Here is a 55943-nt window from a genome sequence, read left to right on the forward strand (position 1 = left end):
CCGAAGCCGAAGCCGAAGCCGAAGCCGAAGCCGAAGCCGAAGCCGAAGCCGAAGCCGAAGCCGAAGCCGAAGCCGAAGCCGAAGCCCTGCCCGTGGAGGTTGAGCCCGAGGAGGCGAATCCCGCACCGCTGGAAGCCTTCGAACTCCAGGATGACCTGCCGCCGGATGCGCAGCCCGCTCCGCTCGCCGAGCCGGCCCCGGTGGCTGTCATCGCCCAGGAGGGATGGGAGCAGGGGCACGACCAGGAACTGGTGGATATCTTCCTCGACGAAGGTTTCGACATCCTCGAAAGCGCCGCCAGTGCATTGCAGCGCTGGATGCAGGACGTCCACAACAGCGTCGATCTGGAGTCCCTGCAGCGCGACCTGCATACCCTCAAGGGCGGCGCGCGGATGGCCGAGATTCGTCCGGTCGGCGATCTCGCCCATGAGCTGGAATTCCTCTACGAAGGCCTGGCCGGCGGGCGCCTGCGCGCCAGCCCGGCACTGTTCGATCTGCTGCAGCGTTGCCATGACCGCCTGGCGGACATGCTCGAAGCGGTGCACCTGCGCCAGGCCCCTCCGGATGGCGAGGCGCTGATCGAGGCGATCCGCGAGTTCCGCGCCAATCCCGACGAGCAGGCGAGCGCGCCGGCCAGCGTCGCACTGGCGCCGGTTTCCGCTCCCGCCCCGCAGGCCGAGGGCGAGGAGATCGGGGAAATCTTCCTCGAAGAGGCGGATGACCTGCTGGAAGCCATGGAACGCGCGCTGGGCCGCTGGGACGGCGAGCGCGAAGGCGAGGCGCTGGACGAACTGCTGCGCATCCTGCACACCCTCAAGGGCGGTGCGCGACTGGCCGGACAGAACAGCCTCGGCGATCTCGCCCATGACCTCGAACAGCATCTGGCCGAGGCGCAGCAGCAAGGCGCGCCCTGGCCGGAAAGCCTGCTGCTGGACGCCCAGTCCGGCTTCGAAGGGCTGCAGGCCGAGGTCGATGCATTGCGCCAGCGCCTCGATGCGAGCGATGTCGAGGAAACGCCGGAGGTAACGGCACCGCTGCCGCAGGAACGCCTGCCGGAGCCCGCACTGCCCGAAGCGATCATGGCGGCGGCCGAAGAGCAGCGCAGCGAGCCGCTGAAGGTCCTGCCGTTCGTCAAGCGCGCGCAGGAAGCGGCCCAGGAAGCGGCTGCCCGCCGTGCGCCGCAGGAACTGGTGAAGGTGCCCGCGCAGTTGCTGGAGAATCTGGTCAACCTGGCCGGCGAAACCTCCATCTTCCGTGGCCGGGTCGAAACCCAGGTCAGCGACGTCGGCTCCACCCTGGCGGAAATGGAAGCCACCATCGAGCGGGTGCGCGACCAGTTGCGCCGCCTGGATATCGAAACCCAGGCGCAGATTCTTTCGCGCCACCAGGCGGACGCCGAGCGCGCCGGCTACGAGGACTTCGATCCGCTGGAAATGGACCGCTATTCGCAGTTGCAGCAGCTTTCCCGCGCGCTGTTCGAATCGTCCTCCGACCTGTTCGACCTGAAGGAAACCCTGGCGGCGAAGAACCGCGACGCCGAGACCCTGCTGCTGCAACAGGCGCGGGTCAACACCGAGCTGCAGGAAGGCCTGATGCGCACCCGCATGGTGCCGTTCGACCGCCTGGTGCCGCGCCTGCGGCGTATCGTCCGGCAGGTGGCCAGCGAGCTGGGCAAGCAGGTCGATTTCGTCGTCAGCAACGCCGAAGGCGAGATGGACCGCACCGTGCTGGAGCGCATCGTCGCGCCGCTGGAACACATGCTGCGCAACGCCGTCGACCACGGCATCGAGTCCGCCGACGCGCGCCGCGCCAGCGGCAAGCCGGAGGTAGGCACCATCCGCCTGAACCTGGCCCGCGAGGGTGGCGACATCCTCCTGACCCTGGCCGACGATGGCGCCGGCATCCGTCTGGACGCGGTACGCCGCAAGGCCATCGAGCGCGGCCTGATGACGGCGGACAGCGACCTCACCGACCACGAGGTCCTGCAGTTCATCCTCGAGGCGGGCTTCAGTACCGCCGAGAAGGTCACGCAGATTTCCGGACGCGGGGTCGGCATGGACGTGGCCAATGCCGAGGTGAAACAGCTCGGCGGCTCGGTGAGCATCCATTCCGCCTCCGGCGAAGGCACCCGCTTCAATATCCGCCTGCCGTTCACCGTGTCGGTCAACCGCGCGCTGATGGTGCTCTCCGGTGAGGATCTCTACGCCCTGCCGCTGAACACCATCGAAGGCATCGTGCGGGTTTCGCCCTACGAGCTGGAAGCGCTCTACGAACAGCAGGCCGCCGACGGCGCCGCCGCGCCGCACTTCGAATACGCCGGACAGAGCTACGAACTGAAATACCTCGGCGACCTGCTCAACAATGGCCAGCATCCCAAGCTGGTCGGCCAGTCGCTGCCGCTGCCGGTGATCCTGGTGCGCTCGGCCGATCACGCGGTGGCGGTGCAGGTGGACGCCCTGGCCGGTTCCCGTGAGATCGTGGTGAAGAGCCTCGGCCCGCAGTTCGCCGGGGTCAACGGCATCTCCGGGGCGACCATCCTCGGTGACGGTCGCGTGGTGGTGATCCTCGACCTGCTGGCGACCATCCGCGCCCGGCACGCGCACATGGCGCTGCAGAACCGCCCGCGGCGCATGCTGCCCGGCGATGTGGCGCCGGACGGCGATTACCAGCGTCCGACTCTGGTCATGGTGGTGGACGACTCGGTCACCGTGCGCAAGGTCACCAGCCGCCTGCTCGAACGCAACGGCATGAACGTGGTGACCGCCAAGGACGGGGTGGATGCGATTGCCCAGCTGCAGGAGCACAAGCCGGACATCATGCTGCTGGACATCGAGATGCCGCGCATGGACGGCTTCGAGGTGGCGACCCTGGTGCGCCACGACGAGCACCTGAAGGACCTGCCGATCATCATGATCACCTCGCGGACCGGCGAGAAACACCGCGACCGCGCGCTGGCCATCGGCGTCAACCAGTATCTCGGCAAGCCGTACCAGGAGTCCGAGCTGCTCGAATGCATCCAACGGCTGGTCAAGACCCATGGTTGAAAGCAACGCCTTGCGCATCGCCGTCATCGCCGACACCTCGCTGCAGCGCCACGTGCTGCAGCAGGCGTTGCTGGCGCATGGTTACCAGGTGGTGCTGAACGCCGATCCCGGCCGCCTGGAAGAGTCGCAACTGGCGAGCTGCGAGACCGACCTGTGGCTGGTGGACCTGGCGCAACAGGACGACTCGCCGCTGCTGGACAGCTTGCTGGAGCAGGACCGGGTGCCGGTGCTGTTCGGCGAGGGCAATGCGCCGGAACGGCATTCCGAGCACTACCCGCGCTGGGAGCGGCGCCTGATCGGCAAGCTGCGCCGGCTGATCGGCGATCCCAGCGCCGGCGTCGGCCAGAGCCTGGAAACGCTGCTGGCCGAGGCGCAGCGCCCGGCGCGCATCGAGCTGCCGGCCAATCTCGCCGCCGCACCGCTGAAGGCCGGCGAACCGGCCGAACAGGTCTGGCTGCTGGCGGCCTCGCTGGGCGGTCCGGAGGCGGTCAAGGCTTTCCTCGACGCCTTGCCCGGCGGGTTGCCGATTGGGTTGCTCTACGCCCAGCACATCGACCCGGCCTTCGAAACGCGTCTGCCGCAAGCCGTGGGCCGGCACAGCCAGTGGCACATCAACCAGGCGCGCGCCGGAGATACGCTGCGTTGCGGCGAGGTGGTGGTGGTGCCGGTCAGCCAGCAGCTCGGTTTCGACGAAGACGAGCGCATGCAGCTGGACGGTCGCCCGTGGCCGGAACCGTACAGCCCCTCGTTCGACCAGATGATGCTCAACCTGGCGCAGCGCTTTGGCGCACGTTGCGGGGTGATCGTCTTCAGCGGCATGTGCAGCGACGGCAGCGCCGCGGCCGCCTATGTGCGCCGCCAGGGCGCGGAAATCTGGACGCAGCGCGCCGACAGCTGCGTCTGTTCGAGCATGCCGGACAGCCTGCGCGAGGCCGGCTACAGCATGTTCTCAGCCGACCCGCGCGAGCTCGCCGCCGCGCTGGTCAATCGTCTGGCCGCGCAGTGCGTGCCGAGTGGGATTAGCGGAGTGGTGTCATGAGTGATCTTCCCGTGCTGAAAAGCGGCGGCCAGAACGCGGTCGAAGCGAGCGACGCGCCGGCCAGCCTGACCGGCCTGCTGGTGCCGCTGGCCGACCGCACGCTGCTGCTGCCCAACGTGGCGGTGGCCGAGCTGATCACCTACCGCGCACCGCAGGCGGTCGATGGGCTGCCCGACTGGTATCTCGGCCAGATCGCCTGGCGCGACCTGCGCCTGCCGCTGCTGTCCTTCGAGGCCGCTTCCGGCGGCCAGGCCCAGGTCGGGCAGGGCGCTCGGGTGGTCGTCCTCAACGCCCTCGGCGGAAGGCCGCGGGTCAAGTTCCTCGCCCTGCTGGTGCAGGGTATTCCCCGCTCGGTGAAGCTCGGCCCGGACCTGGCGCGCGCCGATGTGCCGCTGGCGCCGCTGGAGATGGATGCAGTGAAGCTGGCTGACGAAGTGGCACGCATTCCGGATCTGGAAGCGCTGGAGCAGAAGCTGGCGGATGCTGGGCTGATCTAGCTGTAGCGGATGTGGTTCGCCTTCGTAGGTTGGTGCTGAACGAAGTGAAGCCCAACATTAGCCGAGCCGTTGCACCGCACCGTTGGGCTTCGCTGCGCTCAGCGCCAACCTACGATTGCGCCAACCCAAGGGCTTAGAAGTCGCCCCAGAGTTGCTGCGCCACGCTGAGCGCCACCACCGGCGCAGTCTCGGTGCGCAGCACGCGCGGGCCGAGGCGGGCGGCGTGGTAGCCGGCGGCTTTCGCCTGGTCCACTTCGGCGTCGCTGAGGCCGCCTTCGGGGCCGATGAGGAAGGCCAGGGTCGTCGGCCGGGCATGGCTGGCCAAGGGTTCGGCCACCGGATGCAGCACCAGCCTGAGTTCTGCGCCGGTCGTTTCCAGCCATTCGCCGAGGGCTACCGGCGGGTGGATGAGCGGCAGCACCGAGCGCCCGCACTGTTCGCAGGCGCTGATCGCGATCTGCCGCCAGTGCGCCAGGCGCTTGTCGGCGCGTTCGTCCTTCAGGCGCACTTCGCAGCGTTCGCTGACGATCGGGGTGATTTCCGCCACACCGAGTTCGGTGGCTTTCTGGATCGCCCAGTCCATCCGCTCGCCGCGCGACAGGCCCTGGCCGAGGTGGATGCGCAGCGGCGATTCGGCAAGGCCGTCGAACTGTTCACGCAGTTCGACGCGTACGTTCTTCTTGCCGACCTCGATCAACTCGCCGAGATATTCCTGTCCCGAGCCATCGAACAGCTGCACGGCATCGCCGACCGAGTGCCGCAGCACCCGGCCGATGTAGTGGGCCTGGGCTTCGGGCAGTTCGTGCTGGCCGAGAGAAAGGGGAGCGTCGATGAAAAATCGGGAGAGGCGCATAGGGGCAGCTGCAAGCGGCAAGTGGAAAGCGACAAGCTTAAAGCTTTCAGCTTGCCGCTTATAGCTGGCCGTAGGCCTTAGCCCGGATCGCGATGGTCCGGATGGAAGTTGCTGACGGGGACGCTGACCGCCTCGCGGGTGGCGATGTCGATGCCTTCGCTGGCGACTTCGGCGAGGAAGTCGATCTGTTCCGGGGTGATCACGTACGGCGGCAGGAAGTACACCACGCTGCCCAGCGGGCGCAGCAGGGCGCCGCGTTCCAGGGCGTGCTGGAAGACCTTCAGGCCGCGGCGTTCCTGCCACGGATAGGCGACCTTGCCGGCCTTGTCCTGGACCATCTCGATGGCGAGGATCATGCCGGTCTGGCGCACTTCGGCGACGTGCGGGTGGTCCGCCAGGTGCGCGGTAGCCGAGGCCATCCGGGCGGCGAGGGCCTTGTTGGCTTCGATCACGTTGTCCTGCTCGAAGATATCCAGGGTCGCCAGGGCGGCGGCGCAGGCCAGCGGGTTGCCGGTGTAGGTGTGCGAGTGGAGGAAGGCGCGCAGGGTCGCGTAGTCGTCGTAGAACGCCTGGTACACGGTGTCGGTGGTGAGCACCGCGGCCATCGGCAGGTAACCGCCGGTGAGCGCCTTGGACAGCACCAGGAAGTCCGGTGTGATGCCGGCCTGCTCGCAGGCGAACATGGTTCCGGTGCGGCCGAAGCCGACGGCGATCTCGTCGTGGATCAGGTGCACGCCGTAGCGGTCGCAGGCTTCGCGCAGCAGCTTGAGGTAGACCGGATGGTACATGCGCATGCCGCCGGCGCCCTGGATCAGCGGCTCGACGATCACCGCGGCGACTTCCTTGTGGTGCTCCTCCAGGGTGCGCTCCATGTACTCGAACATCAGCCGCGAATGCACTTCCCAGCTGACGCCCTCGGGACGCAGGTAGCAGTCCGGGCTCGGCACCTTGATGGTGTCGAGCAGCAGCGACTTGTAGGTCTCGGTGAACAGCGCCACGTCGCCCACCGACATCGCCGCCACGGTTTCGCCGTGGTAGCTGTTGGTCAGGGTGACGAAACGCTTCTTCGCCGGCTGGCCGCTGTTGAGCCAGTAGTGGTAGCTCATCTTCAGCGCCACTTCGATGCCGGAGGAGCCGTTGTCGGCGTAGAACACCCGCGACAGTCCCGGCGGGGTGATCTTCACCAGGCGCTCGGACAGCTCGACCACCGGCTGGTGGCTGAAGCCGGCGAGGATGACGTGCTCCAGCTGGTCGACCTGATCCTTGATGCGCTGGTTGATGCGCGGATTGGCGTGGCCGAACACGTTCACCCACCAGGAGCTGACCGCATCGAGGTAGCGCTTGCCCTCGAAGTCTTCCAGCCACACGCCTTCGCCGCGGCGGATCGGCACCACCGGCAGGCGTTCGTGGTCCTTCATCTGGGTGCAGGGGTGCCAGAGCACGTTGAGATCGCGCTGCATCCACTCGGCGTTCAGACCCATCGGTAAATTCCTCTGAAAAGCAGGCCGTTTCGGCAATCGGACAAGCCTATTCAATGCCCTCCGAGTGAACAAGCTGAAAGGGTGAGCTGTCTGTTCAATGCGGCCGACGGAGACGTATGGCCGGGCCTGTGGCGCTGGCGTATGCTGCGCGCCTTTGCAGCAAGACCGGGGGATACGGAGTGATGAAGATGGGATGGCTGCGCGCTGCGGCGCTGCTTGCTTTGGGGGCGTTCAGCGTGGTGGCGCTGGGCAAGGACAAACAGCCGACGGCGATCGTCGTCGGCGGCGGACTGGCGGGCCTGAGCACCGCCTATGAACTGCAACAATCGGGTTGGCAGGTCACCCTGCTGGAAGCCAAGCCGCAGATCGGCGGCCGTTCCGGCCTGGCCACCAGCGAGTGGATCGGCAATACCCGCACCCAGCCGACGCTCAACGGCTACCTCGATACCTTCAAGCTGAAGGCCGTGCCGGCGCCGGATTTCGTCCGTACGCCCAGCTACCTGATCGACGGCGTGTACTACTCCAGCAGCGACCTGGAGAAGAAGATGCCGGCGGTCGCAGCCGACCTGAAGCGCACCGAGAAGGCCATCGACGACCTTTCCGCGTCCATCGACGACCCGCTGAACCCGCTGGCCAACAAGACGCTGTTCGCCCTCGACCAGATCAACGCCGCCCGCTGGCTGGACAAACAGAACCTGTCGCCGACCGCGCGCATGCTGGTCAACCAGCGCATCCGCACGCGCTACGACGAGCCGTCGCGCCTGTCGCTGCTCTACCTCGCCCAGCAGGGCCGGGTCTACCGCAACGTCGATGACCGCGACCTGCGCGCCGCGCGTCTGCCGGGCGGCAGCCAGGTATTGGCGCAGGCCTTCGTCAAGCAGTTGAAGACCATCAAGACCAACGCCCGCGTCACCTCGATCACCCAGGACAAGAGCGGCGTGACCGTGAAGGTCGGCGCCACCGGCTACAGCGCCGACTACGTGGTGCTGGCGGTTCCGCTGCGCGCGCTGGGACAGATCCAGATGATCCCGAGCCTCGCCGAGACCCAGCAGGCGGCGCTGAAGAGCACCAACTACGGCTGGCGCGACCAGATCCTGATGAAGTTCAAGCGCCCGGTATGGGACGACAAGTCCCGTCTTTCCGGCGAAATCTACAGCGACCAGGGCCTGGGCATGATCTGGGTCGAGCCGGCGCTGAAGGGCGGGGCCAACGTGCTGGTCAACCTGTCCGGCGACAACGCCCGCGTGCTGCAGGCGTTCGGCGACCGGCAGATAGTCGACCAGGTGCTGATCCGCATGAACAAGTACTACCCGAAGATGCGTGGCGCCTTCGATGGCTACGAGCTGCGCCGCTACAGCACCGACGTCGGCACCGGCGGCTCCTACCTGGCCTACGGTCCGGGGCAGATCAGCCGCTTCTGGCGCGTCTGGGAGAAACCGGTGGCGCGCGTGGTGTTCGCCGGCGAGCACACCGATGCGCTCTATCCGGGCACCCTCGAAGGCGCCCTGCGCAGCGGCAAGCGCGCCGCCAGCCAGGTGCGCGACCTGAGCGCCGGCAAGACGCCGGAGCTGGAAGGCAAGTCGGTGGCGGCGGGCGAAAGCAAGCCGGCTGCCGCCAGCGGCGACAGCGGCGAGAAAAAGAGCTGGTTCCGCAAACTGTTCTAATCTGAACCTGACTACGACAATGCCGGCCTTGTGCCGGCATTGTCGTCTCTGATGGGTGAGGGTCTGTCGCCCTCGTCAGTCGGCGAACCTATCTTGTTTGTCGATGTTTCAAAGCAGGATTTTCTACTTTCTTTCGATATTTTTGCCGCTAATCTTGATGCCTCGGTCAATAAAGGATGCCTGTCGATGCAATGGCGCAATAGCCCCGCCCGCTACGGTCTGATCAGCCTGTTCCTGCACTGGGTGGGCGCGCTGGCGGTCTTCGGGCTGTTCGGCGTCGGCCTGTGGATGGTTGGCCTGGACTACTACGACACCTGGTATCACCGCGCCCCGGAAATCCACAAGAGCATCGGCATCCTCCTGCTCATCGCCATGGTCCTGCGCCTGGTCTGGCGCTTCGTCAGCCCGCCGCCGCCGGCGCCGGCCAACCACGGCAGCCTGACCCGCGTCGCCACCAAGCTCGGCCATCTGGCGCTGTATCTGCTGCTGTTCGGCGTACTGATCTCCGGTTACCTGATCTCCACCGCCGAAGGCGTGGCAATCGACGTCTTCGGCTGGTTCTCCATGCCGGCCACCCTCAGCGGTCTGCCGGAACAGGCGGATGTCGCCGGGGCGATCCACCTCTATCTGGCCTGGTCGCTGGTCGTCCTCGCCGTGCTGCACGCCGTGGCGGCGCTCAAGCACCATTTCTTCGATCGTGATCCCACTCTCACCCGCATGCTCGGCCGTTCCGCCGACTGAATACCTCACCTATAAGGAGATTGCCCATGCTGAAGAAGACCTTCGCCGCCCTGGCGCTCGGCACCGCCCTGTTCTCGGCCGGCCAGGCCATGGCCGCCGAGTACAAGATCGACAAGGAAGGCCAGCACGCCTTCATCGAGTTCCGCATCCAGCACCTGGGCTATAGCTGGCTGTACGGCCGCTTCGACGACTTCGACGGTGCCTTCACCTTCGACGAGAAGAACCCTTCCGCCGACAAGGTCAAGGTGACCATCAACACCAACAGCGTGAACACCAACCACGCCGAGCGCGACAAGCACCTGCGCAGCCCGGACTTCCTCAACGTCGGCAAACACCCGACCGCGACCTTCGAGTCCACCTCGGTCAAAACCGCCAGCAACGATGCGGAAATCACCGGCAACCTGACCCTGAACGGCGTGACCAAGCCGGTCACCATCAAGGCCCAGCTGATCGGCCAGGGCGACGACCCGTGGGGCGGCTATCGCGCCGGCTTCCACGGCAGCACCACGCTCAAGCTGAAGGACTTCAACATCCAGAAGGACCTCGGCCCGGCTTCCCAGGAAGTCGAACTGGTCCTGTCGGTGGAGGGGGTGCGCCAGTAAGGCACGAAATGACGAAGACGCCGGCGGATGCCGGCGTTTTCGTTGAGGGGAGATGTGGGGCGTTGCGATGTTGGGCTTCGCTGCGCTCAGCGCCAACCTACGGGAGCAGCCAAATCTACGCTGGCTCCTCTGCGGTCTGGGCGGCGAGGCAGCGCTTGAGCAGGCGGGCGACGGTGGCCTTTTCCTCGGCATCCAGGGTGGCGAACAGGTTGTCATGGGTGCGGGCGAGGATGGCCCTGGCCTGCCGGTCGATGACCTTGCCGTTGTCGGTGAGGAACAGGCGGAAACTCCGCTGGTCGTTCGGGTTGCGCTCCCGGCGCACCAGGCCGCGGTCTTCCATTTCCCTGATCTTGCGGGTGATCAGCGCCTTGTCGCGGCTCATCTGCCGGCCCACGTCCTGCAGGCTGAGCCCGGCGGCGGAGCCGATCAGTTCGAGCAGGCAGATGTCGGGCGGCGTCAGGTCGAGCCCTTCCGCACACAGGCCATCCTGCACGCGCGCGCGCAGGTGATCGAACACTTCCATAAGGGTTTTCGGCAGATCAGAAGTCACAGGGCCAACCATGGTCTCGATGGAGTAAAAGCAATGTAAATCCGGTTGATTGGGTCAACTATTTTGCTTATTTTAGTTGACCTAATCAACTTTGCCGCCGAACCGCTGCGCCTTGCGAGAAATCCGCTGCAATCAGGGCGTCATGCTCAAACGTTTCAGTGCATTTCTGACAGTGCTTTCGGACGTTTACAAACACAGTTGAATGTAAGTATTTTTGCCGCCTTCCCGGAGCGATGGCCGATAGCCGTCGTTCCGGTTGTTTCGTTTACGAGGAAAAGGATATGCAACGAACGCCAGCCATGCGCGCCCTGCTTCCGGCCCTGTTGGTCGCCATGGCGACCCTCGCCGGTTGCGAGAAGAGCGAGGCGCCGCAGGAGACGAAGATTCCCGAAGTGGGCGTGGTGACGCTGCAGCCTCAGGTCGTGGCGCTGAACTCCGAGCTGCCGGGACGCACCACCGCGTACCGTGTCGCCGAGGTCCGTCCGCAGGTCAATGGCATCATCCTCAAGCGCCTGTTCAAGGAAGGCAGCGACGTCAAGGAAGGCCAGCAGCTCTACCAGATCGATGCGGCGACCTACGAAGCGGCCTACCAGAGCGCCCAGGCCAACCTGATGTCCACCCAGCAGCAGGCCGAGCGCTTCAAGCTGCTGGTGGCCGACGAAGCGGTGAGCAAGCAGCAGTACGCCGATGCCCAGGCGGCGGCGCTGCAGGCCAAGGCGTCGGTGGACGCGGCGAAGATCAACCTGCGCTACACCAGGGTGCTGGCGCCGATCTCCGGCCGTATCGGCCGTTCCGCGGTCACCGAGGGGGCGCTGGTGACCAACGGCCAGTCCGCCGCGCTGGCTACCGTACAGCAGCTCGATCCGATCTACGTCGACGTCACCCAGCCCTCCACCGCGCTGCTGCGCCTGCGCCGCGAGCTGGCCGACGGCCTGCTGGAGAAGGCCGGGAAGAACGCGGCGAAGGTCAAGCTGTTCCTCGAGGACGGTTCGGCGTACCCGCACCAGGGCACCCTGGAGTTCTCCGAGGTGTCGGTCGATCCGGGCACCGGCTCGGTGACGCTGCGCGCCGTGTTCCCCAACCCGGGCCATGACCTGCTGCCGGGCATGTTCGTCCACGCGCAACTGCTGGAAGGCGTGAAGAAGCAGGCGATCCTCGCCCCGCAGCAGGGCGTGACCCGCGACATCAAGGGCCAGGCCACCGCGCTGGTGCTCAACGGCGAGAACAAGGTCGAACTGCGCGTGCTGCAGGCAGACCGCGTGATCGGCGACAAATGGCTGGTCAGCAAGGGCCTCAACCCCGGCGACCGGATCATCACCGAGGGCCTGCAGTACGTGCACCCGGGCGACGAGGCCAAGGCGGTGCCGGCGAGCAACGTCGCACCCGTGCCGGAAGCGTCGCGGCCGGTAGCCGTATCCGGCGACCAGGGCTAAGCGAGGAAATCCGGTATGTCCAAGTTTTTCATTGACCGGCCCATCTTCGCCTGGGTGATCGCACTGGTGATCATGCTGGCGGGCGGGCTGTCGATCCTCAAGCTGCCGGTCAACCAGTACCCGGCCATCGCGCCGCCGGCCATCGCCATCCAGGTCGCCTATCCGGGCGCCTCGGCCGAGACGGTGCAGAACACCGTGGTACAGGTGATCGAGCAGCAGATGAACGGCCTCGACGGGCTGCGCTACATCTCCTCGGAGAGCAACTCCGACGGCAGCATGACCGTCACCGTGACCTTCGACCAGGGCACCAGCCCGGACATTGCCCAGGTGCAGGTGCAGAACAAGCTGCAGCTGGCCACTCCGCTCCTGCCGCAGGAAGTGCAGCAGCAGGGCATCCGCGTGACCAAGGCGGTGAAGAACTTCCTGATGGTGGTCGGCGTCGTCTCCACGGACGGCAGCATGACCAAGGAAGACCTGTCCAACTACATCGTCTCCAACATCCAGGACCCGCTGTCGCGGACCGCGGGCGTCGGCGACTTCCAGGTGTTCGGTGCGCAGTACGCCATGCGCGTCTGGCTCGATCCGGCGCGGCTGAACAGCTACCAGCTGACCCCCGGCGACGTGAAGACCGCCATCCAGGCGCAGAACGTCCAGGTTTCCTCCGGCCAGCTCGGCGGCCTGCCGGCGGTGCGCGGCCAGCAGCTCAACGCCACCATCATCGGCAAGACCCGCCTGCAGACCGCCGAACAGTTCGGCAACATCCTGCTCAAGGTCAACGGCGATGGCTCCCAGGTGCGCCTGAAGGACGTCGCCCAGGTCAGCCTCGGCGGCCAGGACTACAACATCAGCGCCCAGTTCAACGGCAAGCCGGCCTCCGGCATCGCCATCAAGCTGGCCGCCGGCGCCAACGCGCTGGATACCGCCAAGGCGGTCCGCGCGACCCTCGCGCGGTTGCAACCGTTCTTCCCGCAGGGCATGCAGATCGTCTACCCGTACGACACCACGCCGGTGGTTTCGGCCTCCATCCACGAGGTGGTGAAGACCCTCGGCGAGGCGATCCTGCTGGTCTTCCTGGTGATGTACCTGTTCCTGCAGAACTTCCGCGCCACGCTGATCCCGACCATCGCCGTCCCGGTGGTGCTGCTCGGCACCTTCGGCGTGCTCGCCGCGTTCGGCTTCTCGATCAACACCCTGACCATGTTCGGCATGGTGCTGGCCATCGGCCTGCTGGTGGACGATGCCATCGTCGTGGTGGAAAACGTCGAGCGGGTGATGGCCGAGGAAGGCCTGCCGCCACGGGAGGCCGCGCGCAAGTCGATGGGGCAGATCCAGGGCGCACTGGTCGGCATCGCCCTGGTGCTCTCGGCGGTGTTCCTGCCGATGGCGTTCTTCGGCGGCTCCACCGGGGTGATCTACCGGCAGTTCTCCATCACTATCGTCTCGGCCATGGCCTTGTCGGTGCTGGTGGCGCTGGTCCTGACCCCGGCGCTCTGCGCGACCATGCTCAAGCCGATCGAGAAGGGCGACCATGGCGAGCACAAGCGCGGCTTCTTCGGCTTGTTCAACCGCTGGTTCATCAGCACCACACACGGCTACGAGCGTGGCGTGGCGAGCATTCTCAAGCGCCGCACGCCGTACCTGCTGCTCTACGTGGTGCTCATCGCCGGCATGGTCTGGCTGTTCGCGCGCATTCCCACCTCGTTCCTCCCGGACGAGGACCAGGGCGTATTGTTCGCCCAGGTGCAGACGCCTTCGGGCTCGACCTCCGAGCGCACGCAGAAGGTCGTCGACCAGATGCGCGAATACCTGCTGACCGAGGAATCGGCGGCGGTCAACTCGGTGTTCACCGTGACCGGCTTCAACTTCGCCGGCCGCGGGCAGAGCTCGGGCATGGCCTTCATCATGCTCAAGCCGTGGGAAGAGCGCGAAGGTGCGGAGAACGGCGTGTTCGCCCTGGCCGAGCGCGCCCAGCACCACTTCGAGCGCTTCATCGACGCCAAGGTATTCGCCTTCGCGCCGCCGGCGGTGCTGGAACTGGGTAACGCCACCGGTTTCGACCTGTACCTGCAGGATCAGGCCGGCCTTGGCCACGAAGCGCTGATGGCGGCGCGGGACAAGTTCCTCGACCTGACCCACGAGCGTCCCGAACTGGACAGCGTGCGTGCCAACGGCCTCAACGACGAGCCGCAGTACCAGCTCGAGATCGATGACGAGAAGGCCCGCGCGCTGGGGGTTTCGCTGGCGGACGTGAACACCACGGTGTCGATCGCCTGGGGTTCCAGCTACGTCAACGACTTCATCGACCGCGGGCGGGTGAAGAAGGTCTATCTGCAGGGCCAGCCGAACGCGCGCATGACCCCGGAAGACCTGGCCAAGTGGTACGTGCGCAACGACCAGGGCGAGATGGTGCCGTTCACCGCCTTCGCCAGCGGCCACTGGGTCTACGGCTCGCCGAAACTGTCGCGCTACAACGGCGTGCCGGCGGTGGAAATCCTCGGTGCTCCGGCGCCCGGCCGCAGCACCGGCGAGGCGATGGCAGTGGTCGAGGAGATCATCAGCCAGTTGCCCACCGGCATCGGCTACTCCTGGACCGGGTTGTCCTACGAGGAACGCCTGTCCGGCTCGCAGGCGCCGGCGCTGTACGCGCTGTCGCTGATCGTGGTGTTCCTCTGCCTGGCGGCGCTCTACGAGAGCTGGTCGATCCCGTTCTCGGTGATGCTGATCGTGCCGCTCGGGGTGATCGGTGCGCTGCTGGCGACCTCCATGCGCGGCCTGTCCAACGACGTGTTCTTCCAGGTCGGCCTGTTGACCACCATCGGCCTCTCGGCGAAGAACGCCATCCTCATCGTCGAGTTCGCCAAGGAACTGCACGAGCAGGGCAAGGGGATCGTCGAGGCGGCCATCGAGGCCTGCCGCATGCGTTTGCGGCCGATCGTGATGACCTCGCTGGCGTTCATCCTCGGCGTGCTGCCGCTGACGATCTCCAGCGGCGCCGGTTCGGGCAGCCAGCACGCCATCGGCACCGGGGTGATCGGCGGCATGTTCACCGCCACCGTCTTGGCGATCTTCTGGGTGCCGCTGTTCTACGTGATGGTCTGCTCGCTGTTCAAGGAGCCGGCGGCCAAGGATGAAGGGGAGCCGGAGATGGCTGCCGAGAAGGTGCAACGATGATGAAGAAGTCCCTGGTTTCCCTCGCGGTGACGGCGGCGCTGCTGTCCGGCTGTTCGCTGATCCCCGAGTACCAGCGTCCGGAAGCGCCGGTTGCCGCTGTCTATAGCGGCGGGCCGGCGGAAACCTCCGCCGTGAAGGCGGCGGATATCGGCTGGCGCGAGTTCTTCAACGATCCGCAGCTGCAGCGTCTGGTCGACGTGGCGCTGGAGAACAACCGCGACCTGCGTGTCGCCGCGCTGAACGTGGAAGCCTTCCAGGCGCAGTACCGCATCCAGCGCGCCGAGCTGTTCCCGGCGGTGGACGCCAACGTCACCGGCTCGCGCCAGCGCGTGCCGGGCGACCTGTCGCAGACCGGCAGCCCGACCATCAACAGCCAGTACGGCGCGACGGTGGGCACTACGGCCTGGGAGATCGACCTGTTCGGCCGCCTGCGCAGCCTGCGTGAAGGGGCCCTGGAACAGTTCCTCGCCAGCGAGGAAGCGCAGCGCGCCACGCAGACCGCTCTGGTGGCCAGCGTGGCCAACGCCTACCTGACCTGGCGCGCCGACCAGGCCCAGCTGCAGCTGACCCGCGATACCCTGGCGACCTTCCAGAAGAGCTACGACCTGACCCGCCGCAGCTACGAAGTGGGCGTCGCCTCGGCGCTGGACCTGCGCCAGGCGCAGACCTCGGTGGAAAGCACGCGGGCGACCCTGGCGCAGTACACCCGCCTGGTCGCGCAGGACCAGAATGCCGTGGTCCTGCTGCTCGGCGCCGGCCTGCCCGCCGACCTGCCGCAGGGCCTCGACCTGGATGCCAGCCTGCTCGCCGAAGTACCGGCCGGCCTGCCGTCCGACCTGCTGCAACGGCGCCCGGACATCCTCCAGGCCGAGCACCAGTTGAAGGCGGCCAACGCCAACATCGGCGCGGCCCGCGCGGCGTTCTTCCCGAGCATCAGCCTGACCGCCAATGCCGGCTCGCTGAGCAGCGACCTGTCCGGGCTGTTCAAGGGCGGCTCCGGCACCTGGCTGTTCCAGCCGCAGATCAACCTGCCGATCTTCAACGCCGGCGCGCTGAAGGCCAGCCTGGACCTGTCCAAGGTGCAGAAGAACATCTTCATCGCCCAGTACGAGCAGTCCATCCAGATCGCCTTCCAGGAAGTCGCCGACGGCCTCGCCGCCCGCGCGACCTACAACGAGCAACTGGATGCGCAGCGCGCGCTGGTCACCGCCAGCGCCGACTACTACGGACTGGCGGAGAAGCGCTACCGCACCGGCGTGGATAACTACCTGACCCTGCTGGACGCGCAACGCCTGCTGTTCAGCGCCCAGCAACAGTTGATCAGCGACCGCCTGGCGCAGCTGACCAGCGAAGTGAACCTGTACAAGGCGCTGGGTGGCGGCTGGGAGGAACGTACCGTCAGCCGCGACAACGCAGCGCAGACTCCTCGGGGATGAGGTAGTTCGGTAATGAAAACGCCGCCCGTAGGGGGCGGCGTTTTCGTTTGGGGGTTGGGGATTTTCCTGGTTTTCTTGCTCCCCTCACCCCAGCCCTCTCCCGGAGGGAGAGGGGGCGGTATGGAGCTGCTAGTGAGCACGGAGTTTCGTCTGGCACCGAACAGTCCCCTCTCCCTCCGGGAGAGGGTTAGGGTGAGGGAGCCCTTGGCACCCTGGCGGGCGCTGTGCCGACCTTGTAGGAGCCAGCTTGCTGGCGATCCGGAGTTTCGCTTGCTACCGATGCTGCCGGCTGAACTATTGATCGCCAGCAAGCTGGCTCCTACATTCCTGCATTGCGTCCCGGGCAGTCCGGTAGGGCGGGTGCAACCCGCCACGGGCCTCCAGTCACTTTGGCGGGTTGCACCCACCCTACGGCAATACGTCAGCCAGAAAACGCCGGCCTCCCGGCCGGCTGCAGCTCGTGCGCCGCCAGCCATTCCAGTGCCAGCTCGCGCAGGCGGTCGGCCTGGTAGACGTGCCAGGCCTGCAGGATCACCGGATAGCCCATCAGCACATGATGGAACGCCTTCACCGGCCGGCGCCCCTCCAGCGCGCTGGCCAGCGCCGCATAGGCGTGGGGCTCGGCGACCTCAAGGAGGAAGTCGCGCATCAGCTCCAGCGACCGTTCGCCGCTCAGCGGCTCGATCGGTACCAGGCGCTCGGGTTCGTCTTCCAGCAGGTCGGCGAACTCCGTGACGGCGGCGTCCGGCGGGGCCAGGAGGACCTGGCCATTGGCGAGATCGAAATAATGGTCGAGGCCCGGGGAGTCCAGGGCGACGGCCAGTTCGTCGAGGTCGATGGTCAGTGGGCGCATGGTCGCTCTCCGAATGGGCGTGAACTCGATCCTACGCTATCCAATGTGTCAGCAGGATGTTTTGCAGCCTGCCAGTTGCGACAGGCTGCAAGCATCCCGCTTTACAGGCGGAACCTGCCCACCTGCACCTGCAGCTCGTTGCCCAGCCGCGCCAGTTCGTTGCTCGAACTGGCGGTCTGCTCGCTGGCGGCGGCGGACTGGTCGGCGACTTCGCGCACCTGGCTGACGCTGCGGTTGATCTCGTCGGCGACGCTGCTCTGCTGCTCGGCGGCGGAGGCGATCTGCAGGTTCATGCCCTGGATCTCGGCGACCGAGCGGGCGATGCTGCCGAGGGTCTCGCCGGTGCGGCGGGTCAGGTCGACCGAGCTGCCGGTCAGGCGGCGGCTTTCCTCCATCATGTTCGCGGCCTCGTGCGCGCCCTGTTGCAGGCCGGCGATCAGGCTTTCGATTTCCGCAGTGGACTGCTGGGTGCGCTTGGCCAGGCCGCGAACCTCGTCGGCGACCACGGCGAATCCGCGCCCGGCCTCGCCGGCGCGGGCGGCTTCGATGGCGGCGTTGAGCGCCAGCAGGTTGGTCTGCTCGGCCACCGACTTGATCACGTCGAGCACGCTGCCGATCTTCTGGCTTTCCACGCTCAGGCGGTCCATGGCCGTGGCGGAGCGCTCCACTTCGGCGGCCAGGCGGTCGATCTGCTCCATCGCCTCGTAGACCACGCGGTCGCCCTGGCGCGCCAACTGGTCGGCCTGCTGGGCGGCGGCGGATGCCTGTTCGGCGTTGCGCGCGACTTCCTGCACGGTGGCGGCCATCTCGTGGATGGCGCTGGCCACCTGCTCGGTTTCGACGCGCTGGCTGTTGACCCCGGCGCGGGTCTGCTCGGTAACGGTGGAAAGCTCGTCGGCCGCGGTCGCCAACTGGTTGACCCCGGCGCCGATGTGGCCGATCAGGTCGGCCAGGTTGTCGCGCAGGCGCAGCATGACGCGCTGCATCTGGCCCATTTCGTCGAGGCGCTTCAGGTCCAGTTCGTTCTTCAGGCCGCGCGACAGATCTCCCTGGGCGATGCTCTCGCCGAGCTCCAGGGCTTCACGCAGCGGGCGGGAGATGTTCCTGCTGATCGCCAGGACCGACAGCACGCCGAAGACCAGTGCGACCAGCGCGAAGATCGACTGGCGGAACAGCGCATTGCTGGATTCCTGGCTGCGCACCTGCACGGTTGCGTCGTGCAGCGCGACGTTGGCGGCGTGCATTTCCTCGGTGTGGTTGTCCATGGCCTGGTGTGCCCGCTGGGCGGCCGCGGTGCTGTCGCGGAAGCGCTGCAGACCGGCATCGCAATCCTGCAGGCTCTGCGCCAGCGTTTGCATGTCGTCGGCGATGGCGGCGGGTAGCTGGCTCTGCAGGCTGCCGGCGGTCTGCAGGACCTGCTGCATGGCGGCGAGGGCCGCCTGCTCGGTCTCGGCGCTCGGCTGGGACAGGTAGTCCAGCGCCAGGTAGCGCAATTCGAGGAATTCGTGGTGCAACTCACCGAAGGCTTGCGCCTGTTGCGGCAGTTGCGTATCGCCGGGTTGCGCGGCGATCAGGCCGAAGAGTTTTCGGTCGGTTTCGTTGAAGCGTTGCAGAGCCTGCCGGGCGCTCTGCTCCAGGGCCGTCCGGGCCTGGTCGCGCTGCTCGTAGGTGCGGGCCAGTTCGTCGAAGGAGACCCGATAGGATTCGACTGTCCGGCGCGAGGTTGCCAGTAGCTGCTCGTCGAGATCGATGCCGCTGAGCTGCTTGTTGAACAGCGCAAGCATCTGCTCGCCGAGTTGCCTCAGGTGGGCGATCTGGGCCGGATCGTGCTCCAGCTCGAACTCCAGGCGGGCGATGCTTTCCTGCCGGCTCAGGTCGTTCAGCTGGGTGATGGCTTCAAGTTGTTCGTTGCGCGCTGCCTGGTGGTTCACCGTACGGAAACCGCCGAGCAGGATCAGCACGGTGAGAAACAGCGGGATGCTGAAGCCGAGGGCCAGCTTGCGGCTGACGCTGAGACGGCCGTAGTGAAAGACCAACCATTCGTGCATGTCGAATACTCCCGGCAGACCACGGGAGTGACGGGCCCGTGGCGGACTGTGTCGAGACGATGCTCTCTGTTCTTGTTGTCGGTGAGGTGGTCTTTGTCGTTATCAGGCGCATCTGCGTGCGTCAGGGGTTATCGGCCGGGGGAGCTGGAACTTCAGTGCGAGAATGCGAGTAATGCTGTGCTGCGATCTTGTAGGAGCGGGCCATGCCCGCGAAATGCCGGCGCCGCCGAAATCGCGGGCATGGCCCGCTCCTACGGGGAAACGCTCAGAACAGGGCTATGGCTCGGCAGATGTTGGGCTTCACTGCGTTCAGCGCCAACCTACGTGTGAGTGGGCGGGATCAGAACAGGCGGGCGAGGAGGGCGGTGACGGCGGTTTCGACGCGCAGGATGCGTTCGCCGAGCTGCACCGGGGCGAGGCCGGCTTCGCGCAGCTTGTCGACCTCGTAGGGAATCCAGCCGCCTTCCGGGCCGATGGCCAGGGTCACCGGCTGCTCGACGGCACGCGGGCAGGCCGGCCACGGCCCGGGGTGGCCGATCAGGCCGAGGCTGCCAGTGGCCATGGCGGGCAAGCGGTCCTCGACGAAGGGTTTGAAGCGCTTCTCGATGATCACTTCCGGCAGCACGGTGTCGCGCGCCTGTTCCAGGCCGAGGATCAGTTGCTCGCGGATCGCCGTTGGTTCGAGGAAGGGCGTCTGCCAGAAACTCTTTTCCACCCGGTAGCTGTTCAGCAGCACCAGGCGCGGTACGCCCATGGCGGCGACGGTCTGCAACACCCGGCGCAGCATCTTCGGCCGTGGCAGGGCGAGCAGCAGGGTGATCGGCAGCTTGGCCGGCGGCGGCTGGTCGAAACTCAGCTGGAGTTCCGCTTCGTCGCGCTCCAGGCGCAGCAGGCGGCCTTCGCCCATCAGACCGCCGAGACGGCCGACGCGCAGGCTGTCGCCGCTCTCGGCACGGTGCACTTCGTGCAGGTGGGTCAGGCGGCGGTCGCGCAGGACGGCGCGATCCGCCGCGACGAAGTCGGCGTCGTCGAGCAGCAGCAGGTTCACGGGCGGGTGGCGGGCGGCTGGTCGCCGCTCTCGTCCTCTTGCGGCTGGTCGCCGCGCTTGCGGATCAGGCGGCTGAACAGCACGCCGGCCTCGAACAGCATCCACATCGGCACCGCCAGCAGGGTCTGCGACAGCGGGTCCGGCGGGGTGAGGATCATGCCGACCACGAAGCAACCGATGATCACGTACGGGCGGATCTTCACCAGGTAGGCGACGTTGACGACGCCGACCCATACCAGCAGCACGGTGGCGACCGGGATCTCGAAGGTGAGGCCGAAGGCGAACAGCAGGGTGAGGAAGTCCAGGTAGCTGTTGATGTCGGTCATCGGCGTCACCCCTGCCGGGGCCGAACCGATGAAGAAGTGGAACATCAACGGGAATACCAGGAAGTAGGCGAAGGCCATTCCCGCGTAGAACAGGACGATGCTCGCCACCAGCATCGGCAGGGCGATGCGCTTCTCGTGCTTGTACAGGCCGGGCGCGATGAAGCCCCAGACCTGGCCGAGGATGACCGGCATGGCCAGCAGCACGGCGACGATCATGGTCAGCTTGAGCGGCGCGAGGAAGGCCGAGGCCGGGTCGATGGCGATCATCGTCGCGCCTTCCGGGAGGAAGCGGCGCAGCGGCTCGGAGGCCAGGGTGTAGATCTGCTGCGAGAAGTACAGCAGTGGGAGGAAGATCACGAACACCGCGATCACGCAGCGCAGCAGGCGCGTGCGCAGCTCGGTGAGGTGCGAGACCAGCGGCATTTCCTGGTCGTTCTCGGGCTGTTCGGGTTTTTCTTCGCTCATGGATTACGCAGCGTCTCGGGCGGAACTGGCGTCTGGCTGGTGGCGGCCGGAGCGGTATCGGGGGTAGCCGGAGTGGCGGCTGTCGCTGTTGGCGTCTGGGTCGGAGCAGGCGTTGCCGGGGGCGCCGGCTCGGCTGCTGTCGTCTCTGCCGGCGGTTGCTGGCCAGTCAGCGGGGCCATCAGCTTTTGCGCTTCACGCTCCATCGACAGGATGTGCTCGTTGTGCAGTTGGCGACGGATCTCGTCGGCGCCGAGCTCACGCTCGACTTCCTGCTTGATCGTGTTGAAGCTGCGCCGCAGCCGGCCGATCCACAGGCCAGCGGTGCGCGCGGCTCCCGGCAGACGGTCGGGGCCGAGCACGAGCAGGGCGACCAGACCGACCAGCAGCAGCTCGCTGAAGCCGATACCGAACATGGCTTAGTCCTTGCGAGCCGGTTCTTCGACCTTGCGCGCCTGGCCTTCGATGGTGTTCGACTGGTTCAGCGACGGATTCGCGGGATTCTGTTCGGACTTCTGGTCTTCCTCGGTGTTCATCGCCTTGCGGAAGCCCTTGATGGCTTCGCCGACGTCCGAGCCCAGGTTCTTCAGGCGCTTGGTGCCGAATACCAGGACCACCACGATCAGGATGACCAGCCAGTGTTTCCAGTCAAAAATGCCCATCTTTCTCTCCTCGGAATACGTGTTCAGGCCGACGGTTGGCGGGCCGCTTTTTCATCGTGGCCGGACAGGCCGAAGCGGCGGTCCAGTTCGTCCAGTACCGCCTGCGGATGCTGGCCAAGGGCGGCGAGCATCACCAGCGAGTGGAACCAGAGGTCGGCGGTTTCGTAGATCAGGTCCGTGCAGTCGCCGCTGCTTGCGGCGTCCTTCGCGGCGAGGATGGTTTCCACCGATTCTTCGCCGACTTTCTCCAGGATCTTGTTCAGGCCCTTGTGGTACAGGCTGGCGACATAGGAACTGTCCGGGGCGGCATTCTTGCGCGCTTCGAGGACTTCCGCCAGACGGGCGAGGGTGTCATTGCTCATGTTCGTGTTCCGCGTGCTGCTGGGCGTGGTGGTAGATCGCGTCGGGGTCCTTCAGCACCGGGTCGACGGTGCGCCAGGCGCCGTTCTCGTAGACGCGGTAGAAGCAGCTCTCGCGGCCGGTGTGGCAGGCGATGCCGCCAAGCTGCTCGACCATCAGGATGACCACGTCGGCATCGCAGTCCAGGCGCAGTTCATGCAGCTTCTGCACATGGCCGGACTCCTCGCCCTTGCGCCAGAGCTTGCCGCGCGAGCGCGACCAGTAGATGGCGCGGCCTTCGGCGGCGGTCAGGGTCAGGGCCTCGCGGTTCATCCAGGCCATCATCAGCACGCGGCCGCTCTGGTGGTCCTGGGCGATGGCGGGTACCAGTCCGTCGGCGTTCCAGTGAATTTCGTCCAGCCAGTCTTTCATTGTCGATTCCGTACTGCGGGCACTTGCGTCGCCCACGGCGACATAAGTCAGTAATTAGTTAGTGTGCCAGCGACGACGGCCACTGGCTATCGGCGCAGGATCAGATATAGACCGCCGGCCAGCATCGCCCATGCCGGCCAGGCCGCCAGCGAGTGCGTGGCGAGCCCGGTCTGCGCCGCGCCGGCGACCAGCACCGCGCCAATCAGCCGCGCCGGCCAGGCGCTGGCCGCGGGCGGCTGGCCGTTGCCGCGCGGTTGCGCGAGCGGCTCGCTGGACAGGCGTTCCAGGGTGTCGCGGGTCATCTGCGCCAGGTGCGGCACCTGCTCGACCTGCTGCTGGAAGTTGCGCAGCAGGTGGCTGGGGCTGACCCGCTCGCGCATCCAGCGTTCGAGGAACGGCTGCGCGGTGGTCCACAGGTCCAGTTCCGGATAGAGCTGGCGGCCGAGGCCCTCGATGTTCAGCAGGGTCTTCTGCAGCAGCACCAGTTGCGGCTGCACTTCCATGTTGAAGCGGCGGGCGGTCTGGAACAGGCGCAGCAGTACCTGGCCGAAGGAAATGTCCTTCAGCGGCTTCTCGAAGATCGGTTCGCAGACGGTGCGGATCGCTGCTTCGAAGTCGTTGACGCGGGTTTCCGCCGGCACCCAGCCGGAGTCGATGTGCAACTGCGCGACCTTGCGGTAGTCGCGCTTGAAGAAGGCGATCAGGTTGCGCGCCAGGTAGTTCTGGTCCTCGTCGGTGAGGCTGCCGACGATGCCGCAGTCCACCGCGATGTACTGTGGGCTCCACGGCGTGCGCGTGCTGACGAAGATGTTGCCGGGGTGCATGTCGGCGTGGAAGAAGCTGTCGCGGAACACCTGGGTGAAGAAGATTTCCACGCCGCGTTCGGCAAGCGCCTTGAAGTCGGTGCGCTGGTCGCGCAGCACGTCGAGGTCGGTGACCGGGATGCCGTAGATGCGCTCCATCACCAGTACTTTCGGCCGGCACAGGTCCCAGTACACCTGAGGCACGTAGAGCAGCGGCGAGCCGTCGAAGTTGCGCCGCAGCTGGCTGGAGTTGGCCGCCTCGCGGAGCAGGTCGAGCTCGTCGTAGATGACCTTCTCGTAGTCGCTGACCACTTCCACCGGATGCAGGCGGCGGGCGTCGCTGGAGATGCGTTCGGCGAGGCGGGCGATGATGAACAGCCAGGCGATGTCGGCGCGGATCACCGGCTTGAGGTTCGGGCGGATCACCTTGACCACCACTTCCTCGCCGGTCTTCAACTGTGCGGCGTGGACCTGGGCGACCGAGGCGGAGGCCAGCGGTTCGCGCTCGAAGCGGGCGAAGATCTGCTCGACCTTGGCGCCGAGCTGTTCCTCGATGCGCGCCACGGCGAGTTCCGGCGGGAACGGCGGGACGTTGTCCTGCAGGTGTGCCAGTTCGTCGGCGATGTCGTCCGGCAGCAGGTCGCGGCGGGTGGAGAGGATCTGGCCGAACTTGATGAAGATCGGTCCGAGGTCTTCCAGGGCCAGGCGCAGGCGTTCGCCGCGGCTGAGCTGCAGCTTCTTGCGCGGCAGCCAGCGCCATGGCAGCAGGCCGCCGAGCAGGCGCAGCCACCAGGGCAGCACCGGCAGTTCGAGTACCAGGTCGTCGAGTCGGTAGCGGATCGCAACGTGCTGGATGCGTAGCAGGCGGCGGAAAGCGAGGAGCTTCATGCTTCGGGCTTGGTCTTCTGGGCAAGGCGCGCAATGCGCGCGTCGAGTCGGTCGAGGGCGATCTTCATCTGATCGAGTTCGGCGAAGCGCGCTTCCGCTTCGTGCTGGCCGACCAGTGCGCGGCTTTCCTCGGCGAGGTAGTCGGCCAGGCTCAGACGCAGGCTTTCCAGGCTGTCGCCGGTCCAGCGCGCGGTGCCGCGCAGGCGCGTGCCGAGCAGATGGGCGGGCAGCGGGCCGAGCCAGCGCGAGACTTCGTATTCCCAGTCCAGCTCCAGCGTCTGCAGGATGTCGGCCAGTTCCAGCAGCACGCCGCTGTCGCCGTCCATTTCCACTTCCGGGCTGTGCAGCACGCCGGTCTTGTCCTGCGCCACGGCCAGTTGCAGCAGGCGGTTGGCGGGGGCGCGCAGGGTGCAGTCGACCTCGGCCTCATGCTGTGCGGCGAGATGCAGGCCGTCGCCGGCCGGAAGGATGAACAGGCGCAGGACAGGTCCCTGGCAATCCACTTCCAGCACCTTGCCGGCGAGCCGCGCCAGGCGCTGCAGGGCCACGCCGTCGAGACGCAGCACGCGGTTGACGCCGCTTTCGGCGGCTGCCAGCAGGGCCTGCGTTACCAGGGACTGGCCGGGCAGCGTCATCAGGGTTTGATGCCGCGGTGCAGGGCGACGATGCCGCCGGTCATGTTGTGGTAGGTGACGCGGTCGAAGCCGGCCTCGACCATCATCGCCTTCAGCGTTTCCTGGTCCGGGTGCATGCGGATCGACTCGGCCAGGTAGCGGTAGCTCTCGGCGTCGTTGGTGATCAGCTTGCCCATCAGCGGCAGCAGGTTGAAGGAGTAGGCGTCGTAGGCCTTGGACAGCAGGTTGCTGGTCGGCTTGGAGAACTCCAGCACCAGCAGGCGGCCGCCCGGCTTGAGCACGCGCAGCATGGAGCGGATCGCCGCGTCCTTGTGGGTGACGTTGCGCAGGCCGAAGGCGATGGTCACGCAGTCGAAGTGGTTGTCCGGGAACGGCAGCTGCTCGGCGTCGGCCTGGACGAAGCTGACATTGCCGGAGACGCCGCTGTCGAGCAGCTTGTCGCGGCCGACCTGGAGCATCGAGGCGTTGATGTCGGCCAGCACCACTTCGCCGGTCGGGCCGACCAGGCGGGAGAACTGGCGGGTCAGGTCGCCGGTGCCGCCGGCGATGTCGAGCACGCGGTTGCCGCTGCGCACGCCGGACAGTTCGATGGTGAAGCGCTTCCACAGGCGATGGATGCCGCCGGACATCAGGTCGTTCATCAGGTCGTACTTGGCGGCCACGGAGTGGAACACCTCGGCGACTTTCTGCGCCTTCTGGCTCTCCGGTACCGTCTGGTAACCGAAATGCGTGGTCTGTTCGGCGGGGCCTTGGCCCTCGCGGGAATTGCGCGACTCGCTCATGGCGTGTGTACCCTGGACGTAAGTGGCGGCCATTCTAACAGGATGCGCGGAAAGTGCCGCGTCGCTCGCAGCCGGCCGGCGTGCGGTGTTTTGTCATGACGGGTTATAGTCGTCACATTTGCCTTCAGCGACAGACTGCCCGGAGTAGCCCTGATGTCTCATATCCGTATCGAACGTACCCATTCGCTCGGCCTGGAAGCCGCTCGCGAGAAGGCGGAGAAGCTTGGCGAGCGCTTCGCCAGGGAGTATGGGCTGAGCCATGGCTGGCGCGGCAATACCCTGGTGTTCCAGCGCACCGGCGTGGACGGCCGCATCGATGTGAGCGAGGACCGTGTGGTGGTGGACATCAGGCTCGGCCTGCTGCTCTCGGCCATGGGCGGGGTGCTCAAGAGCGAGATCGAACGCGGCCTGGACAAGGCGCTGGTGTGACCGCGAAAGCGGCTGCCGGCCGCAGCCGCAGGCCTGGAATGGCACGCCAGAGGGCATCCGGCTCGGCGCCTTGATTCTCCCGTTCGTATCGTTGGTATGCGTTTTCTAATTTTCCTCGGTACCGTGCATCTCAAGTCCGCGATTGGCGGGCGCATACCCTAGCCCACTTGTGAGGTGCACCATGGCCAAAGCCATCAGCAAGAAGAAAGTCGAAGAGCAAGCTGCTTCCCTGGTTTCCGACGTCAAGCACTACACCCGTCAGGTATGGCTCGCCAGCCTCGGCGCCTACGCCAAAGCCGGTCAGGAAAGCGTCGAGTACTTCAAGGAGCTGGTGAAAGCCGGTGAAGGCGTCGAAGAGAAAGGCCGCAAGCTGGTCACCGACCGCGTCGAGTCGGCCAACGAGCGCGTGAAGAGCAAGCTGTCCCTGGTCAAGGACAAGCTGAACTTCGACGATCGCGTTTCCGCTTCCCTGAACCGCATCGGCATCCCGTCGCGCAACGATGTGAACGCACTCTCTGCTAAGCTGGATGAGTTGGGTGCAGCGCTCGAGAGCGCCGCCCGCCCTCGTTAATTTAGGAGAGCAGGATGGCTGGCAAGAAAACTACCGACAAAGAACCCAACTGGGTCGGCGAGATCGAGAAGTACTCGCGGCAGATCTGGTTGGCCGGCTTGGGCGCCTACTCGAAGATGAGCAAGGACGGCAACAAGCTGTTCGAGACCCTCGTCAAGGATGGCGAGAAGGCCGAGAAGCAAGCCAAGAGCGAGGTCGAGAAATCGGTCGGCTCGGTAAAGGCTAGCGCCAAGTCCAAGGTCGACGCAGTCAAGGGCAAGGCTCTGGGCAAATGGGGTGAGCTGGAAGAGGCTTTCGACAAGCGTCTGAACAGCGCCATCTCCCGTTTGGGTGTCCCGAGCCGCAATGAGGTGAAGGATCTGCATGGCAAGATTGAAGTCCTGACCAAGCAGATCGAGGCCCTCACCGGCGTCAGCATCAAGAGCGCCAAGCCCGCTGCGAAAGCTTCTGCCGCCAAGCCTGCAACTGCGAAGGCCACTGCAGCCAAGCCTGCGGCCAAGGCAGCAGCCACGCCGGCCGCCAAACCGGCAGCCAAGGCAGCGGCTAAACCCGCGGCCAAGGCGGCTGCCAAGCCTGCCGCGGCGAAACCTGCAGCAGCCAAGCCGGCCGCCAAGCCGGCTGCGGCGAAGAAGCCGGCAGCAAAGAAGCCAGTTGAGGCGAAACCGGCGGCAGTGAGCGCCCCGGCTGCGGAGGCCGCTCCGGCTCCGGTGGTCGCGGAAGCTCCGGTAGTTGCACCGGTGGTTGCCCCGGCGGCTACTCCGGATACTCCGAAAGAAGTCTGACGGCTTCCTCGCGGTACCCAACGCCCGGCTAGATGCCGGGCGTTTTCATTGGCGTCAGTCGGCCAGGTAGCTTTGCGCGATCCGCTCGGCCCCTTCGCGGGCCTCGTCGTGCAGGTGGGGCGCGACCAGCATCATCACCTGGTAGACCACCAGTTTCACTTCCCCTTCATGGCCGAGGATGCGCTGGTAGTCCAGGGAGAACAGCAGGGTCAGGGTGATCTGGTCGACCAGTTGGCCAAGGGATTCGATACCGCTGTTGACCTGGCCTTCGCTCTTGAGCTGGGCGAGCAGGGTGGCGAGCGTGCGCTTGAGGGTGTTGAGCCAGGTGCGCATGCCGCGCGCCAGCTTGGGCAGGCGTCCGGCGAGGTTGGACAGGTCCTGGAAGAGGAAGCGGTAGTGCGCCAGGCGTTCGACGATCAGGTGCAGGAACAGCCAGTAGTCCTCGGTCTCCAGGCTGGCTTCGGTGGGCGGGTCGAGCAGCGGCGCCAGTTCTTCCTGGAAGCGCTCGAACAGCGCCAGCACCAGCGGCTCCTTGCCATGGAAGTGGTAGTACAGGTTCCCGGGGCTGATGCCCAGCTCCGTGGCGATTTCCAGGGTGGAGACGTTGGGTTCGCCCTGCTCGTTGAACAGCTGCAGGGCGCACTGGAGGATGCGGTCGCGGGTTTTCATCCGTGTTCTTGTTCCAGGTTTGCTGCAGCGACGATAGCCGCAGCTTACGTGTGACGCCATCCCCCCAAAGTGGGTTTCGACTGGTTGGCGCGTAGGGCGGGTGCAACCCGCCAACCGGTTGCAGGGCCATTGGCGGGTTGCACCCGCCCTACCGTCATTCAGCGGATATGCACGTAGGTGCCGGGTGCGGCCTCCATCGGCGGGTATTCTGCGTTGCCCAGCTCCAGGCTCACCGTGCGCCGCTCGCCGGAGCGTTCCTGCAGCCACTCCAGCCACATCGGCCACCAGCTGCCGTCGTGGCGCTGGGCGTCGTAGTACCAGGCGCGCGGGTCGGAACTCAGCTTGCCGTTCTCGAAGAAGCACGCTTTGGGGTTGCCCGGCGGGTTGAGGATGGCCTGGATATGCCCGCTGTTGGACAGCACGAAGCGCTTGTCGCCGCCCATCAGCAGGGCGGAGCGGTACACCGAGTCCCACGGGGTGATGTGGTCGGTGATGCCGGCGACGTGGAAGCTGTCCACCGCGACCTTCTGCAGGTCGATCGGCGTGCCGTTGACCTCCATGGCGCCCGGCCGGTTCAGCGGGTTGTGCTTGAAGAAGTCGAGGAAGTCGCCGTGCAGGGCGGCCGGCAGGCGGGTGTTGTCGTTGTTCCAGTAGAGGATGTCGAACGCCGGCGGCTGCTTGCCGAGCAGATAGTTGTTGACCCAGTAGTTCCACACCAGGTCGTTGGGGCGCATCCAGGCGAACACCCGCGCCATGTCGCGGCCGTCCAGCACGCCCTGCTGGTAGGAGCGGCGCTTGCTGGTTTCCAGCGTCTGCTCGTCGGCGAACAGCGCGGCCGGGCTTTCCACCTGGCTGTCGAGCAGGCTGACCAGGTAGGTGGCGCTGGCGATCTTGCGCAGTTGCCGGCGCGCCTGCAGATGGCCCTGCAGCGCCGCCATGGTCAGGCCGCCGGAGCAGGCGCCCATCAGGTTGACGCTGCGGCTGCCGCTGATCGAGCGGCACGCCTCGATGGCTTCGTCGACGGCCTTCACGTAGGTGGACAGGCCCCATTCGCGATGCCGCGCATCCGGGTTGCGCCAACTGATCATGAACAGCTGGATGTTGTTCTTCAGCGCGTACTGCACGAAGCTTTTTTCCGGCGACAGATCGAAGATGTAGAACTTGTTGATCTGCGGCGGCACCACCAGCAGCGGCTTGGCGTGCAGGTATTCGCCCAGCGGCTTGTACTGGATCAGCTCCAGCACCTCGTTGCGGAATACCACCGCGCCCGGCGTGGTGGCGATGTTCCTGCCCACCTCGAAGGCCGTCTTGTCCACCTGGCTGGGCATGCCGCCGTTGTGCCGCAGGTCGTCGAGCAGATGGCGCGCGCCCTTGACCAGGCTCATGCCGCCGGTATTGAACAGCTCCTTCACCGCCAGCGGGTTGGCCAGGCTGTTCGACGGCGACATCGCATCGGTGAGCAGCGACAGCAGGAAGCGCGAGCGGGTGCGGTCGTCCTGGTCCAGGTTGCTTTCGTCGATCCAGGCCTGCAACTGCTTCTGCCAGGCCAGGTAGCCCTGCAGGGTGCGCCGGTAGACCGGGTTGAGCCGCCAGGACGGGTCCTGGAAGCGCGCGTCCTGCGGATTGGGCTGCAGCTCCGAGTCGCCGAGCAGCACCTTGCCCATCTGCTTGCCGAGGGCCGCCAGGTGACGCGCGCTGTGCAGCGGCTGGCGCACGCCCTGCAGTGCGAGCAGGCGCATGGTGGACAGCAGGTCCTTGCCGCGCAGGCCGACGATGGCGTTCTGCGCATTCATGAAGTCGGCCTGGGCGTGGACGCTATCGGACTGGGGCTTTTCTCGCATCTGCAGCTCTCCGTGAAGGGACCGTCGTTATCCGGGTCCAGCAAGGCCTGTACCAGAACTCGCGACGGCGCCTTGCAGAGCGCTGCCAACGCGGCTGCCAGTCCGGTGCTTGCCCTGTTCGTGAACGATCGAGGATGCCTTCGCACCATTACGATGCGATGACATCCGGAACCGTCCAGAGTAGTGCAGTGTTGCGCGGGCGACAGCGAATCAGCAGTTGCTAGCTCACCCGGGGCACGAACGGACGCGGATGCATCACCGCGCGCTGCCGTTCTTCGGTGAGGAATTTCATGATGATCGGCGCCACCGTTTCGGCGCGGGTGATGAGGAACAGGTGGCCGTCATCGATCACGTGCAGCTCGGCATTGGGGATGCGCCAGGCGATCATGCGCATGTTGATCAGCGGGATGATCGGGTCGTCGTCGCCGGCCAGCACCAGGGTCGGCTGGCGGATCTTGTGCAGCCAGTGGAAGCTGGTCCAGCCGAGGCCGGCGAACAGCTGCCAGTAGTAGCCGAGCTTGCCGCCCGAGCGCACCTTGCTGGCGAACGTCAGGGCCAGCTTGGGGTCGCGGCGGAAGCCGCCGCCGTAGATGTCCGGTGCGATGCGTGCGCCGTACGACGGCTGGATGTAGCGCCGCGGGCTGGCCATGCGTATCAGCACCTTCGGCCGGCCGGGAACCATCACGGCGCCGGCGGCGGTGGCGGCGAGGATCAGCTTCTTGCAGCGTTCCGGGTAGTCGTGGGCGAACTGCTGGGCCAGCGCGCCGCCCCAGGACACGCCGATCGCCGTGACCTGGCCGTAGTCCAGGTAATCCAGCATGCGCGCCACCAGCTTGGCCAGGCCGGGGAAGCGGTAGGGCGAACTGGGGGTCGACGAGCCGCCGACCCCGGGCACGTCGAAGGCGATCACTTCGAGTTCCGGGTCCAGCGCGGCGACGAAGGGAAACACCAGCTCCAGGTTGGCGCCGATGCCGTTGAAGATCAGCAGCGGGGTCATGTGCGACTTGCCCGGCCGCACGGCGGTGCGGATGCTCTGCCCGTCGAGTTCGATGGTGCGGAAGGCGAACGGCTGCGGATGAATGCCGGCCTTGACCGCAGCGGGCTCGGCCGGTTCGCTGCGGGGCTTCCTTCTGTTCCGCGGCGCTGCCGGCGCGGCTGCGGCGAATGAATCCGCCGCAGCCTCGGAAATGGCCGTGATCATCGGGTTTTCGTTGGGCATGTCTGTCTTCATCGTTCGTGCACGTAGGTTCCGGGTGATGCCTCGGCTGCCGTATGAGTATGGCTGCCGAGACTGGTCGGTGCCTCTTTGGTGGCGCCGGAGCGCGCGGTCACCCACGCCTGCCAATGCAGCCACCAGGAATCGGCATGTTTACTGGCGTTTTCCTGCCAGGTCTTCGGGTCGGCCGATACTTCCGGGCCGGTCATGAACCGCGCCTTGGGATTGCCCGGCGGGTTGAGGATGCTCTGGATGTGCCCGCTGTTGGACAGGATGAACTCGCACTTGCCGCCGAGCAGGCGGGCCGAGCGGTAGCAGGCTTCCCACGGCGTGATGTGGTCGTTCAGCCCGGCCACGCAATAGAAATCGCAGGTGACCTGCCTGAGGTCGATCGGCGTGCCGCTCACCTCCAGCGCGCCGGGGCGGCTCAGCGGGTTGCTCTTGAACATTTCCACCAGCTCGCCGTGCAGGGCGGCGGGCAGGCGGGTGGTGTCGTTGTTCCAGAACAGGATGTCGAACGCCGGCGGTTCGTTGCCAAGCAGGTAGTTGTTGACCCAGTAGTTCCAGATCAGGTCGTTCGGGCGCATCCAGGCGAACACCTTGGCCATGTCCTTGCCTTCCAGCACGCCGGCCTGGTACGAGCGGCGCTTGGCCGCTTCCAGGGTCTTCTCGTCGGCGAACAGCGCGACCTGGGTGTCCAGCTCGAAGTCGAGCACGCTGACCATCTGGGTGAAGGCGTGCACCTTGTTCTCGCCGAGGGCGGCGTAGTGGCCGAGCAGGGTGACCGTGGTGATCCCGCCGGAGCAGGCGCCGAGCATGTTCAGGTCGGGGCTGCCGGTGATCTCCAGGACCACGTCGACGGCTTCCTTGAGCGCTTCGATATAGGTGGTCAGGCCCCATTCGCGCTGCGACTTGGTCGGGTTGCGCCAACTGATGATGAAGGTCTGCAGGCCGCTCTGCAGGCTGAAGCGCGCCAGGCTCTTCTCCGGCGACAGGTCGAATACGTAGAACTTGTTGATCTGCGGCGGCACCACCAGCAGCGGGCGCTCGTGCACCGTCTCGGTGAACGGCTTGTACTGGATCAGCTCCAGCACGTCGTTGCGGAATACCACCGCGCCTTCGGTGGTCGCCAGGTTCTTGCCGACCTCGAAGGCGTCCATGTTCACCTGGCTGGGCATGCCGCCGTTGTTGACCAGGTCCTTGGCCAGGTGGGTCAGGCCATCGAGCAGGCTCTTGCCGCCGGTCTCGAAGAAGCGCTTGACCGCCGCCGGGTTGCTCAGGGTGTTGGTCGGCGACATCGCCTCGGTCATCAGGCTGATGATGAACTGGCCCCGGCTGATGTCTTCCGCCGGCAGGTCGCTGTCGGCCATCCAGTTCTGCAGTTCCCCGCGCCAGGCCAGGTAGGTCTGCATGTAGCGGCGGTACAGCGGATTGTTGCTCCAGGCCGGGTCGGCGAAGCGGCGATCTTCGTTGCCCGGGCGCAATTTCGAGGTGCCGAGCAGCACGTTCTTCAGTTCGACGCCGAGGCGGGTCGCATGCTTGGCGCTGTGGAACGGCTGCCTGATCGCCTGCAGCAGCACCATACGGGCAGAAGTAAGCAGATCCTTGCCGCGCACACCGATCACCGGATTGAGGTTCAGGGTGCTTTCCGCGGCCTGCTGGGACAGTCCGTTGTTGTTCTTCTGGGTCATAGGCGATGCTCCATGGTCCTGAGACCGATACCGGCGGATTGCATCTCGATGCATGTGGGGCCGGGTATCGCTCGGGTTGACGGATCGCCTGGTGCGTCGCTGTTGCCAGGGCAGCAGCAGTGCGTCGTGGTGCACTGATCTGGTCAGCTGTTCGGCAGCGACTGCACGCAAGCGGATAAGGCATCGAACCCTGTACGACAGTATGGCGCGAAGGATTAGAAAACGCGCCCTAGCGAAGGCCGCGGATCGAATCGCCGTGCCCTGTTTTCGTGCAGGCTCGTGCTGTATTCAGTTTCCGCGTGAAATGTTGCAAATGACGTGCCCTGCATGGATGCATGGCAGAAATGGGAGGGAAGCCCGCCGAACGGCAGCTTCAGAGCATCAGTTTGACCACGGATTCCGCCGGATCGCGGGACTTGCCGGCCTTGTGCAGCTCGGCGAGGTATTCATCCCACAGCTGCTCCTGGCGGGTACACAGCTGGTAGAGGTAGTCCCAGGTGTACAGGCCGCTGTCGTGGCCGTCGTCGAAGGTCAGCTTGAGCGCGTACTGACCGGCCGGTTCGAGGGCGTTCAAGCCGACGTTGAGCTTGCCGTACTGCAGGATCGGATTGCCGTGGCCCTGGACTTCCGCCGAAGGCGAATGCACCCGGAGGAATTCGGCGCTCAGGCTGTAGCGCTCGCCGGGGCCGTATTCCAGCTCCAGGGTTTTCGAGGCTTTGTGCAGCTTGATCGCGGTTGGCAGGCGCATCGCAGGGGTTCCGGGAGTGGGCTTTTTATAGGAGCCAGCTTGCTGGCGATCGAAGCCCCGGGAAGAGCTTCGCCAGCAAGCTGGCTTCTACAGGTTGGTTCGTCGGGCGCTCCTTTACAGGATATACCGCGACAGATCCTCGTCCTGCGCCAGTTCGCCCAGATGCCCGTTCACGTAATCGGCATCGATGCGGATCGGCTGGCCGTCGTGCTTGCTGGCCAGATCGGCGGCGTCGAACGAGACTTCTTCCAGCAGGCGTTCCAGCAGCGTGTGCAGGCGGCGCGCACCGATGTTCTCGGTCTTCTCGTTGACCTGGTAGGCGATCTCGGCCAGGCGCTTGATGGCGTCCGGCGCGAACTCGATATCCAGGCCCTCGGTCTTCAGCAGCGCGGTGTACTGCTCGGTCAGCGAGGCGTGCGGCTCGGTGAGGATGCGCTCGAAGTCGCTTGGCGTCAGCGCCTTCAGCTCGACGCGGATCGGCAGGCGGCCCTGCAGTTCCGGCACCAGGTCGCTCGGCTTGGACAGGTGGAACGCGCCGGAGGCGATGAACAGGATGTGGTCGGTCTTCACCATGCCCAGCTTGGTATTCACCGTGCAGCCTTCGATCAGCGGCAGCAGGTCGCGCTGCACACCCTCGCGGGACACGTCGGCGCCGCCGGCATTGGCGCGCTTGGCGATCTTGTCGATCTCGTCGATGAAGACGATGCCGTTCTGCTCCACCGCCTCCAGGGCGCGGCCCTTGAGGTCCTCTTCATTGACCAGGCGCGCGGCTTCCTCGTCGCGGATCAGCTTCATGGCCTCGGCGACCTTCAACTTGCGGGTCTTGCGCTTGCCTTTGCCCATGTTGGAGAACAGGTTCTGCAACTGGCTGGTCATTTCCTCCATGCCAGGCGGGGCCATGATTTCCACGCCGGCCGGCACGTCGGCGACCTCGATATCGATTTCCTTGTCGTCCAACTGGCCTTCGCGCAGGCGCTTGCGGAACAGCTGGCGGGTGTTGGAGTCCTCGCGCGCCGGCTCGTCGCCGAAGTTGCCAGTGCGTGCCGGCGGCAGCAGGGCATCGAGGATGCGATCTTCGGCGGCGTCTTCGGCGCGGTATTTGACCTTCTGGATTTCCTGCTCGCGCAGCATCTTGATCGCCGCATCGGCGAGATCGCGGACGATGGATTCCACATCGCGGCCGACGTAGCCGACCTCGGTGAACTTGGTCGCTTCCACCTTGATGAACGGTGCATTCGCCAGACGTGCCAGGCGGCGGGCGATCTCGGTCTTGCCGACACCGGTCGGGCCGATCATCAGGATGTTCTTCGGCGTCACCTCGGCGCGCAGCTCGGCGGGGAGCTGCATGCGCCGCCAGCGGTTGCGCAGGGCGATGGCCACGGCGCGCTTGGCGTCGTCCTGGCCGATGATGTGGCGGTTGAGTTCGTGAACGATCTCGCGGGGCGTCATGGACATAGGGTTACTCCGGAGCGACAGGCCAAAAATTCATTCCTGATCTGCTGCGCGTCGGCAGAACTGCGTTGAAAACGGATTCGGAATGCTCATTTGCAAGTGCAAACTCCGCTCCTTCATCCCTTTCCGCCTTGTTCTGCTCTAGCTCGCCAGATCATGAACAGAATTTTTAAACGGCGCTGTCCTGCTCCTCGATGGTGAGATTCTGGTTGGTGAACACGCAGATCGAGCCGGCGATATTCAGTGCTTTCTCGGCGATCTCGCGGGCCGACAGTTCGGTGTTTTCCAGCAGCGCCATGGCCGCGGCCTGGGCGAAGCCGCCGCCGGAGCCCATGGCGATCAGACCGTGCTCGGGTTCGACCACGTCGCCGTTGCCGGTGATGATCAGCGAGGCGTCCTTGTTGGCGACCGCCAGCATGGCTTCCAGGCGGCTCAGCGAGCGGTCGGTGCGCCAGTCCTTCGCCAGCTCGACGGCAGCGCGCACCAGGTGGCCCTGATGTTTTTCCAATTGTTGCTCGAAGCGCTCGAAGAGGGTGAAGGCATCGGCGGTGGCGCCGGCAAAACCGGCCAGCACTTCACCGTGGTACAGGCGGCGGACTTTCTTCGCGTTGCCTTTCATCACGGTGTTGCCCAGGGAAACCTGGCCATCGCCGCCCATGACGACTTTGCCGTGGCGGCGTACGGAAACGATTGTGGTCAAGGGAGTTACTCCACACAGCGGGGCGAATTGCCCGAATGCAGAGTCAGATGGGGATGCGGGTGGCCGGGTTCAAGTCCCTGGGCGACGAGTGAGCATTTTTGATGGGAGTCCGGCTGGCGCGCGTAAAGCTCCCTCACCCTAACCCTCTCCCGAAGGGAGAGGGGACTGACCGGGTTGCCGGTTGGCACGGCATACATTCCCACGCCGAGGCGCCCCCTCTCCCGCTGGGAGAGGGTAGGGGTGAGGGTGGTCCAGGGTTCCTCAGCGATTCTGCCGCTGCTGCACCAGCACGTTGTTGAAACCGTTGGACGACAGCTGCTTCTGCGCCTGGGATACCTTGCTGCGGTCGCCGTACGGGCCAACCATCACCCGATACCAGGTTTCCTCGCGCACGGTACCCGACTCCACCCGCGCGCTCTGTCCGAGCATGCTGATCTGCGCGCGCACGCGCTCGGCGTCGGCCTGCTTGCGGAACGAGCCGGCCTGCAGGAAGTACTGGGTGTTGGCCACCGCCGGCGGTGCTGCCGGCTTCGGCGGGGCGGCAGGTGTCGCCGCCTTGGCCTGAGCCGCTGCGGGCTGCGGCGGAGTGGCCGGCTTGACCACGGCCGGAGGCGGCGGCGTCTGCCCGCTGAGGGCGGCAAGGGCGCGCTGGGTGTCGATCTTCGCCGCTTCCTCGGCCGTCGCCACCACGGTCGGCGGCTGCACCGGCTGTGCCGGAGCCTGCGGCTTCGCCGGCACGGCTTCCGGCGGCACCACGACCTCCGATCCCGGGAGCAGCGTGTAGAAGTCGTACTTCGGCTTCACCGCGACAGGCGCGGGTTGCTGCTGCTGTGCCGGTTTGCCCTGGACGGCGGCGGGCTTCTGCTGTTCCGGCTTTTCCCGGCGCACTTCATTGCGCCCCGGTTCGAGCTTGGTGAGGAACATGATGAAGCCGCCGATGGCCAGTCCGGCGACCAGCCAGACCCAGCCGGGCACCGACGAGTTGCGTGCCGGCGCCTGGTAGCGGCTGGCGCCGCGCTTGGGAGCTGGTTTCTTCTTCGCCATCGATGGTTACATGCGCTCGAGGGTTTCCAGGCCCAGCAGTTCCAGGCCTTGCTTGAGGGTGCGGCCAGCCAGCGCCGCCAGTTTCAGACGGCTTTCCTGCTGCTGCGGGGTTTCCGCGGCGAGGATCGGGCAGTGCTCGTAGAAACTGGAGAACAGCCCGGCCAGTTCGTACAGGTAGGCGCAGAGGATGTGCGGCACGCCTTTCAGCGCGACGTTGTTGAGCACATCGCCGAACTGCGCGAGCTGCGCGGCCAGGGCCTGTTCCTGCGGCTGTTCCAGGGCGATCCTGCCGCCGGCTTCGTCGAAGCTCTTGCCCAGCTTGCGGAAGATGCTGGCGACGCGGGTGTAGGCGTATAGCAGGTAGGGCGCGGTGTTGCCCTCGAAGCTCAGCATCAGTTCGAAGTTGAAGCTGTAGTCGCTGGTGCGGTGCTTCGACAGGTCGGCGTACTTCACCGCGCCGATGCCAACGGCACGGGCGATCTGGCGCAACTCGGCGTCGTCGAGCTCGGGGTTCTTGGCCTTGACCAGTGCGTAGGCGCGCTCTTCGGCTTCCTCCAGCAGGTCGATCAGCTTCACGGTGCCGCCGTCGCGGGTCTTGAACGGGCGGCCGTCGGCGCCGTTCATGGTGCCGAAGCCCATGTGCTCCAGATCCATGCTGGCCGGAACGAAACCGGCGCGGCGGGCGACCTCGAACACCTGCTGGAAGTGCAGGGCCTGGCGCTGATCGACGAAGTACAGCACGCGGTCGGCGTGCAGCTTCTGATGGCGATAACGCATCGCCGCGAGGTCGGTGGTGGCGTAGAGGTAGCCGCCGCCAGCCTTCTGCACGATCACCGGCAGCGGGTTGCCTTCGGCGTTCTTGAACTCGTCGAGGAACACGCACATGGCGCCGTCGCTCTCGACCAGCAGGCCCTTGGCGGTGAGGTCGGCGACCACGCCGGGCAGGTCGTCGTTATAGGCGCTCTCGCCCATCACGTCGGCCATGGTCAGTTTCACGCCGAGGCGGTCGTAGACCTGCTGGCAGTGCGACAGGGAGATGTCGTTGAAGCGCTTCCACAGGCGCATGCATTCGGGGTCGCCGGCCTGCAGCTTGACCACCAGTTCGCGGGCGCGGTCGGCGAATTCCGGGGACTCGTCGAAACGCTTCTTGGCGGCGCGATAGAAGACCTCGAGGTCATGCAGCTCGGCCTGGGCGTCCACCGCCTGCTCTTCCAGATAGGCCAGCAGCATGCCGAACTGGGTGCCCCAGTCGCCAACGTGGTTCTGGCGGATCACGGTATCGCCGAGGAATTCGAGGACGCGCGCGACACCGTCGCCGATGATGGTCGAGCGCAGGTGGCCGACGTGCATTTCCTTGGCCAGGTTCGGCGAGGACAGGTCGACTACCACGCGCTGCTGCGGACCGTTCTTGTGCACGCCGAGGTGCGCATCGGCAAGGGCGGCATCCAGGCTGCTGGCCAGCCAGGCTTCGTCCTGGAAGAAGTTGAGGAAGCCGGGGCCGGCGATTTCCACCTTGGCCACCTGCGGATGCGCGGGCAGCGCCGCCTGCAGCTTGACGGCCAGGTCGCGCGGCTTCATCGCGGCCGGTTTGGCCAGCATCAGGGCGATGTTGCTGGCGTAGTCGCCGTGGGCTCGATCCTTGGTGGTTTCCACCTGGATGTCGGGCGACAGGCCGGACGGCAGGGTGCCGTCTTCGGTCAGGCGGGCAAGTGCTTGCTGGATCAGCTGGCGGATGGTGTCTTTCATCTTTATCTCCGTCATCGCGCGCGAGGGGGGCGGGCGACCGGTTGTCTGGCTCAGAACCGCGCATTATCCGTGGCCGGGCATGGCTTGCCAACCGCGGAGGAATTCTTGTCAGTCTGGCACGTGGGGGCGTGCAGTTCGGCTGATGAAGGTCAATGTAGATAAGGTGGCGGGGTTTGCCCTCACCCTAACCCTCTCCCGGTGGGAGAGGGAGCTGTGTGGTATCGGGCGGAACACCAAGCTCCCCTGCCGCTTCGTATGACTCCCTCTCCCTCTGGGAGAGGGCTGGGGTGAGGGACGTCTCAAAACAGATCGATCGGGTCCACATCCACCGACCAGCGCACCTGCCGCCCGCCGGGCAACTGCTCCAGCACCTGCAACCACGGCGTCAGCAGCCGGTGCAGCGGCGCGCGCGAGCTGGCCATCAGCAGCAACTGCGCGCGATGCCGGCCGGCGCGGCGTTCCATTGGTGCCGGAACCGGGCCGAGCAGCTCCACATCGCTGCCGAAGCTGGCCTGAATGTTCTCCGCTTCGCTGCAGGCGGCATCGAGAAAGGCTTCCGCCTGCCCCGGCTTGTGCGCCTCGGCGCGCAGCAGGGCGAGATGGGCGAATGGCGGCAGCCCGGCGGCGCGGCGTTCGCTGAGGGCCTGGTCGGCGAAGGCGAAGTAGCCCTGTTCGGTGAGCTGCACCAGCAGCGGGTGGTCGGCCAGATGGGTCTGGATCAGCACGCGGCCCGGTTCTTCCGCACGGCCGGCGCGTCCGGCGACCTGGACGATCTGCTGCGCCATGCGCTCGCTGGCGCGGAAGTCGGCAGAGAACAGCCCGCCATCGGCATCGAGGATCGCCACCAGGGTGACGCGCGGGAAGTGGTGGCCCTTGGCGAGCATCTGGGTGCCGACCAGGATGCACGGCTCGCCTTTATTGATGGTGGCGAACAGGTCGCGCATGGCGTGCTTGCGCGAGGTGCTGTCGCGGTCGATGCGCAGCACCGGATGCTGCGGGAAGAGGATGCTCAGGCGCTCCTCGGCGCGTTCGGTGCCGGCGCCGACCGGGCGCAGGTCGACCTTGCCGCAGTCCGGACACTTGCGCGGCGGGCGCTGGCGCTGGTCGCAGTGGTGGCAGCGCAGTTCGCCGGAACCCTGGTGCAGGGTCATGCGCGCATCGCAGCGCGGGCATTTGCAGATCCAGCCGCAGTCGTGACAGAGCAGGGTCGGGGCGAAACCGCGGCGGTTCAGGTAGACCAGCACCTGCTGGCCGGCTGCGAGGGTTTCGCCGATGGCGCGTTGCAGCGGCATGGAGATGCCGGCATCCAGCGGCAGGCTCTTCACGTCCAGGCGCTGGAACTTCGGCTGGTGCGCGCCGCCGGCTCGCTGGTTCAGGCGCAGCAGGCCGTAGCGGCCGCTCTGCGCGTTGTGCAGGCTTTCCAGCGCCGGCGTGGCCGAGCCGAGCAGGATCGGCACGTTTTCCAGTCGCGCGCGCACCATCGCCAGGTCGCGGGCGTGGTAGCGCAGGCCTTCCTGCTGTTTATAGGAAGCGTCGTGTTCCTCGTCGATGATGATCAGCCCGGGATTCTTCAGCGGGGTGAACAGCGCCGAACGGGTGCCGATGACGATATCCGCCTCGCCGTCGCGGGCGGCCAGCCAGGCGTCGAGGCGTTCGCGGTCGGTCAGTGCCGAGTGCAGCAGGGCGATGCGCGCATTGAAGCGCCGCTCGAAGCGCGCCAGGGTCTGCGGACCGAGGTTGATCTCCGGGATCAGCACCAGCGCCTGGCGGCCTGCCTCCAGTGCTTCGCGGATCAGTTGCAGGTAGACCTCGGTCTTGCCGCTGCCGGTGACGCCCGCCAGCAGGTAGCTGTGGAAGCCGCCGAAGCCGGACTTCACCGCCTCGAAGGCGGCGCGCTGCTCGGCGTTGAGCGGCAGCTCGGCCTGCGCCAGCCAGCCGCCGTGGCGTTCGGGCGGGGTCTGGCGGCGTTCTTCGAGGGTTGCCAGGCCCTTTTCCTGCAGCAGGTCGAGGCTGTCCTTGTTGATCTCCAGCTGGGTCAGCAGTTCGTGGGCAACGCCATGGGGATGCTGCATCAGCACCTGCAGCGCCTGGCGCTGGCGCGGCGCGCGGGCCAGGCGCGAGTCGTCCAGCCGCGCACCGGCTGCGGCGTGCCAGAAGCGCAGCAGCCGTGCCTCGGCCGGTTCGCCCTGGCGCAGCAGGTTGGGCAGCGCCCAGGAGAGCGTGTCGCCTAGGCTGTGCTGGTAGTACTGCGCGGTCCAGCGGCACAGCTCCAGCAGGTGCGCCGGCAGCGGCGGTTCCCTGTCGAGCACGGCGAGGGCCGGGCGCAGCTTGTCCTGCGGCACTTCGGAGTGTTCGACCTTGTCCACCAGCACGCCGACGATCTCGCGGCGGCCGAACGGCACGCGCAGGCGCACGCCAGGCTGCAGGCGTTGCGCGTCGATGCCGCGTGGCGGCAGGTAGTCGAACAGGCGGCGCAGCGGTGATGGCAGGGCCAGGCGCAGGATGTTGAGCTGGGGCACGCGGCGGCTTCCGAGGCGGCGGGAGGCGGGGATGTTAGCATGCTGCAAGCGACGGCCGGTCTCGGCGCGACTTGCATGGAAAGACGTCTCTGGTATGATTCACGCCCTTAATTTCGTGCGGTGCCTGGTAAGATCCCGCCTGCGGCCTTAGATTGCCGTGGCTCGGCTTCTGACAGATCAGGTGGCGGCACACCATGACCTGAGGAATACAGCATGAAACCGGAAATTCATCCCGCGTACGAAGAAATCGAAGCTACCTGCAGCTGCGGCAACGTGATCAAGACCCGTTCGACCCTGTGCAAGAGCATCCACCTGGACGTCTGCTCCGAATGCCACCCGTTCTACACCGGCAAGCAGAAAGTCGTTGATACCGGTGGCCGTATCGACCGCTTCAACCAGCGCTTCGCTATGTTCGGCAAGAAGTAAGAGCGATTTCCGGGGAGGCCACTATGGTTTTTCACGGCATTGCGAAAAAGGCGTCCCTCGTGGGCGCCTTTTTTTTGCTCGTGAATTTTGCAAGCGATCTGTCCGCCGCGACCTGCAGCGCGCCGCGCTCGCCAGAAACGGTGCGGGTGGCCAGGGTGGTGGATGGCGACACGCTGAAGCTCGCCGATGGCCGCAGCGTGCGGCTGATCGGCGTCAACGCGCCGGAACTGGCGCACCACGGTCGTCCGGTGGAGCCCTTCGCCGAAGCGGCGCGGCGGCGCCTGCAGCAACTGGTGGCGGCCAATGACGGCGAGGTCGGCCTGGTCCCGGGGCGGCAGGGGAAGGACCGCTACGGCCGTACCCTCGCGCATGCCTTCGATAGCTCGGGCGCCAACATCGAAGCGCAGTTGCTGGGCGAGGGCCTGGGCTATCTGGTGGCGGTCGCGCCGAATACCGAGCTCACCACCTGCCAGCAGGCGGCCGAACGCCAGGCGCGCGCGGCCGGGCTCGGGCTGTGGAAGCGCTCGCCGGTGCAGGCGGTCGAACAACTGCACCAGGGCGGCTTTGCCGTGCTGCGCGGGCGGGTCGCGGAAGTGCAGCGCAATCGCGGCGGCCTGTGGATCGAAATGGATGGTTCGCTGGTCCTGCGCATCGATTCGCGGCAGGTTTCGCGCTTCGACAAGTCGCTGCTCGGTAGCCTCCGCGGGCGTACAGTAGAAGCGCGCGGCTGGGTGATCGATCGAGCCGAACGCGGCGGCGTAAAACCGGGGCAGGCACGCTGGATGCTGCCGCTCACCGATCCGGCGATGCTGGAGGTATTGCCATGATGCAACGGATGCTGACATTCATTTGCCTGCTGGCGCTCGCCGGCACGCTGGGCGGCTGCGCGGTCAACCCGGCCACCGGGCGCACCGACTTCGTGATGATGAGCGAGCAGCAGGAGATCGATCTCGGCCGGAGCTACAGCCAGGAAGTCGCCAAGCAGTACCCGCGCTACCCCGACGAGAAGTTGCAGGCCTACGTGCAGCAGGTCGGCGAGCGGGTTGCCCGCGCCAGCGACCGCAGCAACCTGCAATACTACTTCACGGTGATCGACTCGCCGGACATCAATGCCTTCGCCGTGCCCGGCGGCTACATCTACATCCATCGCGGCCTGCTCGCCTATCTCAACTCCGAGGCGGAACTGGCGGCGGTGCTCGGCCACGAGATCGGCCACGTCACCGCCCGCCACAGTGTGCGCCAGCAGAGCCAGTCCACCGCCTGGAACATCCTCAGTCAGGCCGTCGCCATCGGCACCGGCGTCGGCGCCGCCGGTGACATCACCAATGTGCTCGGCACCTCCGTGGTGCGTGGCTACGGCCGCGACATGGAGCTGGAGGCCGACGGCCTCGGTGCCAAGTACCTGGCCCGCGCCGGCTACGATTCGACGGCGATGATCCAGGTGGTGCGGGTGCTGAAGAACCAGGAAGACTACGCCCAGGAGCAGGCGCGCAAGCGCGGCGAGGCGGTGGAGCCGGTCGGTTATCACGGCCTGTTCGACACCCACCCGGACAACGACAAGCGTTTGCAGCAGGTGGTTGGTCCGGCGCAGGCGCTGGCCAGCAAGCAGCAGGAAGTCGGTCGCGAGCGTTTCCTCCAGCATCTGGAAGGCCTGCCGTTCGGCGACTCGGAGTCCACCGGAATCCTGCGCGGGCGCAACTTCTACCATGGCGAGCTGGACTTCACGCTGAGCTTCCCCGCCGGCTGGGGCGTGCTCAATCAGCCCTCCGCACTGGTTGGCTATACTCCGGACAAGTCGGCCTACATCGGCATGAAGCTGGTGCAGCGGGATGGCCGGCTTACCCCGCTTGAGTACCTGCGCAAGGGTGCGGGCGGTCGCCTGGCTGACGAGGAAAGCTTGCAGCAGGCCGGCCTGGAAGGGGCTACGGCGGTGGTTCCCGGTTCTCCGGCGCGACGTGTTGCAGTCATCTATCAGCAGCAGCGCGCCTACCTGTTCGTCGGTGCGGTCAAAGGTCGCGGCTCGCTGGAAGGGCAGGATGACGCCTTCCTGCAAGTCATCCGCAGTTTCCGGCCGCTCAAGGCTGAAGAACGCAAACTGGCCCAGCCGCAGCGGTTGTCCATCGTGCAGGCGAAAGCGGGGCAGACGCTGGAGCAGCTCGCCAGGACGAATGGCGGATCAGAAATTGTTGCAAATGAGGCGTTAAGATTGTTGAATGATTTGTATCCAATCGGTCAGCCAAAAGCCGGGGATAGCCTGAAAATAGTACGATAAGAGTATTGACACCACCTCGCGGATGGCCTTGGCAGGTGTGCGCTTTCTGCGTATGCTCGGTCGCCCGTCTTCTCCAACAAGTTATAAAGCGGAAGTGCCAAAATGTCTGATCTCAAGACCGCTGCTCTCGAATATCACGCCCAGCCCCGCCCCGGAAAACTCAGCGTCGAGCTGACCAAGCCGACCGTTACCGCCCGCGACCTGTCGCTGGCGTACAGCCCTGGCGTGGCCGAGCCGGTCCGCGAGATCGCCCGTGATCCCGAGCTGGCCTTCCAGTACACCGGCAAGGGCAACCTGGTAGCGGTGATTTCCGACGGCACCGCCATTCTCGGCCTGGGCAACCTCGGCCCGCTGGCCTCCAAGCCGGTCATGGAAGGCAAGGGCGTGCTGTTCAAGCGTTTCGCCGGTGTCGACGTGTTCGATATCGAAGTCGACGCCGAGAGCCCGCAGGCCTTCATCGACACCGTCAAGCGCATCTCCATCACCTTCGGCGGCATCAACCTTGAAGACATCAAGGCGCCGGAGTGCTTCGAGATCGAGCGCGCGCTGATCGAACAGTGCGATATCCCGGTCTTCCACGATGACCAGCACGGCACCGCCATCGTCACCGCCGCCGGCATGCTCAACGCCCTGGAAATCGCCGGCAAGAAGCTGGAAGAGGCGAAGATCGTCTGCCTCGGCGCCGGCGCTGCAGCCATCTCCTGCATGAAGCTGCTGGTCAGCATCGGTGCCAGGGTCGAGAACATCTCCATGGTCGACCGCAAGGGCGTGATCCATGCAGGCCGCGACGACCTGAACCAGTACAAGGCGGTATTCGCCAGCGAAACCGACAAGCGCACCCTGGATGACGCCCTGGAAGGCGCCGACGTGTTCGTCGGCCTGTCCGGCGCCAACCTGCTGAGCGCCGAAGGCCTGGCGCGCATGGCGCCGAATCCGGTGGTGTTCGCCTGCTCGAACCCGGACCCGGAGATCAAGCCGGAACTGGCCCACGCCACCCGCAACGACGTGATCATGGCCACCGGCCGTTCGGACTATCCGAACCAGGTGAACAACGTGCTCGGCTTCCCCTTCATCTTCCGCGGTGCCTTGGACGTACGCGCCACCCGCATCAACGAGGAAATGAAGATCGCCGCCGCCTACGCCCTGCACGACCTGGCCAAGCAGCCGGTGCCGAAGGAAGTCTGCGAGGCCTACAACGTCACCCATCTGGAGTTCGGCCGCGAGTACATCATTCCGAAACCGATGGACCCGCGCCTGATCACCGTGGTTTCCGACGCCGTGGCCAAGGCCGCTCTCGAAACCGGCGTGGCGACCCTGCCGTATCCGAAGCACTATCCGCTGCAGTCGGTGGAAGACGTGTTCAAGGGTTGATCCCGACCTGACTGAGAAACCCCGCTTCGGCGGGGTTTTTCTTTTTGGGGAGTGGCTCACCCGCGTGATGAGGGGGGCGGAGCGCCTGTCGTCGATACCTCGGTGTACGGCTCATGGGTATCGCTTCGCTCAACTCATCCTAGGGGCTGCAATCCCACCGTAGGTTGGCGCTGAGCAACGCGAAGCCCAACATTGCCATCGTTGGGCTTCACTGCGTTCAGCACCAACCTACGCCCGCCCCGCCTGCAACATCCGGCAATGCCGCCCCACGGCCCAGAAGCGGGCTCCGCATGGGGTGAGGCTATGCTTTGGAGAAGGGCGCCGTTCATCCGTGCGCCGTTTCGCCGTCGGCAACCCTGGGGAGGCCGGAATGCTTCCGTTCATTTACCGCTGCTTTCTACTGCTGTCGCTCACGCTGCTTGCGGTGGGAGCGTCGGCGGCCAGCGCGCCGGTGGTGGTGCTCAGCGTCAACGGCGCGATCGGTCCGGCCACCGCCGACTACCTGGTGCGCGGTATCGCCCGTGCCGAAGAGGAGAAGGCCCCGCTGGTGGTGATCCGCATGGACACGCCGGGCGGGCTGGACACCTCCATGCGCGCGATCGTCAAGGCGATCCTCGCCAGTCCGGTGCCGGTGGTCGGCTACGTGGCGCCGGGCGGGGCGCGGGCGGCGAGCGCCGGCACCTACATCCTGTATGCCTGCCATGTCGCGGCGATGGCGCCGGGCACCAACCTCGGCGCAGCCACGCCGGTGCAGATCGGCGGGCCGCCGGATATGCCCGATCCGAACGAAAAGCCGGGCGATAAGAAGGACAAGGCACCCGCCGACAGCAATAGCGACACCCTCAAGCGCAAGCAGGTCAACGATGCCGCGGCCTATATCCGCGGTCTGGCGCAACTGCACGGGCGCAATGCCGAGTGGGCCGAGCGCGCGGTGCGCGAAGCGGTCAGCCTGTCCGCCGAGGATGCGCTGAAACAGAAGGTGATCGACGTCGTCGCCCCCGACCTGCCGCTGCTGCTGCAGATGCTGGACGGCCGCAAGCTCAAGGTGCTCGGCAGCGAGATCAAGCTGAGCAGCGCCGGCGCGCAGATCGTCGAGCATGAGCCGGACTGGCGGGCGCGCCTGCTGGCGGTGATCACCGATCCGAGCGTGGCGCTGATCCTGATGATGATCGGCGTCTACGGGCTGATCTTCGAACTGGCCAACCCCGGCATGGCGGTGCCCGGCGTGCTCGGCGGCATCTGCCTGCTGCTCGGCCTCTACGCCCTGCAACTGCTGCCGGTGAGCTATGCCGGCGTCGGGCTGATCCTGCTCGGGCTGATGTTCATGGTCGGCGAGGCCTTCGTGCCGAGCTTCGGCATCCTCGGCATCGGCGGGGTGGTGTCGTTCGTGATCGGCGCGCTGATCCTGATCGACACCGACGTCCCGGGCTTCGGCATTCCGCTGGCGCTGATCGTCGGCGTGGCGACGGTGAGTGCGCTGTTCATCGGCGGCATCCTCGGCGTGGCGCTGAAGTCGCGACGACGGGCGGTGGTGAGCGGTCCGATGGGGCTGGTCGGCAGCCTTGCGACGATCAACGCGGTGGCCGAGGAGGATATGCGCAGCGGCTGGGTGCAACTGGAAGGCGAACAGTGGCAGGTGGACTCCTCTCTGCCGCTGAGTCCGGGCCAGCGCGTGAAGGTGCTGGCGCGCAAGGGGCTGCGCCTGGAAGTGGCGGCCGTCGATGAAACAGGAGGCAAGTGATGGGATTTCCCTTCGGTCTGATGGTGGCGCTGATCCTGCTGGCGATGCTGGTGGTCAGTTCGCTGCGCATCCTGCGCGAGTACGAGCGCGGCGTGGTGTTCCAGCTCGGTCGTTTCTGGAAGGTCAAGGGACCGGGGCTGGTGCTGGTCATTCCGGTCGTGCAGCAGATGGTGCGGGTCGACCTGCGCACCGTGGTGCTCGACGTGCCGCCGCAGGACGTGATCTCGCGCGACAACGTCTCGGTCAAGGTGAACGCGGTGGTGTACTTCCGCGTGATCGATCCGCAGCGGGCGATCATCCAGGTGGAGAACTTCCTCGCCGCCACCAGCCAGTTGGCGCAGACCACCCTGCGCGCGGTGCTGGGCAAGCATGAGCTGGACGAGATGCTCGCCGAGCGCGAGCGCCTGAACGTGGATATCCAGAAGGTGCTCGACGCGCAGACCGACGCCTGGGGGATCAAGGTGGCCAACGTCGAGATCAAGCACGTCGACCTCAACGAATCGATGGTCCGTGCCATCGCCCGCCAGGCGGAGGCCGAGCGCGAGCGGCGGGCCAAGGTGATCCACGCCGAGGGCGAGCTGCAGGCCTCGGAAAAACTCATGCAGGCCGCGGAAATGCTCGGCCGCCAGCCCGGCGCCATGCAGCTGCGCTACATGCAGACGCTGGGCACCATCGCCGGCGACAAGAGTTCCACCATCGTGTTCCCCCTGCCCATCGACCTGCTCAAGGGAATGAGTGTGAATGTTGGTGAGTCAGGCAAGGGGTGAGCGGCGGCGCTTCGCTCTGCAGGTGAATTTCGCTGCGGGTGGCTCGCCGCCCGCGCCGAGGCCGGATATTGTGTCGGTCTTTCCCGGGATGGAATGATCGATGGCTCTGCGAGTCCTGCCGTTTCTCTTGCTGTTGCTGATTTCGCCGCTGTCGCCGGCAGACGAGTTGCGCATGGCCGGTGGACGCTGGCCGCCGTTCGCCGACACGCGCCTGCCGGACAACGGTTTCTGCGTGCATCTGGTGCGCGAGGCGCTGACCCGCGCCGGGTACGCCAGCCAGTACGCCGAAGTGCCCTGGCCGCGCGCGCTGCACGGCCTGAGGAAGGGCGAATACGACGTGGTGGTGGACGCCTGGTACAACGCCGAGCGGGAGTCCTACGCGATCTATTCCCAGCCCTACCTGACCAACCGCGTGCGCCTGCTCAAGCGCAAGGGCGAGCCGATCGCCTACGCCCGGCTGGCCGACCTGTACCCCTACCGCATCGCCGTGGTGCGCGGCTACAGCTATTCCACGGCGTTCGACAGCGATCCGCGGCTGACCAAGGTGGAAGTGGCGAGCTTCGCCAATGCCGCGCGGATGCTGGATGCCGGGCGGGTCGAACTGACCCTGGAGGACGAGATGGTCGCCCGCCATCGGCTGGCGACCGAGCTGCAGCCGCTGCAGGGCCGCCTGGAGTTCCTGCCGACCGCAGTGGCCGAGAAGGAGCTGTACATCATGGTCAGCCGTGCCAACCCGCGCCATGCGGAGATAGCGGCGGGATTCAACCAGGCGATCCACGAGATGCGCGGGGACGGCAGCTACGACGCGCTGCTGCGCGCCCACGGCCTGCAGTAGTCAGCGGCCTTCCTGCTTCAGCAGGTGCGCCGCCAGCGTGCGCAGCGGCGCGAGCTGGCGGCAGATCAGCGCCAGTTGGCTCTGCACCAGGCGGTGCGCGTCGTCCTGCTCCTCCGGCAGTTGCTCAAGGCGCTTGGCCAGCTGCTCTTCCGTATCGCTGTAGATTTCCACCGGGCGCTTCTCGCTGAGCCGCGCGGCGATCTCGTCGAGGCTGGCGGTGAGGGTTTCCGCCGCCTGCCGGATCAGGCCGTCGCTGGCGTCCTGCGGCAGCGCATCGCGGTGGGCGCCGAGGGCGGAGAGGTAGCTGAGCAGCGTGTGCGAAAGCACCAGGAAGCGGAAGCCGAGCTCGGCGTCCTTCCGGAAATGCCCCGGCTCCAGAAGCATGTTCGACAGCGTGGTGGACAGCGTTGCATCGGCGTTGTGCGCGTTGCGCCGGGCCAGGCGGTAGGCGAGGTCGTCGCGCTTGCCGCTGGCGTACTGCTGCATGATCTCGCGCAGGTAGCGGCTGTTGCAGGCGATGCTGTTGCCGAACAGGTTGTGCAGGCGGCGGCCCTGCCAGTCCGGCAGGATGAGGAACACCGCGAGGCCTGCGATCAGCGCGCCGAGCAGGGTATCGAACAGGCGCGGCAGGATCAGCCCGTAGCCGTTGCCCACCTGGTTGAAGCAGAGCAGCACCAGCAGGGTGATCGCCGCCGTCGCCAGGGTATAGCGCGTGCTGCGGGTGGCGAAGAAGGCGACCCCGGCGGCCACCGCCAGCAGCGACTGCACCAGCAGATTGGGGAACAGGTCGATCAGCGCCCAGCCGGCCACCAGCCCGAGCAGGGTGCCGACGATCCGCTGCACCAGGCGGATGCGCGTGGCGCCGTAGTTGGGCTGGCAGACGAACACGGTGGTCAGCAGGATCCAGTAGCCCTGGCTGGGATGGATCAGGTGCAGCAGCGCGTAGCCGGCGCTCAGTGCTACCGCCAGGCGCAGCGCATGGCGGAACAGCAGCGAGGTCGGCGTGAACTGCTGGCGCAGGCGCTCCCAGGCGTCCTTCAGCGAGTGCGGCGCGCGGTCGAGCAGGCTGCTGTCCTGCTCCTCGGCCAGTGCGTCGGGGTTGCTCGCGTCGCGCAGCTTGTGGTCCAGCGTGGTCAGGTTGGCGGCCAGCGCGGCGAGCGAGCGCAGCAGGCCGCGCCATTCCGGGTTGCCCTGGCGGCGCAGGTGGTCCAGCGAGGACTGCAGGTCGGCGAGAGCCAGTTCGCTGTCGTTGTAGTCGAACGGCTGGCGCAGCTGGATCGCCCGCGCCAGGGCGCGGCAGGCCTTGCCCTGCTGGTTGAGCAGGCGCTGGCAGCGGAACAGCACGTCGCTGTGGAAGAACGCCTCGGCCAGCCGGTTGTACGGATGGTGCGAGGAACTGGCGCGCTCGTGGATGTCCTGGGCGATGAAGTACAGCTTCAGGTAGCGGTTGATCTTCGGCCCCGGCCGACCGTGGCCGAGGCGCGCGAGGATGGTTTCCTTGGTCTGGTTGAGCGCCACCACCAGCTTGCCGTTCTGCCGCGCCAGGGCCAGGCGCTGGCCTTCCACGTCGAGCTGGCGCAGCGGTTCGAGCAGCGACGATTTGATCTTCAGATAGACGCCCAGCTCGAAGAACAGTCGCGCCAGGCTCTGCTGCACCGGCTGGTTGGCGAACAGCGCATTCCACAGCACCGACAGCAGCCCGTACCAGGCCGCGCCGGTCACCAGCAGCAGCGGTTCGCGCCACAGCTCGCCGGACGCGCCGCGCTGATCGACGCCGATCATGGTGTAGATCGACAGGATCAGGGTCGCCGAGGCGATCGCCGCGTAACGCTCGCCGAGGGCGCCGAGCAGCGGCAGGGCGAAGGCTGCCAGCGCCAGTCCGGCGGCGAACAGCCAGGGGTAGGGGAACAGCAGTTCGACGGCGAGGGAGGCCAGGCTGAAGCAGGCCAGGGTCACCAGCAGGGCCTGGAGACGGCCGAGCCAGTGGTCGTCGGTTTCCGCCAGGGCGCTGGCGATCACGCCGAGGAACAGCGGGATCACCAGTTCCAGGTCGTCGAGGAACCAGCAGACGGCCATCACCCCGCTGAGGGCGACGAACACCCGCAGGCTGTAGGCGAACTTGTCCAGCGCCCAGAGGCGCCGCAGGGAATGGAGCAACGGCGAGGACTGCATGTGCAACGGGGACTTCCGGATGTCTCCCGCTCAGACTAGCGGATCGCTGCAGTGCCGTCTCGTGGGCACTGAACGTAGGTTGGCGCTGAGCTTGCGAAGCCCAACGGTGCCATGGCTCGGCAGATGTTGGGCTTCGCTTCGCTCAGCACCAACCTACGTCGCGTAGTCGGGCTCCTCAGAGAATCCGCGCCTTGAACGAACGGCCCTTGATCTTGCCTTCGAGGAAGTGCTTCAGCGCCGGCTTGGCGAGGTCGCGCTGCACGGCGACGTAGGCCTGGAAATCGAAGATGGCGATCTTGCCGATAGCGCTGCCGGGCAGGCCGGCCTCGCCGGTCAGGGCGCCGAGGATGTCGCCCGGGCGCAGCTTGTCCTTGCGTCCGCCGGCGATGCTCAGGGTGGTCATCGGCGGCAGCAGCGGCGCGGTGTTGGCGCGCAGGAAGTCGATGCGTTCCCAGTTCAGCGGAGTTTTCTGCAGTTCCTCGATGGCCTGCGCGCGGCTGGCCTCGGCGGGCGCCACCAGCGACAGCGCCAGGCCCTTCTCGCCGGCGCGGCCGCTGCGGCCGATGCGATGGATGTGCACTTCCGGATCGCGCGACAGCTCGACGTTGATCACCGCTTCCAGCGCGGCGATATCCAGGCCGCGGGCGGCCACGTCGGTGGCCACCAGCACGCTGCAGCTGCGGTTGGCGAACATCGCCAGTACCTGGTCGCGCTCGCGCTGCTCCAGGTCGCCGTGCAGGGCGAGGGCGGAAATCTTCTGCGCCTCCAGGTGCGCGGCCAGTTCCTGGCATTGCTGGCGGGTATGGCAGAAGGCGACGCTGGATTGCGGGCGGAAGTGCTGTAGCAGGCGCACCACGGCGTCCATGCGCTGGCGCGGGTCGATCTCGTAGAAGTGCTGCTCGATCTGCGAATCGTCGTGCAGCGCCTCGACTTCCACGCGCAGCGGATTGCGCAGGAACTTCGCCGCCAGCTGTTCGATGCCTTCCGGGTAGGTGGCGGAGAACAGCAGAGTCTGCCGGCGCGATGGAAGCTGGCCGATGATGTCGGCGATGCTGTCGTAGAAGCCCATGTCGAGCATGCGGTCGGCTTCGTCGAGCACCAGGGTGTTGAGGCCGTCGAGCTTCAGGGTGCCTTTGCGCAGGTGCTCCTGGATGCGTCCCGGGGTGCCCACGACGATATGCGCGCCATTTTCCAGCGAGCCGATCTGCGGGCCGAACGGCACGCCGCCACACAGCGTCAGCACCTTGATGTTCTCGGTGGCGCGGGCCAGCCGGCGGATTTCCTTGGCCACCTGGTCGGCCAGTTCGCGGGTCGGGCACAGCACCAGCGCCTGGCAGCCGAAGTAACGCGGATTCAGCGGGCTGAGCAGGCCGATGCCGAAGGCGGCGGTCTTGCCGCTGCCGGTCTTGGCCTGGGCGATCAGGTCCTGGCCCTTGAGAATCGCCGGCAGGCTGGCGGCCTGGATCGGCGTCATTTCGCGATAACCGAGGGCGTCGAGGTTGGCCAGCAGGTCGGAGGAAAGGGCAAGACTGGAAAAGGCGGTGGCGGTCACGAAGGAAAACCTGGAGAAATTCACGGCGCGCAGTGTAGCAGGCCTTGCGCTGGCACTCCCGGCTGTCGCGGCTTGGCGCGCGTCCTAGGACGCCCGGGAAGGCCACTCGTCAGAAATGTCTGCAGCATTTTTTTATCCGGATTCGCTTTCCTGATTTTTTTGTCGTAGAGTGCATGCACTGTGTTTGCATGGGTCGCCGTCGATCGTGACCTGATGCGGTCGGAATTTCCACCCCGTCCTGCTCGACTCCTTGTAACTCCTTGCAACTCAGTTCCTGCCACATTCAGTGGTTTTAAATTTTTTTGTTCCAAGGAGAACAACATGTCGAATCGTCAGAACGGCACCGTCAAGTGGTTCAACGAGACCAAAGGCTACGGCTTCATCACTCCGGAAAGCGGCCCGGACGTCTTCGTTCACTTCCGCGCCATCGAAGGTAACGGCTTCAAGACCCTGGCCGAAGGCCAGAAAGTCAGCTTCGAAGTCGTGCAAGGCCAGAAAGGCATGCAAGCTGAGCGCGTTCAGGTGATCAACTAAGATCCCCTAGGCGCTGCCGAAGAACCCCGGGTGGAAACATCCGGGGTTTTTTATTGTCTGCGTGTTTCCGGATTTCCTGTCGCCGAGGAGCGCAAAACCATGAAGCTGCCGAACGCCGCCTTGCTGGCTGCCCTGCTGGGAGTCTTCGCCGTCACCGCCGATGCGGCCCAGCCGAGCGTATGGGGCTGGCAGGAGCAGGCCCGGCTGATGCCGGAGAGCGTCGCGATGAAGGCGCGGCTGGATACCGGCGTGCAGACCTCGGTGATGGATGTGCACAACATCAAGCGCATCCGCAAGAACAACCAGCGCTGGGTGCAGTACGACATCCAGGTCAAGGACCCGGAAACCGGCAGGCTGATCAGCCTGCCCTTCGAGCGCCCGGTCGAGCGCGTGCTGCGTGTACACGGCGTCGGCGGTTCGGAGAAGCGGCCGGTGGTGTCGATGGACATCTGCCTGGGCGAACAGGTCTACCGCGAGCAATTCGCCCTGCGCGACCGCGGGCTGACCGACTTCCCGCTGCTGCTCGGCCGGCGCACCCTTGAACGTCTCGGTGCGGTGGATGCGTCGAAGACCATGACCGTGGCGCCGACCTGCAAGCCCTGATTGCGCCCCTCAGTGGGGATCGCCCATCCCGCCCTCGGCGGCATCCACCCGCCTGATCTGCGCTTCGCGGCCATCCTCGCTGCCGAGCTGGAAGAAGATCGCCGCGGCGAGCATCGACATCAGGCCGACGCTCAGGTAGGTGGCATGGAAGGCGCCGAGCACATCCCCCGCAGCGATGCCCAGTTCGCCCTGGAAGCCACCCAGTAGCGCCGCCGCGCAGGCCACGCCCATGCTGATCGACAACTGCGTCACCACCGACAGCAGGCTGTTGCCGCTGCTGGCGTGATTGTCGCGCAGGTCGATCAGGGTCAGGGTGTTCATCGCGGTGAACTGCAGCGAGTTCACCGCGCCCAGCACGCCGAGCAGGGCCAGCAGGAGCAGGTAGGGCGTGTCCTGGCCGACCAGGCCCACGCTGGCGATCAGGCAGCCGAGCAGCAGGGTGTTGCCGACCAGCAGGCGGCGGTAGCCGAACAGTTCCAGCAGCGGCTTGGCCACCGGCTTGATCAGCATTGCCGACAGCGCCAGCGGGATCATGGTCATGCCCGCCTTGGCCGGCGCATAGCCGAGGCCGACCTGCAGCAGCAGCGGGGTGAGGAAGGGCAGGGCGCCGCTGCCGAGGCGGGCGAACAGGTTGCCGAGCAGGCCGACGGAGAAGGTACGGATGCGGAACAGGGCGGGCGGGAACAGCGGCGCCTCAATGCGCAGTGCGCGCAGCCAGTAGGCGGCCAGCAGGACCAGCCCGCCGACCAGCAGGAGCACCACGCGAACATGCGGCAGTTGCAGCTCGCCCAGTCCTTCCAGGGCGACGGTGACCAGCAGCATGGCGCCGCCGAACAGCAGGAAGCCCGCGCCATCGAAGCGGCTGCGTTCGGCGCCGCGCAGGTCCGGCATCAGGCGCATGGCGAAGAGGTAGCCGAGGGCCCCTACCGGCAGGTTGATCAGGAAGATCCAGTGCCAGCTCGCGTACTCCACCAGCCAGCCGCCGAGGGTCGGCCCGGTCAGCGGCCCGAGCAGGCCGGGAATGGTGACGAAGCTGAGGATGCGCACCAGCTCGCTGCGCGGGTAGGCGCGCAGTATCACCAGCCGGCCGACCGGCAGCATCAGGGCGCCGCCGAGCCCTTGCACGACGCGGGCGCCGACCAGTTGGCCGAGGGTCGATGACAGCGCGCAGAGCAGCGAGCCGAGGCTGAACAGCAATACCGCGACGAGAAACACCCGGCGGGTGCCGAAACGGTCGGCGAGCCAGCCGGATGCCGGAATCAGCAGCGCCACGGTGAGCAGGTAGGAAATCACCACGGCCTGCATGCGCAGCGGGTTCTCGTCGAGGGAGAGGGCCATGCTCGGCAGCGCGGTATTGAGGATGGTGGCATCCAGCGCCTGCATGAAGAAGGCGATGGCCACCAGCCAGGGCAGCAGGCGGGCGACGCGGGGAGTCAGCGCGGGCGTTTCGGACATGATGCCTCCGTGCGGGTAGGGCACAAGCTTAGGGGAAGCGTCGCGGGCTTGTCTTGACGTCTGCCTGTCAGGTTGCCGCCCCGCCGGCGGGAAATCCGCTAGACCTGATAGGAACTTCCACCGACTGAACGATGGCGGAGGTGCCCGGTCGAACCCGTGTCCCGTGCGGACAGCGGGATACCCGTTCTCTTTCGAAGGAATTGATCGATGACAGCCACACCCCGTTTCGCCCTCGCCATTGCCGCCCTGCTGGCGGCTTCCTCCGTCTTCGCCTACGGCCTCGGAGACGCCGCCAAGGCGGTATCCGGGGCCACCGGCGGCAGCGTCGCCCAGGTCGCCACCACGCCGGAAGCCAGCGGCCTGCTGAGCGCCCTGACCGGCCAGCTCGGCGTCACCGACCAGCAGGCGCTCGGCGGCACTGGCGCGCTGCTCGGCCTGGCGAAGAACAAGCTCAGCGGCACAGACTATTCCCAGCTGCTGAATGCCGTGCCGGGCCTGGACAAGCTTGCCGGCGGCAATGCCCTCGGCGGCAGCCTCGGTAATCTGGGCGGCAGCGCGCTGGGCAACGTCAGCAGCATGGCCGACGTGAACAAGGCCTTCGGCGCGCTGGGCATGGATCAGGGCATGACCGGCAAGTTCGCCGGCGTACTGCTCGACTACCTGGGCAAGCAGGGCGCGGGCGGCGATCTGCTGGGCAGCCTTGGCAGCCTGTGGGGTGTCGGCGGCTAGCGGCAGGGCGCCTGGCCATCATCCAGGGGAACGAACCGCTGGCGCTCCAGTCGAAGTAGCGACCCGGCCCGTACTGTGGCCGGGAGTTCCCGCTCTGGAGTCGCCGATGTCCGCCAAATCCGCAATCGCCCTTGTCGCCGCCTGGCTGGCGGTGAGTTCCGTGTTCGCCGCCACCTTCACCGAAACCCCGGACGACGCTCCCGTAGCGGAGGCGCCAGCCGCGCCGGCGGCTGCCACGCTGATCGATACCATCAGCCACCAGTTGGGCGTCACCAATGCCCAGGCCGTG

Annotated in this window: 50 protein-coding genes and 1 pseudogene (1 of these 51 running past the window's edge); 23 read left to right on the top strand and 28 right to left on the bottom strand. The window is 66.3% G+C overall.

Annotated features, from left to right (window positions below; all coding sequences use genetic code 11):
* From JFY56_RS21505 to JFY56_RS21515, 3 genes are all read left to right on the top strand, one after another.
* The coding region (locus JFY56_RS21505) for a hybrid sensor histidine kinase/response regulator (RefSeq protein WP_208316195.1) at positions 1 to 3044 on the top strand (3044 nt) is incomplete at its 5' end.
* Complete coding sequence (locus JFY56_RS21510; protein ID WP_208316196.1) at positions 3037 to 4083, top strand: chemotaxis protein CheB; 1047 nt, start codon at positions 3037 to 3039, stop codon at positions 4081 to 4083. The genes JFY56_RS21505 and JFY56_RS21510, both read left to right, overlap by 8 nt.
* Positions 4080 to 4580 carry a chemotaxis protein CheW gene (locus JFY56_RS21515; protein WP_208316197.1) on the top strand — a complete coding sequence of 167 codons (501 nt, stop codon included), beginning with the start codon at positions 4080 to 4082 and terminating at the stop codon, positions 4578 to 4580. Before JFY56_RS21510 ends, JFY56_RS21515 begins: the two co-directional genes overlap by 4 nt.
* 133 nt (positions 4581 to 4713) lie before the next feature.
* On the opposite strand, the gene JFY56_RS21520 is transcribed toward JFY56_RS21515, so the two are convergent.
* Positions 4714 to 5433, bottom strand: coding sequence for a 16S rRNA (uracil(1498)-N(3))-methyltransferase (locus JFY56_RS21520; protein ID WP_208316198.1), 720 nt, complete (start codon positions 5431 to 5433; stop codon positions 4714 to 4716).
* Positions 5434 to 5510: 77 nt separating this feature from the next.
* Positions 5511 to 6914 (bottom strand): adenosylmethionine--8-amino-7-oxononanoate transaminase, encoded by a 1404-nt coding sequence (locus JFY56_RS21525; protein WP_208316199.1) that lies wholly within the window; start codon positions 6912 to 6914, stop codon positions 5511 to 5513.
* Between the two features lie 182 nt (positions 6915 to 7096).
* On the opposite strand from JFY56_RS21525, the gene JFY56_RS21530 reads away from it, so the two are divergent.
* From JFY56_RS21530 to JFY56_RS21540, 3 genes are all read left to right on the top strand, one after another.
* Positions 7097 to 8578, top strand: a complete 1482-nt coding sequence (locus tag JFY56_RS21530; protein ID WP_208316200.1) for a flavin monoamine oxidase family protein — start codon at positions 7097 to 7099, stop codon at positions 8576 to 8578.
* 186 nt (positions 8579 to 8764) lie between these two features.
* On the top strand, positions 8765 to 9319 hold the full coding sequence (locus JFY56_RS21535) for a cytochrome b (RefSeq protein WP_208316201.1): 555 nt from the start codon (positions 8765 to 8767) through the stop codon (positions 9317 to 9319).
* 26 nt (positions 9320 to 9345) lie between these two features.
* The gene (locus JFY56_RS21540; RefSeq protein WP_208316202.1) at positions 9346 to 9921 is read left to right on the top strand and encodes a YceI family protein; all 576 of its coding nucleotides are present in this window, start codon (positions 9346 to 9348) and stop codon (positions 9919 to 9921) included.
* 115 nt (positions 9922 to 10036) lie between these two features.
* Here JFY56_RS21540 and JFY56_RS21545 read toward each other — a convergent pair whose 3' ends face one another.
* Positions 10037 to 10444 carry a MarR family transcriptional regulator gene (locus JFY56_RS21545; RefSeq protein WP_328824949.1) on the bottom strand — a complete coding sequence of 136 codons (408 nt, stop codon included), beginning with the start codon at positions 10442 to 10444 and terminating at the stop codon, positions 10037 to 10039.
* 308 nt (positions 10445 to 10752) lie between these two features.
* Here JFY56_RS21545 and mexA point away from each other — a divergent pair, with 308 nt between their 5' ends.
* The 3 genes from mexA to JFY56_RS21560 are packed head-to-tail and all read left to right on the top strand — an operon-like array spanning position 10753 to position 16511.
* A complete protein-coding gene (gene mexA / locus JFY56_RS21550) occupies positions 10753 to 11904 on the top strand; it encodes a multidrug efflux RND transporter periplasmic adaptor subunit MexA (RefSeq protein ID WP_208316204.1) in 1152 nt (383 codons plus the stop codon).
* 15 nt (positions 11905 to 11919) lie between these two features.
* Complete coding sequence (locus tag JFY56_RS21555; RefSeq protein WP_208316205.1) at positions 11920 to 15075, top strand: efflux RND transporter permease subunit; 3156 nt, start codon at positions 11920 to 11922, stop codon at positions 15073 to 15075.
* A complete protein-coding gene (locus JFY56_RS21560; RefSeq protein ID WP_208316206.1) occupies positions 15075 to 16511 on the top strand; it encodes an AdeC/AdeK/OprM family multidrug efflux complex outer membrane factor in 1437 nt (478 codons plus the stop codon). The genes JFY56_RS21555 and JFY56_RS21560 overlap by 1 nt, the downstream gene beginning before the upstream one ends.
* Before the next feature lie 421 nt (positions 16512 to 16932).
* On the opposite strand, the gene JFY56_RS21565 is transcribed toward JFY56_RS21560, so the two are convergent.
* From JFY56_RS21565 to ubiE, 12 genes and pseudogenes are all read right to left on the bottom strand, one after another.
* Positions 16933 to 17364, bottom strand: a complete 432-nt coding sequence (locus tag JFY56_RS21565; RefSeq protein WP_208316207.1) for a UPF0158 family protein — start codon at positions 17362 to 17364, stop codon at positions 16933 to 16935.
* Between the two features lie 101 nt (positions 17365 to 17465).
* The gene (locus JFY56_RS24760) at positions 17466 to 18359 is read right to left on the bottom strand and encodes a methyl-accepting chemotaxis protein (RefSeq protein ID WP_408004454.1); all 894 of its coding nucleotides are present in this window, start codon (positions 18357 to 18359) and stop codon (positions 17466 to 17468) included.
* 192 nt (positions 18360 to 18551) lie between these two features.
* Positions 18552 to 19412: pseudogene (locus JFY56_RS24765) on the bottom strand (methyl-accepting chemotaxis protein); the annotation flags it as partial.
* A 340-nt stretch (positions 19413 to 19752) separates the two neighbouring features.
* A complete protein-coding gene (locus JFY56_RS21575) occupies positions 19753 to 20460 on the bottom strand; it encodes a 16S rRNA (uracil(1498)-N(3))-methyltransferase (RefSeq protein ID WP_208316209.1) in 708 nt (235 codons plus the stop codon).
* Entirely contained in the window at positions 20457 to 21251 is a 795-nt protein-coding gene (gene tatC / locus JFY56_RS21580; RefSeq protein WP_208316210.1) for a twin-arginine translocase subunit TatC, read from the bottom strand. Before tatC ends, JFY56_RS21575 begins: the two co-directional genes overlap by 4 nt.
* Positions 21248 to 21664, bottom strand: coding sequence for a Sec-independent protein translocase protein TatB (tatB, locus tag JFY56_RS21585; protein WP_208316211.1), 417 nt, complete (start codon positions 21662 to 21664; stop codon positions 21248 to 21250). The genes tatC and tatB overlap by 4 nt, the downstream gene beginning before the upstream one ends.
* 3 nt (positions 21665 to 21667) lie before the next feature.
* Complete coding sequence (locus JFY56_RS21590) at positions 21668 to 21910, bottom strand: twin-arginine translocase TatA/TatE family subunit (RefSeq protein WP_208316212.1); 243 nt, start codon at positions 21908 to 21910, stop codon at positions 21668 to 21670.
* 23 nt (positions 21911 to 21933) lie between these two features.
* Positions 21934 to 22272: a phosphoribosyl-ATP diphosphatase gene (locus JFY56_RS21595; RefSeq protein ID WP_208316213.1), complete on the bottom strand. Its 339-nt coding sequence runs from the start codon at positions 22270 to 22272 to the stop codon at positions 21934 to 21936.
* Entirely contained in the window at positions 22262 to 22717 is a 456-nt protein-coding gene (gene hisI / locus JFY56_RS21600) for a phosphoribosyl-AMP cyclohydrolase (RefSeq protein WP_328824950.1), read from the bottom strand. Before hisI ends, JFY56_RS21595 begins: the two co-directional genes overlap by 11 nt.
* Before the next feature lie 50 nt (positions 22718 to 22767).
* Positions 22768 to 24372: a ubiquinone biosynthesis regulatory protein kinase UbiB gene (gene ubiB / locus JFY56_RS21605; RefSeq protein ID WP_208316215.1), complete on the bottom strand. Its 1605-nt coding sequence runs from the start codon at positions 24370 to 24372 to the stop codon at positions 22768 to 22770.
* A complete protein-coding gene (locus tag JFY56_RS21610; RefSeq protein ID WP_208316216.1) occupies positions 24369 to 25007 on the bottom strand; it encodes a ubiquinone biosynthesis accessory factor UbiJ in 639 nt (212 codons plus the stop codon). The genes ubiB and JFY56_RS21610 overlap by 4 nt, the downstream gene beginning before the upstream one ends.
* Entirely contained in the window at positions 25007 to 25789 is a 783-nt protein-coding gene (ubiE, locus tag JFY56_RS21615; protein ID WP_208316217.1) for a bifunctional demethylmenaquinone methyltransferase/2-methoxy-6-polyprenyl-1,4-benzoquinol methylase UbiE, read from the bottom strand. Before ubiE ends, JFY56_RS21610 begins: the two co-directional genes overlap by 1 nt.
* 153 nt (positions 25790 to 25942) lie before the next feature.
* Between ubiE and JFY56_RS21620 the strand changes: the two genes are divergently transcribed.
* From JFY56_RS21620 to JFY56_RS21630, 3 genes are all read left to right on the top strand, one after another.
* Positions 25943 to 26218, top strand: coding sequence for a polyhydroxyalkanoic acid system family protein (locus JFY56_RS21620; protein WP_208316218.1), 276 nt, complete (start codon positions 25943 to 25945; stop codon positions 26216 to 26218).
* Between the two features lie 181 nt (positions 26219 to 26399).
* Entirely contained in the window at positions 26400 to 26789 is a 390-nt protein-coding gene (locus JFY56_RS21625) for a phasin family protein (RefSeq protein ID WP_208316219.1), read from the top strand.
* Positions 26790 to 26803: 14 nt separating this feature from the next.
* Entirely contained in the window at positions 26804 to 27571 is a 768-nt protein-coding gene (locus JFY56_RS21630; RefSeq protein WP_208316220.1) for a phasin family protein, read from the top strand.
* A 54-nt stretch (positions 27572 to 27625) separates the two neighbouring features.
* Here JFY56_RS21630 and JFY56_RS21635 read toward each other — a convergent pair whose 3' ends face one another.
* From JFY56_RS21635 to JFY56_RS21680, 10 genes are all read right to left on the bottom strand, one after another.
* Entirely contained in the window at positions 27626 to 28240 is a 615-nt protein-coding gene (locus tag JFY56_RS21635; RefSeq protein ID WP_208316221.1) for a TetR/AcrR family transcriptional regulator, read from the bottom strand.
* A 158-nt stretch (positions 28241 to 28398) separates the two neighbouring features.
* Positions 28399 to 30081 (bottom strand): class II poly(R)-hydroxyalkanoic acid synthase, encoded by a 1683-nt coding sequence (gene phaC / locus JFY56_RS21640; RefSeq protein WP_208316222.1) that lies wholly within the window; start codon positions 30079 to 30081, stop codon positions 28399 to 28401.
* Between the two features lie 220 nt (positions 30082 to 30301).
* Complete coding sequence (gene phaZ / locus JFY56_RS21645; protein ID WP_408004451.1) at positions 30302 to 31300, bottom strand: poly(3-hydroxyalkanoate) depolymerase; 999 nt, start codon at positions 31298 to 31300, stop codon at positions 30302 to 30304.
* Positions 31301 to 31308: 8 nt separating this feature from the next.
* Entirely contained in the window at positions 31309 to 32988 is a 1680-nt protein-coding gene (phaC, locus tag JFY56_RS21650) for a class II poly(R)-hydroxyalkanoic acid synthase (RefSeq protein WP_208316223.1), read from the bottom strand.
* Positions 32989 to 33361: 373 nt separating this feature from the next.
* Positions 33362 to 33736, bottom strand: coding sequence for a gamma-butyrobetaine hydroxylase-like domain-containing protein (locus JFY56_RS21655; protein WP_208316224.1), 375 nt, complete (start codon positions 33734 to 33736; stop codon positions 33362 to 33364).
* Between the two features lie 114 nt (positions 33737 to 33850).
* A complete protein-coding gene (gene hslU, locus JFY56_RS21660; RefSeq protein ID WP_208316225.1) occupies positions 33851 to 35191 on the bottom strand; it encodes an ATP-dependent protease ATPase subunit HslU in 1341 nt (446 codons plus the stop codon).
* 166 nt (positions 35192 to 35357) lie between these two features.
* Positions 35358 to 35888 (bottom strand): ATP-dependent protease subunit HslV, encoded by a 531-nt coding sequence (gene hslV / locus JFY56_RS21665; RefSeq protein ID WP_208316226.1) that lies wholly within the window; start codon positions 35886 to 35888, stop codon positions 35358 to 35360.
* Positions 35889 to 36149: 261 nt separating this feature from the next.
* Positions 36150 to 36932, bottom strand: a complete 783-nt coding sequence (locus tag JFY56_RS21670; RefSeq protein WP_208316227.1) for an SPOR domain-containing protein — start codon at positions 36930 to 36932, stop codon at positions 36150 to 36152.
* Positions 36933 to 36938: 6 nt separating this feature from the next.
* Complete coding sequence (gene argS / locus JFY56_RS21675; protein ID WP_208316228.1) at positions 36939 to 38678, bottom strand: arginine--tRNA ligase; 1740 nt, start codon at positions 38676 to 38678, stop codon at positions 36939 to 36941.
* 299 nt (positions 38679 to 38977) lie between these two features.
* A complete protein-coding gene (locus JFY56_RS21680) occupies positions 38978 to 41197 on the bottom strand; it encodes a primosomal protein N' (RefSeq protein ID WP_208316229.1) in 2220 nt (739 codons plus the stop codon).
* A 213-nt stretch (positions 41198 to 41410) separates the two neighbouring features.
* On the opposite strand from JFY56_RS21680, the gene rpmE reads away from it, so the two are divergent.
* The 7 genes from rpmE to JFY56_RS21715 all read left to right on the top strand — a co-directional run bounded on the left by rpmE (position 41411) and on the right by JFY56_RS21715 (position 48609).
* The gene (gene rpmE / locus JFY56_RS21685) at positions 41411 to 41623 is read left to right on the top strand and encodes a 50S ribosomal protein L31 (RefSeq protein WP_208316230.1); all 213 of its coding nucleotides are present in this window, start codon (positions 41411 to 41413) and stop codon (positions 41621 to 41623) included.
* Positions 41624 to 41646: 23 nt separating this feature from the next.
* The gene (locus JFY56_RS21690) at positions 41647 to 42450 is read left to right on the top strand and encodes a thermonuclease family protein (RefSeq protein WP_208316231.1); all 804 of its coding nucleotides are present in this window, start codon (positions 41647 to 41649) and stop codon (positions 42448 to 42450) included.
* Between the two features lie 8 nt (positions 42451 to 42458).
* Complete coding sequence (locus tag JFY56_RS21695; RefSeq protein WP_208316232.1) at positions 42459 to 43895, top strand: M48 family metalloprotease; 1437 nt, start codon at positions 42459 to 42461, stop codon at positions 43893 to 43895.
* A 102-nt stretch (positions 43896 to 43997) separates the two neighbouring features.
* Positions 43998 to 45266 (top strand): malic enzyme-like NAD(P)-binding protein, encoded by a 1269-nt coding sequence (locus tag JFY56_RS21700; protein WP_208316233.1) that lies wholly within the window; start codon positions 43998 to 44000, stop codon positions 45264 to 45266.
* 370 nt (positions 45267 to 45636) lie between these two features.
* Complete coding sequence (locus tag JFY56_RS21705) at positions 45637 to 47007, top strand: NfeD family protein (protein ID WP_208316234.1); 1371 nt, start codon at positions 45637 to 45639, stop codon at positions 47005 to 47007.
* The gene (locus JFY56_RS21710) at positions 47007 to 47774 is read left to right on the top strand and encodes a slipin family protein (protein ID WP_236032992.1); all 768 of its coding nucleotides are present in this window, start codon (positions 47007 to 47009) and stop codon (positions 47772 to 47774) included. Before JFY56_RS21705 ends, JFY56_RS21710 begins: the two co-directional genes overlap by 1 nt.
* Positions 47775 to 47874: 100 nt before the next feature.
* Positions 47875 to 48609: a substrate-binding periplasmic protein gene (locus tag JFY56_RS21715; RefSeq protein ID WP_208316236.1), complete on the top strand. Its 735-nt coding sequence runs from the start codon at positions 47875 to 47877 to the stop codon at positions 48607 to 48609.
* Here the strand turns inward: JFY56_RS21715 and yccS are convergent, their stop codons facing one another.
* A complete protein-coding gene (gene yccS, locus JFY56_RS21720; protein ID WP_208316237.1) occupies positions 48610 to 50781 on the bottom strand; it encodes a YccS family putative transporter in 2172 nt (723 codons plus the stop codon).
* A 175-nt stretch (positions 50782 to 50956) separates the two neighbouring features.
* The gene (gene dbpA, locus JFY56_RS21725; protein WP_208316238.1) at positions 50957 to 52333 is read right to left on the bottom strand and encodes an ATP-dependent RNA helicase DbpA; all 1377 of its coding nucleotides are present in this window, start codon (positions 52331 to 52333) and stop codon (positions 50957 to 50959) included.
* A 321-nt stretch (positions 52334 to 52654) separates the two neighbouring features.
* On the opposite strand from dbpA, the gene JFY56_RS21730 reads away from it, so the two are divergent.
* Positions 52655 to 52867 (top strand): cold-shock protein, encoded by a 213-nt coding sequence (locus tag JFY56_RS21730; protein ID WP_015475193.1) that lies wholly within the window; start codon positions 52655 to 52657, stop codon positions 52865 to 52867.
* Positions 52868 to 52966: 99 nt separating this feature from the next.
* Positions 52967 to 53470 (top strand): ATP-dependent zinc protease family protein, encoded by a 504-nt coding sequence (locus JFY56_RS21735; RefSeq protein WP_208316239.1) that lies wholly within the window; start codon positions 52967 to 52969, stop codon positions 53468 to 53470.
* A gap of 9 nt (positions 53471 to 53479) precedes the next feature.
* Here the strand turns inward: JFY56_RS21735 and mdtD are convergent, their stop codons facing one another.
* Positions 53480 to 54925 carry a multidrug transporter subunit MdtD gene (gene mdtD, locus JFY56_RS21740; RefSeq protein ID WP_208316240.1) on the bottom strand — a complete coding sequence of 482 codons (1446 nt, stop codon included), beginning with the start codon at positions 54923 to 54925 and terminating at the stop codon, positions 53480 to 53482.
* A 207-nt stretch (positions 54926 to 55132) separates the two neighbouring features.
* Here mdtD and JFY56_RS21745 point away from each other — a divergent pair, with 207 nt between their 5' ends.
* Complete coding sequence (locus JFY56_RS21745) at positions 55133 to 55654, top strand: DUF2780 domain-containing protein (RefSeq protein ID WP_208316241.1); 522 nt, start codon at positions 55133 to 55135, stop codon at positions 55652 to 55654.
* Positions 55655 to 55760: 106 nt separating this feature from the next.
* Positions 55761 to 55943, top strand: partial view of a DUF2780 domain-containing protein gene (locus tag JFY56_RS21750; protein WP_208316242.1) — the 5' portion only. The gene runs 378 nt beyond the window's last position; the window shows 183 of its 561 coding nt (coding positions 1-183); its start codon is at positions 55761 to 55763; the stop codon falls past the right edge of the window.

Origin of the sequence: Pseudomonas schmalbachii (assembly GCF_017589465.1) — a bacterium.
Lineage (GTDB): Bacteria > Pseudomonadota > Gammaproteobacteria > Pseudomonadales > Pseudomonadaceae > Pseudomonas > Pseudomonas schmalbachii.

Coding starts and splice junctions, on each gene's coding strand:
- yccS (WP_208316237.1), bottom strand. CDS start 50,781: ATGCAGTCCTCGCCGTTGCTCCATTCCCTGCGGCGCCTCTGGGCGCTG.
- JFY56_RS21710 (WP_236032992.1), top strand. CDS start 47,007: ATGGGATTTCCCTTCGGTCTGATGGTGGCGCTGATCCTGCTGGCGATG.
- JFY56_RS21525 (WP_208316199.1), bottom strand. CDS start 6,914: ATGGGTCTGAACGCCGAGTGGATGCAGCGCGATCTCAACGTGCTCTGG.
- JFY56_RS21695 (WP_208316232.1), top strand. CDS start 42,459: ATGCTGACATTCATTTGCCTGCTGGCGCTCGCCGGCACGCTGGGCGGC.
- phaC (WP_208316222.1), bottom strand. CDS start 30,081: ATGCGAGAAAAGCCCCAGTCCGATAGCGTCCACGCCCAGGCCGACTTC.
- tatC (WP_208316210.1), bottom strand. CDS start 21,251: ATGAGCGAAGAAAAACCCGAACAGCCCGAGAACGACCAGGAAATGCCG.
- JFY56_RS21515 (WP_208316197.1), top strand. CDS start 4,080: ATGAGTGATCTTCCCGTGCTGAAAAGCGGCGGCCAGAACGCGGTCGAA.
- JFY56_RS21630 (WP_208316220.1), top strand. CDS start 26,804: ATGGCTGGCAAGAAAACTACCGACAAAGAACCCAACTGGGTCGGCGAG.
- JFY56_RS21595 (WP_208316213.1), bottom strand. CDS start 22,272: ATGAGCAATGACACCCTCGCCCGTCTGGCGGAAGTCCTCGAAGCGCGC.
- JFY56_RS21620 (WP_208316218.1), top strand. CDS start 25,943: ATGTCTCATATCCGTATCGAACGTACCCATTCGCTCGGCCTGGAAGCC.
- rpmE (WP_208316230.1), top strand. CDS start 41,411: ATGAAACCGGAAATTCATCCCGCGTACGAAGAAATCGAAGCTACCTGC.
- JFY56_RS24760 (WP_408004454.1), bottom strand. CDS start 18,359: ATGGGCCAGATGCAGCGCGTCATGCTGCGCCTGCGCGACAACCTGGCC.
- JFY56_RS21705 (WP_208316234.1), top strand. CDS start 45,637: ATGCTTCCGTTCATTTACCGCTGCTTTCTACTGCTGTCGCTCACGCTG.
- JFY56_RS21610 (WP_208316216.1), bottom strand. CDS start 25,007: ATGACGCTGCCCGGCCAGTCCCTGGTAACGCAGGCCCTGCTGGCAGCC.
- JFY56_RS21690 (WP_208316231.1), top strand. CDS start 41,647: ATGGTTTTTCACGGCATTGCGAAAAAGGCGTCCCTCGTGGGCGCCTTT.
- JFY56_RS21535 (WP_208316201.1), top strand. CDS start 8,765: ATGCAATGGCGCAATAGCCCCGCCCGCTACGGTCTGATCAGCCTGTTC.
- JFY56_RS21745 (WP_208316241.1), top strand. CDS start 55,133: ATGACAGCCACACCCCGTTTCGCCCTCGCCATTGCCGCCCTGCTGGCG.
- argS (WP_208316228.1), bottom strand. CDS start 38,678: ATGAAAGACACCATCCGCCAGCTGATCCAGCAAGCACTTGCCCGCCTG.
- phaZ (WP_408004451.1), bottom strand. CDS start 31,300: ATGCCCAACGAAAACCCGATGATCACGGCCATTTCCGAGGCTGCGGCG.
- phaC (WP_208316223.1), bottom strand. CDS start 32,988: ATGACCCAGAAGAACAACAACGGACTGTCCCAGCAGGCCGCGGAAAGC.
- JFY56_RS21530 (WP_208316200.1), top strand. CDS start 7,097: ATGAAGATGGGATGGCTGCGCGCTGCGGCGCTGCTTGCTTTGGGGGCG.
- ubiB (WP_208316215.1), bottom strand. CDS start 24,372: ATGAAGCTCCTCGCTTTCCGCCGCCTGCTACGCATCCAGCACGTTGCG.
- mdtD (WP_208316240.1), bottom strand. CDS start 54,925: ATGTCCGAAACGCCCGCGCTGACTCCCCGCGTCGCCCGCCTGCTGCCC.
- JFY56_RS21655 (WP_208316224.1), bottom strand. CDS start 33,736: ATGCGCCTGCCAACCGCGATCAAGCTGCACAAAGCCTCGAAAACCCTG.
- JFY56_RS21730 (WP_015475193.1), top strand. CDS start 52,655: ATGTCGAATCGTCAGAACGGCACCGTCAAGTGGTTCAACGAGACCAAA.
- JFY56_RS21555 (WP_208316205.1), top strand. CDS start 11,920: ATGTCCAAGTTTTTCATTGACCGGCCCATCTTCGCCTGGGTGATCGCA.
- JFY56_RS21735 (WP_208316239.1), top strand. CDS start 52,967: ATGAAGCTGCCGAACGCCGCCTTGCTGGCTGCCCTGCTGGGAGTCTTC.
- ubiE (WP_208316217.1), bottom strand. CDS start 25,789: ATGAGCGAGTCGCGCAATTCCCGCGAGGGCCAAGGCCCCGCCGAACAG.
- JFY56_RS21545 (WP_328824949.1), bottom strand. CDS start 10,444: ATGGAAGTGTTCGATCACCTGCGCGCGCGCGTGCAGGATGGCCTGTGT.
- JFY56_RS21540 (WP_208316202.1), top strand. CDS start 9,346: ATGCTGAAGAAGACCTTCGCCGCCCTGGCGCTCGGCACCGCCCTGTTC.
- mexA (WP_208316204.1), top strand. CDS start 10,753: ATGCAACGAACGCCAGCCATGCGCGCCCTGCTTCCGGCCCTGTTGGTC.
- JFY56_RS21565 (WP_208316207.1), bottom strand. CDS start 17,364: ATGCGCCCACTGACCATCGACCTCGACGAACTGGCCGTCGCCCTGGAC.
- JFY56_RS21590 (WP_208316212.1), bottom strand. CDS start 21,910: ATGGGCATTTTTGACTGGAAACACTGGCTGGTCATCCTGATCGTGGTG.
- JFY56_RS21635 (WP_208316221.1), bottom strand. CDS start 28,240: ATGAAAACCCGCGACCGCATCCTCCAGTGCGCCCTGCAGCTGTTCAAC.
- JFY56_RS21715 (WP_208316236.1), top strand. CDS start 47,875: ATGGCTCTGCGAGTCCTGCCGTTTCTCTTGCTGTTGCTGATTTCGCCG.
- tatB (WP_208316211.1), bottom strand. CDS start 21,664: ATGTTCGGTATCGGCTTCAGCGAGCTGCTGCTGGTCGGTCTGGTCGCC.
- hslU (WP_208316225.1), bottom strand. CDS start 35,191: ATGTCCATGACGCCCCGCGAGATCGTTCACGAACTCAACCGCCACATC.
- JFY56_RS21510 (WP_208316196.1), top strand. CDS start 3,037: ATGGTTGAAAGCAACGCCTTGCGCATCGCCGTCATCGCCGACACCTCG.
- JFY56_RS21520 (WP_208316198.1), bottom strand. CDS start 5,433: ATGCGCCTCTCCCGATTTTTCATCGACGCTCCCCTTTCTCTCGGCCAG.
- JFY56_RS21560 (WP_208316206.1), top strand. CDS start 15,075: ATGAAGAAGTCCCTGGTTTCCCTCGCGGTGACGGCGGCGCTGCTGTCC.
- JFY56_RS21670 (WP_208316227.1), bottom strand. CDS start 36,932: ATGGCGAAGAAGAAACCAGCTCCCAAGCGCGGCGCCAGCCGCTACCAG.
- JFY56_RS21700 (WP_208316233.1), top strand. CDS start 43,998: ATGTCTGATCTCAAGACCGCTGCTCTCGAATATCACGCCCAGCCCCGC.
- JFY56_RS21625 (WP_208316219.1), top strand. CDS start 26,400: ATGGCCAAAGCCATCAGCAAGAAGAAAGTCGAAGAGCAAGCTGCTTCC.